Raw genomic sequence first — 56490 nt, forward strand, 5'->3', positions numbered from 1 at the left:
GAACGAGCAATGCCGGCGCGCCGAGATCGGCTTCAGCCTGCGGCGCCAGTACTGGCGCGGCGGGTACATGCGCGAAGCGGCTTCGGCCGTGATCGATCACGCGTTCGGCACGCTGCGGCTGAACCGGATCGAAGCCGATATCGACCCGCGCAACGTCGCGTCGGCGCGGCTGCTCGAACGGCTCGGCTTCGCGCGGGAAGGGGTGCTGCGCGAGCGCTGGATCGTCGGCGACGAAGTGTCGGACAGCGCGCTGTACGGGCTGCTCGCGAGCGACCGGCGCGCGTGACGCGGCCGTCGTTGGATGACTTCGCGGCAGCAGCGATCGCGGCCGCATCCACTTCGACGAGCACAACCGGGCGGAACAACGATCGCCGGTCATTCGACGCTTTTCCGCCATTCACCCTTCCACGTGGGCGCCATCATGAGTGATTCCGACATCGAACAAAAGGCGTGGGATATCGTCCGCACCTGGCTCGAGGGCGCAACGCCCGAGCAATGGCACCGGTTCGCCGCGCGCTCCAATTACGACGGCAACGGGCGCGCGCTGCGCTGGCTGCTCGACAACCGCAACATCGATCGCGCCACCGCGCTGCTGATCTACTGGAATCTCGGCGCCGCGTGGTTCGTGCAGTACGCGAACGAAAGCGACCTGGGTGACGGGTCGTATCAACGGGACACGTTCCGGCTGTTGCGCGAAATCGAGCAGCGTTATGCCGACGGCTATTACGCCGATCACGGGATCTGGTTCGATCCGCATGACTTCGAAGGTGCGGGCCCGAACGACTACCCGGACGTACCGGTCGCGCGGCCGGTGCCGGCGCTGATGCTGCAGCCGACGAACGGCCGCGAGTATGTCGATCTCGACGATGCGCAAGGGTACGACGAAGGCTTGCCGTTCGATGTGGCCGAGCGGCTTTACGCGCTTTACGACTGACCGGGCAGCGGTCACCTGTCGGCGCCGCATAAAAAAATGGCGCCGCCGGCATTCAGCCTGCGACGCCATTGCGTGGCGCTGCGACGTCGACCGCCCGCCGCAGCCCGCTCCGCGTGCTTACATCTGCACGGTGTCGGCCACTTCCTTGAAGTCTTCGATCTGGTCGAAGTTCATGTACTTGTAGATCTGGTCGCCGTTCGCGCTGAGCACGCCCATGTCGGCCATGTACTCTTCCTTGGTCGGGATCTTGCCCAGACGCGAGCAGATGGCCGCCAGTTCCGCTGAGCCGAGGTACACGTTCGTGTTCTTGCCCAGGCGGTTCGGGAAGTTACGGGTCGACGTCGACATGACCGTCGCGCCTTCGCGCACCTGTGCCTGGTTACCCATGCACAGCGAGCAGCCCGGCATTTCGGTACGTGCACCGGCCGTGCCGAACACGCCGTAGTGGCCTTCTTCGGTCAGCTGCTTCTGGTCCATCTTGGTCGGCGGTGCGACCCACAGCTTGACCGGGATGTCGCGCTTGCCTTCGAGCAGCTTCGATGCGGCACGGAAGTGACCGATGTTGGTCATGCACGAGCCGATGAACACTTCGTCGATCTTCGCGCCTGCGACGTCCGACAGCGTCTTCACGTCGTCCGGGTCGTTCGGGCATGCGACGATCGGCTCGTGGATGTCGGCGAGGTCGATCTCGATGACGGCCGCGTATTCGGCGTCGGCATCCGGCGACAGCAGTTGCGGGTCGGCCAGCCACTGCTCCATCGCTTCGATACGGCGCTGCAGGCTGCGCGGATCCTGGTAGCCCTGCGCGATCATCCACTTCAGCAGCGTGATGTTGCTGTTCAGGTACTCGATGATCGGTTCCTTGTTCAGGTGGACCGAGCAACCGGCTGCCGAACGCTCGGCAGACGCGTCCGACAGCTCGAACGCTTGCTCGACCTTCAGGTCGGGCAGGCCTTCGATTTCGAGGATGCGGCCCGAGAAGATGTTCTTCTTGCCTTGCTTGGCGACCGTCAGCATGCCTTGCTTGATCGCGTACAGCGGAATCGCGTTGACGAGGTCACGCAGCGTGACGCCCGGCTGCATCTTGCCCTTGAAGCGGACCAGCACCGATTCCGGCATGTCCAGCGGCATCGTGCCGGTAGCGGCCGCGAACGCGACCAGGCCCGAGCCTGCCGGGAAGCTGATGCCGATCGGGAAGCGCGTGTGCGAATCGCCGCCGGTGCCGACGGTGTCGGGCAGCAGCATGCGGTTCAGCCACGAGTGGATCACGCCGTCGCCCGGGCGCAGCGCGATGCCGCCACGCGTGCTGATGAAGTTCGGCAGCGTCTGGTGCGTCTTCACGTCGACCGGCTTCGGATACGCGGCCGTATGGCAGAACGACTGCATCACGAGATCGGCCGAGAAGCCGAGGCACGCCAGATCCTTCAGTTCGTCGCGGGTCATCGGGCCCGTGGTGTCCTGCGAGCCGACCGAGGTCATCTTCGGTTCGCAGTAGGTGCCCGGGCGGACGCCCTGGCCTTCCGGCAGACCGCATGCACGGCCGACCATCTTCTGCGCGAGCGAGAAGCCCTTGCCGCTGTCGGCCGGCTGGTGCGGCAGGCGGAACAGCGTCGACGGCGCGAGGCCCAGCGCTTCACGCGCCTTCGCGGTCAGGCCGCGGCCGATGATCAGCGGAATGCGGCCGCCGGCGCGCACTTCGTCGAACAGCACGTCGGACTTGACCTGGAATTCGGCGATCACGTTGCCGTCCTTCAGCGCCTTGCCTTCGTACGGGCGCAGTTCGACCACGTCGCCCATTTCCATCTGCGACACGTCGAGCTCGATCGGCAGCGCGCCGGCATCTTCCATCGTGTTGTAGAAGATCGGGGCGATCTTGCCGCCGAGGCACACGCCGCCGAAGCGCTTGTTCGGGACGAACGGGATGTCTTCGCCGGTGAACCACAGCACCGAGTTGGTGGCCGACTTGCGTGAGGAGCCGGTGCCGACCACGTCGCCCACGTAGGCGACCAGGTGACCCTTTTCCTTCAGCGATTCGATGAACTTGACCGGGCCGCGCTTGCCGTCTTCTTCCGGCGTGATGCCCGGGCGCGCGTTCTTCAGCATCGCCAGCGCGTGCATCGGGATGTCCGGGCGGGTGGTGGCGTCCGGGGCCGGCGACAGGTCGTCGGTGTTGGTTTCGCCGGTTACCTTGAACACGGTGATGGTCAGGCTTTGCGGCACTTCCGGACGGCTCGTGAACCATTCGGCGTCGGCCCAGCTTTGCAGCACGGCCTTCGCATGCGCGTTGCCCTTGTCGGCGAGTTCCTTGACGTCATGGAACTGGTCGAACATCAGCAGGGTTTTCTTCAGTGCGTCAGCGGCGACAGCAGCCACGGCTTCATCGGACAGCAGCTCGATCAGCGGCTGGATGTTGTAGCCGCCCAGCATCGTGCCGAGCAGTTCGGTGGCGCGTTCGCGCGAAATCAGCGGGCAGACGGTCTCGCCCTTGGCTACGGCGGCCAGGAAGCCGGCCTTCACTCGGGCGGCTTCGTCGACGCCCGCAGGCACGCGATGGGTGATCAGGTCGAGCAGCGTCTGCTCTTCGCCGGCGGGCGGGTTCGTCAGCAGTTCCACCAGTTCGGCGGTCTGCTGAGCCGTCAGCGGCAGGGGAGGAATACCGAGCGCGGCGCGGGCGGCCACGTGAGCACGAAAGTTTTCAAGCATGGGGAGACCTGCTGATATTGCGTTTGAGGGGAAGGCCTTGCCGGCACTCCGGGGCTGTTCCAGGCACTGCTTTGCAGCGGGATTCTAATCTCAATGCTCTTTGACGTCAAATGTCTTATGTCTTATATAAGAGTTGAGACTCGGGGCGAGGGAAAGCGTGGTGGCACGGGGGAGTTGGGGTTTTCGGACGTGTTGATGAGGCGCGCCTGGGCCGCGACCTATCGCTACGGAAAAGGGCGCGTCGGGCTCGCCGGCCCGCCTCCCGAAGCCGACGAAAGCGGGTATCGCAAAAACGGGCTCAAGAACCCGGGCGGCATTCGGCCGGACATGGCCTGCGACCCGATCAACGCCACGATGAAGCCATGACGGTGTGTGCTATTTCCGCCTGGCGCGATACGCGTCGAGATTCTTCCGTGCCTGTGCGCGGATCGCGCGTTGCACGAAAGGCGTCCAGCCGAGCAGGGCGCCTTTCAGTCCCAGCGCCTGACGCGCCCAGCGCCACAGGTCGAAGCTGTCGCGATGCTCGGCGATGCGTCCGTCGCGAAACCGGAATCGTGCGTCGATCCGGTTGACCACCATCCGGTCGGTCGCGGTAAAGCGGTAATGGGCGATCCACTTGGCGCGCCCGGCCTGTTGATCCGCGTCGATATCGCCGAACGTCAATGAAAAGTCCTGTGCCCGCGCGACCAGCATGCGCCACATGTCGCGTGCGAGGTCGCCGTGCAGTTCGCCGAATGCGGGATCGCTGAACACGACGTCATCGGCATAGCAGGCGAGCATCGCGTCGACGTCGCGCTGCTGGAAGGCGGTGTAGAAGCGCTGGATCAACTCGGTGTGCGGATGGCTCATCTTTGGGTGGGGTGCCGTTGCAAATGAAGCGGGGTTTCGATCCGCGGGCCGGAAATTCGGCCAGTTGATCGACTGGTGCGTGCCATACGGCAAGGATGCCCCGGTCGAGCCGATGTCGACGCGTCGTCTCCGCGACGATGCAGGTCACATGCGGACGTTCGGTGTGGCCGCCGTCCGGACTGTGACATGCGTCGCAATATCGATCGAAAAGGCGGGAATTGACGCGGGCGGGCGCGCGCGGCTCCGGTTCAGCCGTCGTGACCCGGTCGCGACCGGAACATCGCCGGACGCCCGTCAGCGGTTCGCCAGCGCGACGTCCTGGTTGCCGCGTCCTGTCACCAGGCAGCCCGACATGAACGCCTCGCTCTGGCTGCTGGCGGCTGCTTCGCCGAAGCCGCGGCCGAGCGCGTCGACCTTCACTTGCGCGGCGCCCTGTTCGCACGCAAGCGGGCTGGTGTCGCGGCCCTGCGCATGCAGGATCGCGCGATCGCCGATGAGATACGCCAGCAATGCGAAAACAGCGATATGTACGGCTCGTCTCATGGTTCGTCTCCTCGTCGCTCAAGCGTAACGCGGACCCGTTCGACGAAGCACTTGGGGGTTCCCCCGGTAAACGTCTGCTGAAACGCGGCCGGGCGGGGTGATCCTGTCCCGTTTTTCGCGTTTTGCGTTCGGAACGAGGGGGTGGCTTCAATGCGGCTGGCAGGCGAAACCGGAAGTTCGGCGAGTCATTCGCGCGGCGGTTTTCAGCGTGACAGGCGCGCGATTCGCGCGAGTTTGACGAATGTCAGGGTACGGGCGGGAGGGGGCGGTCGCGCGGCCGTTCAAGGCGATAGCATGAATGCATGATTTGACGGAACGAGATCGCAGAGGCATGCATCGGTTCCGGCAAGCAGGTGCGTGTTGAACATCGCTATCGAAATAGTGAGGAATCCAAATGCTTAACGTCTCTTCCGTCCTGATCAGCCTCGCCCCGATGTGGGCCATCCTGCTCGTTGCATCGTCGGCAGCCGCCTATTTCGTGTTCTGGCGCAAGGTCATCAAGTAAGCGCTGTGCGAAGGCGCGGTACACGTGTGAGCAGCAATCCGTACACGTGCTGCATTGCTTGTCCGTTCGTCGCGGGTGCAAACCTGCGACTCTTCAGAAAATAGCCCTCGACGCGCTGCGGCGCGTCATCCCGTCATTGCACGGCCGTGACCGGCACATTCGAAATCCGCACCAGCCGGCCCATCACGCTGCGGCGGAACATCGACATCAGCGCGTGCAACGGATCGTGCCGCGGCGCGACCACCACGATCTCGTCGCACCCCGTCTCGGCCGCGACGGACGCGATCGTATCGGCCACCGGGCCCACCTTCATCACGACGCTGTACTTGACACCGGCTTCCTGCAGGATCCGCTCGGCCATCGCCAGATCGTCGGATGCGAACTTTTCCTCGATCGAACGCAGCCGCGACAGCGGATGGTAGGCCTCGAGCCGCGTCGACTCGAGCGGCGCCTGCACATTGATCAGCACGATCTCCGACGCGCACCGTTCGCGATACAGGAAGGTCGCGTGGCGAACCGCCTGAAGCGAGCGGGGAGAGTGGCCGACCGGAACCAGCAGCTTGAGCATGAACGTTGTCCAGGGAACGAGATGATTCCAGCGTAGCGCGCCGCCGGGCCGAACGATCTAAAGAGAACGGGCGACCGCGTAAAAATGTCGTTAACGCACGCCGCCTCATGCCGCGCCTAATAGAAATATAAGAAATTTAAATTTATGCGCATAAACGATTTCATCGGCCGGGGCGGCGCGCGCGAAGCGTGGCCCACCGCCCCGATTTAGTCGGAACCGCAATGAATTGCGCCGGAAAATATCGGAGGTCGCCGATCCGGCGTCGCGTAGAGTAGTGCATCGGCCGCGGCGCGGCCGCCCCGGCCGGTTCGGGAGCGACCGCCGCCATGCGGCCCGCCATTCCCTTCCGATTCCAGGAGACTCCGCATGCCGCACGGCGCCCCGCAGCTTCTCGCTCCCGCTTCCATCCCCGTCGACCCGATCGTGCGCCTGTCGGCGGGCGAACTCGCGTCGGCGATCCGCAGCAAGGCCGTGTCGTGCGTCGAGACGATGCGCGCGTACCTCGATCACGTCGAGCGCGTGAACGGCGCGGTCAACGCGATCGTCGCGCTGCGCGATCGCGACGCGCTGCTCGCCGAAGCCGCGGAAAAGGATGCTGCGCTGGCGCGCGGCGAGTACCACGGCTGGATGCACGGGATGCCGCAGGCGCCGAAGGATCTGGCGATGACGAAGGGGCTGCGGACGACCTACGGCTCGCCGATCTTCCGCGAGAACGTGCCGCAGGCCGATTCCGTGGGCGTTGCGCGGATGCGTGCGGCCGGCGCGATCTTCATCGGCAAGACCAACACGCCCGAATTCGGGCTCGGCTCGCACACGTTCAACGAGGTCTATGGCGCGACGCACAACCCGTACGACCTGACGAAGAGCGCGGGCGGCAGCAGCGGCGGCACGGCGGCGGCGCTCGCGTCGCGGATGCTGCCGGTGGCGGACGGCAGCGATTTCGGCGGTTCGCTGCGCAATCCGGCCGCGTTCTGCAACATCTACGGCTTCCGCCCGTCGCAGGGCCGCGTGCCGCGCTGGCCGGGCGTCGACGTGTTCGTGCAGCAGCTCGGCATTGAAGGGCCGATGGGCCGCACGGTCGGCGACGTCGCGCAACTGCTCGCGATCCAGGCCGGCTACGACCGCAACGATCCGCTGTCGCTCGCGGAGGATCCGGCCGTGTTCGCACAGCCGCTCGACGCCGACCTGCGCGGCAAGCGCATCGCATGGGTCGGCGACTGGAACGGCTATCTCGCCACCGAGGCCGGCGTGCTCGCGCTGTGCGAACGGGGGCTGGCGACGTTGCGCGAGATCGGCTGCGACGTCGATGCCGCGCTGCCTTCGTTCGCGCCCGACCGGATCTGGCGCCTGTGGCTCGCGCACCGGCACCTGCTGTCCGGCGGCGGGCTGCTTGCGCACTATCGCGACCCGGCACGCCGCGCGCTGCTCAAGCCCGAGGCGATCTACGAGGTCGAAGGGCTGCTCGCGATGCAGGGCGCGGCCGTGTTCGACGCGAGCGTCGAGCGCACCGCGTGGCATCAGGCCGTGCTGAGCTTCTTCGACCGCTATGATTTCATCGCGGCGCCGACCGCGCAGGTGTTCCCGTTCGACGTCGACCAGCGCTGGCCGAAGGAGATCGCGGGCCGCGCGATGGATACCTACCACCGCTGGATGGAAACGGTCGTGCCGTGGACGCTGGCCGGCTGCCCGGTGATCAACGTGCCGGTCGGCTTCAACGACGCGGGACTGCCAATGGGGATGCAGCTGATCGGGCGCCCGCGCGCCGATCTCGCCGTGCTGCAGCTCGCGCGCGGCTACGAGCAGGCGGCCGACTGGGTCGGCCAGCGCCTGCCGGCGTGGATGGCCGCATAACGTCGCGGCCGGTCGACAGCCGGCAGCAGGATGACGAAGCGGGCGGCGCGAGCCGCCCGCTTTGTTTTGATCGCCGAACCTGACACCCGGCGGCGATGTGTTTTGCCGTGCCGCATACAAAGACCGGAAGCCGCCGGCATTGACGCGACCGGAGAACGAATGCCGGTACACGCGCGGCATCGCACGGCAAACGTGGACGAATCCACGAGACTACGTCTGCCGGTCGCGGAATTGCAAGCAACCGCGCCGCGTGATTTCGTTTCGATGTGTTTCAGTCGTTGCAGCCGCGCGCGGCGCGCTTCGACAATATCGGCCTCAACAATTCGGGCACGAGGGAAACACATGAAGCAGATTCGCGTGACGGGCCGGTACCTGGCCTCGGCAGGCATCGCGTTCGGCATCCTGGCAAGCAGCGCCGCGCATGCGCAGCTCGACCTGCAGTCGCTCGGCGCGTCGCTGCTCGGCGGCGGCGGGCAACAGCAGGCCGCGCCTGCACAGGGTGGTGTCGCGCAATTGCTGCAGGCCTATGTCGGCGCGAACCAGCAGGTGCTGGCCGGCCAGTCTTCGCTCGCGTCGGCGATGGGGCTCACCGGCGCGGCCGGGCAGGCGCAGCAGGCCGCGAGCCAGCTGGCCGGCGGCGATGCGCTGACGCCGGCCGCGCTGTCGCAGATGGGCGGCGCGCAGCAATCGGTGTCGCAGGCGCTCGGCCAGGCATTCGCGAGCGGCGGCGCGACGCAAGGGCCGATCGACAAGCAGGCGTTCAGCAACGGCCTCGCGTCGCTCGGGCAGGGGCTCACGCAGTATTCGCAGCTGCAGTCGGGGCTCGGTAATCTCGGCTCGACGAGCGCGGCGTCGCTGTTGCAGTCGGGCCTGAATCCGCAGAACATGCAGGCTGCGTCGTATATCGCGCAAAGCGCGCCGGGCCAGTTGCAGTCGCTCGCGACGACGCTCAGTCAGGCCGTGCAGTTCGCGACGAGCCAGGGCATCTCGGTGCCGTCGGTCGCATCGTCCGCGCTGAAGCTGCTGCCGTAACGTTGCGCGGGGCTGCGCGCGATACGGTGCCGGCATCGCGCGCAACGAAGAAGATAGCCCCGCCCAACATGGGGATTCCGCGCGATGCTATCGTGGCGTGTCCCTTTTTTCGGTGCAGGTTCATGACAGACTCGTTCGACCTCTCGCGCTATTTCTCCCGCATTGGCTACGACGGCCCGGTCGAGCCGACGCTCGACGTGCTGCGCCGGCTGCATCTGCTGCACCCGCAGGCGATTCCGTTCGAAAACCTCAATCCGCTGACCGGGGCGCGCGTGCCGCTCGACCTGCCGTCGATCGTCGACAAGGTGCTCGCGCATCGCCGCGGCGGCTACTGCTTCGAACTCAACAAGCTGTTCTACACCGCGCTCACGGCGATCGGCTTTCGCGTGACGCCGATGATCGCGCGCGTGCGCTGGATGCTGCCGCCGGAAGTCGCTACCGCGCATACGCACATGCTGCTGCGCATCGATCTCGACGGCGCGGCGTGGCTCGCGGACATCGGCTTCGGCAGCGCGACGCTGACTGCGCCGCTGCGTTTCGTGCCGGACGAGCGGCAACTGACGCCGCATGGCGCGTTCCGCGTCGTCGCCGCGCCGGTCGACGGTGAATTCGAGATGCAGATCGAGACGCCCGACGGCTGGCAGACCACCTACCGCTTCCAGCCCAAGCGGGTCGAATGGATCGATTACGACGCCGCGAACTGGTTCACGTCGACGTATCCCGAATCGATCTTCCTGCACAACCTGATCGCATGCCGCGTGCTGCCGGACGGCCGCGCGGCGCTGCGCAACACCACGCTGACGATTCGCGATGCGGCGGGCGCCGGGCGTACCGTCACGTTCGACGATGCGACCGCTTGGGGCGCGTGCCTGCGCGACACGATCGGCATCGACACGACGGGATTCGATCTCGACGCACTGTTCGCGCGGCTGGCGGCGCGCGCCGCGACGTAACGCGCACTTACGATAGTCAATGGCGGCCCGCACACATGGGCCGCGCCGGTGGTTGACATTTGCTAGATTGCTAGCATACTAGCTCCCATGACCGACGAAGAAGTGAAGCAATTCAACGTGTACCTGCCGCTCGGCCTGATCCGGCAGGTCAAGCATCGCGCCATCGAAACGGAGCAATCGCTGTCCGCGCTGGTGGCCGACGCGTTGCGCGCGTACCTGGCCGCGCCGCCGCCGGGCGCGGGGCCGTTCACCAAGGAGGAGTGACATGTCATCCGAGCGAGTCGAAGCCGTGTACCTGACGACGCACAACTGGGGCAAGTCGGCGAAGTTCTTTCAGGCACTGGGATTTACGCTGGAGTTTGAAACCGATCACCACTCGGGCCAGTTGCGCAGCGGCGACGGCCCCTTTCTGTTCATCGCCGAAGTGCCGCCGGGCGAGACGCCGGGCATGCAGGTCGTGCTCAAGGTGCCGGATGAACAGGCGGTGCAGCCGCAGCCGATCGTCGACGTCGTCACGCCGTTCGAGGACACGCACTGGGGCACGCGCGACATGACCGTGCGCGACCCGGACGGCCGTGTGTGGCGTCTGCAGGCGCCGGGCAAGCAGGGCGCGTGAGGCGGCCATGACCGATACCCGCGAAAGCGCTCCCGACAGCACGGCCGCACGCGTCGCGCTGTGGCGCGCACTGCACGTCGAACTCGACGCGCCGCCGCATGTACTCGCCGACGAAGTCGGGCTGCAACTGCTCGCACCGGAACCCGGCTGGCAGCAGCGCGGCGACATGGATCCGCAGTTCACGCGGCCGTTCCGTGCGTCGATCGTCGCGCGGGCGCGCTTCATCGAGGATCTGGTGGTCGAGCAGGCCGCGCGCGGCGTGAGCCAGTATGTGATCCTCGGCGCGGGGCTCGACAGTTTCGTGCAGCGTCGGCCCGACATGGCGTCGCGCGTGACCGTCTTCGAAGTCGACCCGCCTGCGCCGCAGGCCTGGAAGCAGCGCCGCCTGGTCGAGCTTGGCTTCGGTGTGCCCGACTGGCTGCGCTTCGTGCCGGTCGATTTCGAGGCGAAACAGTCGTGGCGCGCGGCGCTCGTCGGCGCGGGCTTCGATGCCGGCAAGCCGGCCGTCGTGGTGTCCACCGGTGTCAGCATGTATCTGACGCGCGAAGCGAATGCGGCCGCGCTGCGCGAGGTCGCGTCGCTCGCGCCGGGCTCGACGCTCGCGATGACGTTCCTGCTGCCGCTGGAGAATGCGGATCCGGACGTGCGTCCGGGCCTCGAGATGGCCGCGAAGGGCGCGCGCGCCAGCGGCACGCCGTTCATCAGCTTCTTCATGCCGGCGCAGATCCAGGCGCTCGCGCGCGAGGCCGGCTTCGCGCAAGCCGCGCACGTATCCGCGGCCGAACTGACGCGCCGCTATTTCGCCGATCGTACCGACGGCCTGCGGCCGCCGAACAACGCGGAAGAGCTGCTGGTCGCGACGGTCTGAGCCGTCGCGTTCATCAAACCCGTCACACCCGTCAAGCGCGTTCGAGCACCGCCATTTCCCGCACGACCACGAGCAGCACCGCGAGGCTCGCGCCGCCCGATGCGCGCAGGTCCGCGAGCAGGTGCTCGTAGCGCGCGAGCGCGGCTTCGCGGCGCGCGCGCCACGCGCCGACGATCGTCTCCGGCGTGGTCGAATCCGGCGATTCCGCGAGCGCGCTCGTCGCGAGCGTGCGCTTGAGGCGCGCGACTTCCGCGAGCGCGGCGGCGCGCGCCAGCATGTCCCAGTGCGTCGGCGTCGGCAGTGTCGCCGCCCGTTCGCCGATCCAGCTGTAATTGAGCAGCGTGCCGAGCGAGAAGTAGACGCCCGCGACGAGTTCGAGGCTGCGGTTGCTGGTCGCGGCCACTTCGGCGATGTCGAGCAGCGCGGCCGAGATGTCGCCGCTCGCGACGCGCACCGCAAGCGCGCTGTCGACGCCGGCTTCGACCAGCACGCGCTGCCGTTCGGACAGCGCGTCGAGATCGTCGGCCGGCAGCAGCGACGGCAGTTGCGGCGCGAGCCGCTCCGCCGCATCGCGGCAGCGTGCGATCAGCTCGGCGACGCCACCGTCGGCCACTGCGCCGGATTGCAGATGCCGCAGGAACCACAGCGCCGCGCGCTCCAGCAGCCGCGCGACGTCGACGAACATGCGCGCCTGCACATCGTCGGCGACGCGGTTGTCGAGCGCGTCGATGTCGCGCCACACCGCATCGAGGTCGAACACGTCGCGCGCCATGATGCACGCCCGTACGATGTCGCCGGGCTTCGCGTCGGTTTCCTCCATCAGCCGGTGCACGAACGCGCAGCCGACGCGGTTCACGAGCGCATTGGTCAGGTGCGTCGCGAGAATCTCGCGGCGCAGCGGATGGCGGCGCATCGGTTCGCTGAAGCGCTGCTGCAGCGGCTTCGGGAAGTAGTCGACGAGCATCGCAGCCACCAGCGGATCCTCGGGCACGTCGGATTCGAGCAGCGCGTCGTACAGCCACATCTTGCTGTATGCGAGCAGCACCGCACGTTCCGGCGACGTGAGGCCGAGCTTCGCGGCCTGCCGCTCGGCGACTTCGTCGTCGGTCGGCAGGAATTCGATCACGCGGTTCAGGCGGCCCGCGCGTTCGAGCCAGCGCATCAGGCGCGCCTCGGCGTCGAGCAGCTCGACGGCATAGCGGCCGGCGATCGACAGCGCCTGTGTCTGGTAGTAGTTGTCGCGCAGCACGAGCAGCCCGACTTCGTCGGTCATCTCCGCGAGCAGCGCGTTGCGCTGTTTCTCGGTCATCTCGCCGTCGGACACGACGAGCCCGAGCAGGATCTTGATGTTGACTTCGTGATCCGAACAATCGACGCCGGCCGAGTTGTCGATCGCATCGGTGTTGATGCGGCCGCCGCGCTGCGCGAACTCGATCCGGCCGAATTGCGTGCAGCCGAGGTTGCCGCCTTCGCCGACGACCTTGCAGCGCAGGTCCGTGCCGTTCACGCGCACCGCATCGTTCGCGCGGTCGCCGACCTGCAGGTGGGTTTCGCGTGCGGCCTTCACGTAGGTGCCGATGCCGCCGTTGTACAGCAGGTCGACCGGCGCCTGCAGGATCGCGCGGATCAGTTCGGCCGGCGGCAGCGCGTGCGCGTCGATGCCGAGCGCGGCCTGCACGGCGGGCGACAGCGGGATCGTCTTCGCGGTGCGCGGGTAGACGCCGCCGCCCGACGAGATCGCCGCCGGATCGTAGTCGGCCCAGCTCGAGCGCTCGAGCGCGAACATGCGCGCGCGCTCGGCGAAGCTCGTCGCGGGATCGGGGTTCGGGTCGAGGAACACGTGCCGGTGATCGAACGCGGCGACGAGCCGGATATGCGGCGACAGCAGCATCCCGTTGCCGAACACGTCGCCCGACATGTCGCCGACGCCGACTACGGTGAAATCGGTCGTCTGCGTATCGATGCCCATCTCGCGGAAGTGCCGCTTCACCGATTCCCACGCGCCGCGCGCGGTGATCGCCATCTTCTTGTGGTCGTAGCCGACCGAGCCGCCGGACGCGAACGCGTCGTCGAGCCAGAAGCCGTATTCGTGCGAGATCGCGTTCGCGTAGTCGGAGAAGGTGGCCGTGCCCTTGTCGGCGGCGACGACCAGATACGGGTCGTCCGGATCGTGACGCACGACGTCGGGCGGCGGCACGATCGCGTTGCCGACGAGGTTGTCGGTCAGGTCGAGCAGGCCGCGCAGGAAGGTCTGGTAGCACGCGATGCCTTCGCGCATCCATGCTTCGCGATCGCTCGGCGGCGGCGGATTCTTCACGACGAAGCCGCCTTTCGAGCCGACCGGCACGATCACGACGTTCTTCACCATCTGCGCCTTCATCAGCCCGAGCACCTCGGTGCGGAAATCCTCGCGTCGATCCGACCAGCGCAGGCCGCCACGCGCCACGCGCCCGCCGCGCAGGTGCACGCCCTCGACCCGCGGCGAATACACCCAGATCTCGAACATCGGCTTCGGTTCGGGCAGGCCCGGCACCTTCGCCGGATTGAACTTGAACGACAGGTACGGTTTGGATTCGCCGTTCGCGTCGAGCAGGAAGTAGTTCGTGCGCTCGGTCGCGTTGATCACGCCGAGGAACTGGCGAAGGATGCGGTCCTCGTCGAGGTTCGGCACCTGGTCGAGCGCGCCTTCGATCGCCTTCAGCCGCCGCTCTGCCTGCACGTCTCGTGTATCGCCGATGGCCGGGTCGAAGCGCAGCAGGAACAGCTCGACGAGCTGCCGCGCGATCGCCGGATTGCCGGTCAGCGCGCGCTCGATATACGCGTCGCTGAAGGTCGAGCCGACTTGCCGCAGGTATTTCGCATACGCGCGCAGGATTGTCACTTCGCGCGCGCTCAGGTGGGCGCGCAGCACGAGGCGGTTGAAGTCGTCGTTCTCGATCCGGCCGCTCCAGATCTGGTCGAATGCATCCTCGAACAGGCCCTTCACGCGCTCGATGTCGAACTCGGTATCGTCGGTGAGCTCGAGGCCGAAATCGTGTACCCACGCATGCGCGGCATCCTGCGTCTGGATTCGGTACGGCCGCTCCTCGTCGACGCGCACGCCGAGATGCTCGAGCATCGGCAGGCTGCGCGACAGCGCGATCGGATCGCCCGCGCGGTAGACCTTGAAGCGGAACGCACGTGCCTCGGCCTCGATCGGCCGGTACAGGTTCATCGCGAGCTGCCCCGAATCCTTGACGCGCTCGATCAGTTCGATGTCGCGCACGGCCGTGCGCGCCGGATAGTCGTCGCGATAGCCAGCGGGGAACGAGTCGGCATAGCGCTGCAGCAGGCGGTTGCCTTGCTCTTCGCCGAATGCGTCGAGCAGCGCGTCGGCGAGATCGTCCTGCCAGCGGCGCGTGACCTGCACGAGCCGCGTTTCGAGCTCGCGCGTGTCGACGTCGGGCATCGTGCCCGGTTCCGCGTGCACGACGAAATGAATGCGCGCGATCGCCGATTCCGAGAGCAGCGGCGTGAATTCGACGTTTACGCCGTTGTACGCATCGACGAGCAGCCGTGCGATGCGCCGGCGCAGGTCGGTGTTGTACTTGTCGCGCGGCACGAACACGAGGCACGACACGAAGCGGTCGAAGCGGTCGCGGCGCACGAACAGGCGCGTGCGCTGATGTTCCTGCAGCCGCAGGATGCCGAGCGCGATGTCGTAGAGCTGGTCTTCGTCGGCCTGGAACAGTTCGTCGCGCGGGTAGGTTTCGAGCACCGTCACGAGCGACTTGCCGAGATGCCCCTTCGGCAAAAAGCCCGCGCGCCGCACGATGTTCGCGCACTTGCGGCGCACGATCGGGATCTCGGCGCTCGACACCATGTAGGCGGTCGACGTGTAGAGCCCGATGAAGCGGCGCTCGCCGGCGACCTTGCCATCGGGGCCGACGAGTTTCACGCCGACGTAGTCGAGATAGCCGGGCCGGTGCACGGTTGCGCGCGAATTCGCCTTGGTCAGGAAGATCGGCCAGGGACCGGTGATGATGTCGGCGGCGGCCTGCGGCAGTGGCGTGACGTCGGGCGCGCCGGACGTGCGCAGCGATTCGCGCAGGATGCCGAAGCCGGTACCCTCGATGCCGCGCAGCCCGAAGCCCGTGCCGTCGGACACGAGCGCGTAGTCGCGTTGGCCGAGGAACGTGAAGTGATCGGTGGCCATCCATTCGAGGAACGCGCGCGCCTCGATGTCTTCCGCGGTCGATTCGCGCGCCTTCATTTCCTTGATCGTCGCGCGCGCGATGTCGACGATCTTCGGCCAGTCTTCCACCGAGGCGCGCACGTCGCCGAGCACGTGCGCGATGTCGTTGCGCAAGGTGTCGAGCAGCGCGGCATCGCCGCAGCGGTCGACTTCGAAATGGATGAACGACGCGAGCTGCGACTGGCCGTCGCCGGGCGTCGCGCCGCCCGCATCGACGCGCTCGATGCCGCCATCGCGACCGCGCCAGATGCGGAAGACCGGGTGCAGTGCCGAGTGCAGCGCGAGCCCGAGGCGGTTGACGGCCATCGTCACCGAATCGACGAGGAACGGCATGTCGTCGTTGACCATTTCGATGATCGTGTGGTCGGAATGCCAGCCGTGCTGTTCGAGGATCGGGTTGTACACGCGCAGCCGTTCGCTGCCGGGCACGAATTTCTGGGCGGTCTGCCAGTGCGCCATCGCGGCGCCGTAGAGATCGGCGATGCTGCGGCTCTGCAGATCGTCGGCATCGGCGAAATCGTAGTAATGACGCAGGAAGGGTTCGACGATCCGGAACGTGGCATCGGGCAGGCGCCCGCGCGCGAATTCGACGACGTCCGAGAGCAGGTGTGCGACGACTTCTTCGTTCTTCGCTTCCATGGCGGTCTCCTCGTCGGGTGGCCATCGGCTGCTGCGTCTGTCCGGCATTATGCGCCGATTGCGTGACAAAGCGATGTGCGGGCGCACAACGGGAGGCGGGCGGAGACGGCCGCGTGCAGCGCCCGTCGCGGGCGCCGCGGTGCGCGATTCAGCGCAGGGCGGACGACGCCGAAGCGACGCCGCCCTCGGTGCTCAGCGCTCGTCGCTCCACAGCTTTCCGGCCGTCGCCCAGTTCTCCTTTTTCACGTCGGTCAGGATGATGTCGACCGAGCCCGGCTCGCAACCGAGCGTCTCGCACGTGACGCGCGTGATGGCTTCGACGAATTCGCGCTTCTGGTCGACGGTGCGGCCTTCGAAGAGCTGGATATTGAAAGTCGGCATGACAATGCTCCGGTTGGGGGTGAACGATTCGGGGGATACCGGCGGCGGCGTCAGTCGCGATACGTCGGATCGATCCGGTCGAGCCGGCGCAGCAGCGCCGGCCATTCCAGTTCGCCCTCGATCGCACCGCCGTCGCGCAGTTGTTCGGCCGTGCGGCCGGCGACGGCTGGGTCGGGCAGCACGAGCGGCCCGCCGCCGGCCTGTGCGCGCACCTGGATGTCGCACGCCTTGATCAGCGTATCCATCAGCACATAGGCTTCGGCCACGGTGCGGCCGACCGTCAGCGTGCCGTGATTGCGCAGCAGCATCGCGGATTTCGCGCCGAGGCTCGCGGTCAGCCGCGCGCCTTCGGCCGGCGAGAACGCGAGCGCTTCGTAGTCGTGGTACGCGAGGTCGCCGTGAAACCGCAACGCATGCTGCGACGCGGGCAGCAGCCCGTCGCGCTGGATCGACACGGCGATGCCGGCCGTATTGTGCAGGTGCATCACGCACGCGGCGTCGGCGCGCGCGGCATGCACGGCCGCGTGCAGCGCGAAGCCCGTCACGTTGACCGCATGCTCGCCGTCGCCGATCCGGTTGCCGGCCACGTCGATCTTCACGAGATTCGATGCGCGGACTTCGTCGAACGTGAGGCCGAACGGGTTGATCAGGAAGCGGCCGGGCTCGCCGGGCACGGTCGCGGAAAGATGCGTGTAGATCAGGTCGTCCCAACCGTTCAGCGCGACGAGCCGGTATGCGGCGGCGAGGTCGACGCGCATCTGGCATTCGGCGTCCGAGATCGGGCCGCCGGGTTTCACGGCATCAGGACGGTGTGCGAATGACGACATCGGGTTCTCCGAGGGTGAAGCGGCGCGCGACGGCCACCGTGACCCACGACGCGAGTGCGAACGGGGCCGTGAACGCGGGCATGCCGGCGCGCGTCGCGAGCCATTGGATCAGCGCGGCCAGTGCGGCGGCCGCGAGCGCAGCACGCGGGCCGCGCGGCATCAATGCGAGCGCGGCGAGCGCGCCATTGAAGCCGAGCAGGCCGTCGGCGAACGACGCGCCGCTGGCGCCGAGCGCGACCAGCAGCACGGACGACACGCACGCGCCGCCGAGCGCGAATGCGGCCGCGCGGCGCGACGCTGCGGCGATGCCGGCGACGATCAGCACGCCAGCCCACGCGCCTTGCGCAAAGGTGGTTTGCGCAACGCCCGAGAGAAGGGCGTCGGCGGCGGAAGCAAGCGTCAGCGCAGGGCCGGCCGTCGAGCCGCCGGCATGCTGCGGCGCGACAAACGGCAGCCACAGCGCGGTGACGATGAGGCACGGGCTCGAATACGGGCACTGGCGCCAGCGGGTGAGCGTTCCACGCATCGCGCGCTGCACGAGCGCCGCGCCGATCGACGCCAGCTGCACCAGCGCGACGGCGGCAAGCGGATCGGGCGCGAACGACACGGCGATCAGCGCGGCGAGCGCGCCGTTGAAGCCGTGCAGCCCCTGTTCGACGTCGCGGCGCTCGGCGTCCGTCAGCACAGCGGTCATGCTGGCGGCGGCCGAGCCGACCAGCGCCGCGCTCGCGAGCCGCAGGTCGGTCAGCGCCAGCGCGGCGAGCAACAGCGCGCCGGTGAGCGCATTCGCCTGCAGCACGATCTGCCCGATGCCGCGCAGCAGGATACGCAGGTCGATCGACGGCGAGACGGGGCGGGCGGTAGGCATGATGGCGGCGTAACAGGACGAGCCGCGAGCATAGGCCACAATCCCATGCACCGTAATAGGGAATTCTGGATAGTCAGGATTTGTGGGCGGCGCACCAGATCGGGGAGTACGGATGTTCCTCCGTGCTTGAACGCCGCTGCGTCGGCGCATTCAGGCGCGTTGTTTTTTCTGCTCATGAATTCGGGGCGGCGGCTGGCGTTGTCGTCAGCGGATTTGTGCCACGATGTCCCGCATCGAGGAAAACCGGGAGGCGGAAAGATGCGCGAAGTGCGTTGGGCGTCGCTCGAAGGCGACGGGGTCGAACATCTGGCGTTCGATCGAAGCGGCGGCGGGATCGTCGTCGAAAGCGCGGTGGTCGGCCAGCGATACGGCCGTGCGTACGGGCTCGCGTATCGCGTCGAGTGCGACGCGCAGTGGCGCGTGACCTGCGCGGTGCTCAAGGTGATGGGCGGCGGCACGCTCGAGTTGCGCAGCGACGGCGCCGGCCACTGGCGCGACGGCTCGGGCCGCGCGCTGCCGGCGCTCGACGGCTGCATCGACATCGATATCGCGGCGACGCCGTTCACGAATTCGCTGCCGATCGGCCGCCTCGGGCTCGCGCGCGGCGAGCGGCAGCCGATCGACGTCGCGTACATCTCGACGCCGGACCTGAAGGTCACGCCGGTCAAGCAGGCCTACGCGTGCATCGAGCCGGGCCGGCGCTATCGCTACGAAGGGATCTTCCGCGACTTCACGGCCGAGATGGAGATCGACGACGACGGGCTCGTCGTCGATTACGAGACGCTGTTCAGACGCCTGCCGGCGCCGGCGGTGCGCTGAACCCGGGCCGCGGCCGGGGCGAGCGCCGGCCGCTCCTGCGCGGACGCGAAGCGGTCGATCCGCGACGCGATCATGTCGGGGTGGCGCAGCACGATCCAGTGCGTGCCGTCGATTTCCTCGCGCACGTGGTCGCCGAGCCAGCGGTCGAGGTCGACCGACATCTCGGGCGTCACATAGCGGTCGCGCACCGGCACCAGGATCTGCACGGGCGCCTGCGCGTACCGTTCGCGCGGCTTGCGTGCCCGTGCGATGAAGTTCGCGCGGTACAGCTGCAGGCCGTTCAGCGCGTTCTTCAGTTGCACGGGATCGCGTTCGGCACGCACGCGTTCGGTGAGCTGCAGCCAGCGCGGCCACAGTGCCGCGCCACCGAGCCGCCACACCAGCGACGGCACGAGCGGCAGGTGGAAGAACGCGATGTACCACGACTTCAGGCTCTGCTTGAGCCGCATCTTCGCGCGGAACACGTGATCGAGGCACGGGCCCGAGATCGACGTGTACGACGCGATCCGGCCGCGGAACGCGGGGTCGGTCACGGCCTCCCAGCACTGGATCGAGCCCCAGTCGTGGCCGACGAGATGGAACGGCCGGCCGCCGCAGGTCGCGTCGGCCACCGCCTTCAGGTCGCCGGCGAGCCGTTCGAGCGTGTAATCGGCGCGGCGGCGCGGCGCATCGGATGCGCCAGCGCCGCGCACGTCGTACGCGATCACGCGGTAGCGCTTCGCGAGCCGCGCCCGGATCGGCGCCCACACGGCCGCCGAATCGGGGTAGCCGTGCACGAGGATCAGCGGCGGGGCGCGCCGCGACCCGCTTACGTAGACGGCGAGTTTCACGTCGCCGGACTGGACGGTCAGCATCTCGTGGGCGCGCGCCATCGCGTCATGCCTGCGGAACCGGGTGCAGCGGCACGCGGCGCGGGGCGGCTTGCGTCGCGTAGCGCGCGTTGGTCGCGTCGATGTTCTCGAGCAGCGTGTCGAGCCCCTGCAGGTACTGATGGTTGTCGTGATCCCACGGATGGAAACCCGGGCGGAAGTAGTCGAGCCATTCGCGCGCGATGCTCGGGAACACGCCGTGCTTCGGGCCGTACAGGTACTTCACGAGGCGCCACATGCCGCCGAACTTGCCGTGTTCGCGACGATGCGCGCGCATCAGGCGCACGTGGAAATCGAACACGATCGTCCAGAAGAACACGGTCGTCGTCAGCATCGTGCCCGTGCGCAGCAGGTAGCTGCCGAGGCCCGGCTTCATCACGGTGGTCCATACGTCGTACGACACGGCCTTGTGCTCGGTTTCCTCCATCGCGTGCCACATCCACATCTGCTGGTAGCCTTCGACCGAGCCGTCGATGCGGTGCTCGTGGCCCGACAGCAGCTGGTTCGCGAGGATCGCCGTGTAGTGCTCGAGCGCGATCGTGATCGCGAGCTGCATCGAATGCGGCAGCACCTTCTTGAACCAGCCGAGGATCGTCCACAGGCGCTTGTCGAGTTTGTGCGCGGGCAGACCCGACGCTTGCAGCAGGTCGTTGTATTCGATGTGCTCGCGCGTGTGCATCGCCTCCTGGCCGATGAAGCCGAGCACCTGCTTCTTCAGCTCGGGATCCTCGATCCGGTCGCGGTAGTTGCGCACCGAATCCATGAAGAAGCGTTCGCCGGCCGGGAACAGCAGCGACAGCGCGTTCATGAAGTGCGTGACCGGCACGCCCTGCACGTGCCAGTCCTTCGCGCGTTCGGGCGGCAAAGCGAAACGGATGTCGCGCCGCACGGGCATCATGTTCGGGGTCGTCATGATTGTTCACCTCCCTGATTGCCTGCGTTGTTGTAGGTGGCGTGCAGCGGTGCCGGCGCCGGCGTGCCGCGTGCGGCATGGCGGCGGGCCTTCGCGGCCTCGCGGCGCGTTGCGAGCACGACGAGCGCCTGGTAGGCGGCCGGCAGGATGCGCGCCATCCAGTCCCCGGCCTTCGCATCGCGGCCGATCAGCACCCGGCGCTTGTTCCGGCGTACGCCGGCGAGAATCGTGCGCGCGGCGTCGTCGGCAGTCGTGATGAAGAACTTCTCGAACGTGTCCCGGCCTTGTTGCTCGCTTGCGACCATGAAGCCGACCATGTTCTTCGAGACGCGGCTGGCCTGCGCGATGTTCGTGCGGATGCCCCCCGGATGCACGCAGGTTGCCGACACGCCGCACTTCATCATGTCGAGTTCCTGGCGCAGCGATTCGGTGAAGCCGCGCACCGCGAACTTGGTCGCGTTGTAGCCGCTCATGCCCGGTTGCGCGAAGATCCCGAACAGACTCGACGTGTTGATCACGTGGCCGTCGCCTGCTGCCTTCAGGTGCGGCAGGAACGCTTTCGTGCCGTGCACGACGCCCCAGAAATTGATGTTCACGATCCACTCGAGATCGCTGTATTCCATCCCTTCGATCGTGCTCGACAGCGCGACGCCCGCGTTGTTGAAGATCAGGTTGACCTTGCCGTGTTCCTTCGCGGTGTCGTCGGCCCACGCGAACATCGCGTCGCGGTCGCCGACGTCGAGCATGCGCGTCGACACGCGCACGTTCGGCGCGATCGCGCGGACGATCCGCTCGGTTTCGGCGAGGCCGACGCCGTTCTTGTCGGCGAGCGCTACCTGGCAGCCGGCCTGCGCGAGCTGGATCGCGAGCGCGCGGCCCATGCCCGAGCCGGCACCCGTGATCGCGGCGACCTTGTTGGCGAAATCTCTCATGTCGGTGGCTCCTTGTCTGGCTCAGGCCGCTTCGGCGGAAGTGGAGGCGGAAGCAGCGGGCGCGGCGACGGGCCGCGCGGTCGTGTCGTGTTGCGGCGCGCGATACGCGTGGTAATCGGCGATCGAGAAGCGCGCGGTCGCCTGGCGGAAGCGCCACGTGAAGCCCGGCCACAGCGTCGTGTTCTTGCCGGTGCGCGGATCGAGGTACCAGCTCTTGCAGCCGCCCGTCGACCAGATCGCCTTCTTCAGCTTGCCCTGCAGGTCGCTGTTGAATTGCGCCTCGACGAGCGGGCGCACCTCGATCGCATCCGCACGCTCGCGACGCATCGCCTGCAGCGCGCCGAGGATGTACTCGATCTGCGACTCGATCATGAACACCATCGAGTTGTGGCCGAGGCCCGTGTTCGGGCCGACGATCATGAAGAAGTTCGGGTAGCCGGGCAGCGTCGAGCCGAGATACGCGTGCGCGCCGTCGCGCCATGCGTCGACGATGTCGAGCCCGCCGCGGCCGATGATCGCGCCGCGCGGATACGGGTCGGCCACCTGGAAGCCGGTGCCGTAGATCAGGCAGTCGACTTCATGACGCTTGCCGTCGGTCGTCACGACCGCGTCGGCTTCGATGTGGTCGATGCCGGTCGTGATCACGTCGACGTTCTTGCGCGACAGCGCCGGATAGTAGTCGTTCGAGATCAGCACACGCTTGCAGCCGAGCGTGTAGTTCGGCGTGACGGTCTTGCGCAGCGCCGGATCGGGAATCTGCTTGCGGATGTGGCGCAGCGCGAGCTTCTGCACGTTCTTCATCAGCGACGGATGGATCGCGAAGCCGAGCACGCGCGATTCGAGCATCCAGTAGATGCTGCTGCGCACGGCCTTCTGCGTGAACGGCAGCGTGCGGAACAGCCATTTCTCGAAGCCGGTCAGGTTGCGGTCGGGCTTCGGCATGATCCACGGCGGCGTGCGCTGGAACAGCGCGAGTTCCTTCACGCGCGGCGCGATCTGCGGCACGAACTGGATCGCGCTCGCGCCGGTGCCGATCACCGCGACGCGCTTGCCATCGAGCGCATAGTCGTGATCCCACTGTTGCGAGTGGAACGCGCGGCCCTTGAAGTTCTCGACGCCGGGAATCGACGGCAGCGCGGCGCGCGACAGCCCGCCCATCCCCGACACCAGCACGCGCGCGGACAGCCGCTTGCCGTTTGCGAAGGTGAGGCGCCAGCGTTGCGCGGCCTCGTCGTACTCGGCGCGCTGCAGTTCGTGGTTCAGGCGCAGGTGCGCGCCAATCCCGAAGCGCTGCACGCAGTCTTCCAGATAGGCGCGGATTTCCGGCTGCGGCGCGAACATGCGCGTCCAGCGCGGGTTCGGCGCGAACGAGAACGAATAGACGTGCGATTGCACGTCGCATGCACACCCGGGGTAATGATTGTCGCGCCACGTGCCGCCGACCGACGCGGCCTTCTCGAGGACGACGAAGTCGGTCACGCCTGTTTGCCGCAGGCGGATTGCCATCCCGAGGCCGGCGAAGCCGGTGCCGATGATGGCGATATCGATGGTTTCGTCCAGGCCGTCGTGGCCGGGCGGACCGAAAGGCAACGTGCGAGCATTCATCCGGGTGTCTCCGATTTGGCTCATTTTCTAATGTTACATTGTTTGATGTAACGATAGTGGGTGAACCCGGAAACCGCAAGAGGCTAGAAGCGGCGCTCTAAGGGCCGGAAGCCAGACGGGAAAAGGCTGAGCGGAGTTTGGAACGGACCACTTTCCGCATGGCGGGACGCGCGGAAAGGGCCGTCGATAGGGCGAGAGAGACAGTCGACGAGGCCGCCGGTGCGCGGCGGTCTGTTTGAAACGGTATCAGGGACGGATCGGGCGGGCGGCCGTCTCATGGAAAACCCCGGCCACGATCGTGACCTGCGCGAGCGCGTAGAGGCCCCAGATCAGGTAATCGATGCCCGGAAAGCCGCCGAGGAAGCGGCCGACGCCGATCAGCGTATCGGAGCCGACGAAGATCAGGCTGCCGATGGCCGTCAGCGGGCCGCGCGTGCGGGCGGCGAGCGCGAAGCTCGCCATCGCGCACAGCACGAGCATGTAGACGGCAACCGGCGCCAGCAATTCGCCGAGGTGAGGGAAGAAGGCCGCGTAGAACGCCGGCGCGGCGATCCACAGCCCGACGAGCGCGACGATGCGCCAGCCGTGCGGCCGGGCACGCCAGCGCATGAAGATCGCGCAATAGCACAGGTGGGTGAGCAGGAACGCGCCGAGGCCGAGCACGAACGACAGCGGCCAGTCGGGCAGCGCGAGCAGCACGTCGCCGAGCACGGCAGTGACGAGCGCCGCGCACAGCCACGTGCGTTCGCGTGGCGCGGCACAGGTGCTGCCCGCCGCGAGCAGCAGGATGCCCATCGCGGCTTTCGCCGCGGCCTGGCCGGGATAGGGCGCGGCGGCGAGCGACAGCCCGTACAGCAGCGCGGCGACGGCGGCGAGCGGCCAAAGCCGGCGGTAGGTGGCGGGAAGCGTGGCGATCAAGGCGAGTGTCTCCGGTTTGTTGTTGTCTGCGGTGGACGGCCGCGGTCGAGGGCGCAGCAGTCGGCCATTATCCGGAAGAACGGACACGGGAAAACCGGCGAATCCTTCTAGGAAACGACCGGGATCACCGTGCACAGGATTGCCCGCCGGTGCAGCGATCGGGCAATGCCGGGCGCCGATGCCTGGGCGCGGCCGCCGGATTTCTCCGCGCGTTGCCCCGGTTGAACCGGGGCAACGACTTCAATTCGGCTTGCTATGATCGCCGCGGTATTGCCGTTGTCGATGCGGTTGCTGCTGTAGCTGTCGTTGTTCCGCCCGGCCGCGCGACAGGATGCGCAAGCCGGTGCGAGCCCGATGAATCCATGCCGTGCCCGGCCCGTGTGCCCATGCGAAGCGGGGCGGGCTGGCCTCTCCACGAAAACAGGTCCGACCATGACCGAACTTCTCCACGGCGACGGCGCGATCCGTCGCACGACGCCGTACGGCTCGTCGATCGAAAACACCTATGCGGGCGTGCTGTCGTTCATGCGCCGCAACTATTCGCGCGAGCTCGACGGCGTCGACGTCGCGATCTCAGGCGTGCCGCTCGACCTCGCGACGACCTATCGCTCCGGCGCGCGGCTCGGCCCGGCCGCGATCCGCGCGGCGAGCGTGCAGCTCGCGGAGCTGCATCCGTATCCGTGGGGCTTCAACCCGTTCGACGATCTCGCGGCCGTCGACTACGGCGACTGCTGGTTCGACGCACACAACCCGCTGTCGATCAAGCCCGCGATCATCGAGCATGCGCGCACGATCCTCGGTTCCGGTGCAAGGATGCTGACGCTCGGCGGCGACCACTACATCACGTATCCGCTGCTCGTCGCGCATGCGGAGCGCTACGGCAAGCCGCTGTCGCTGATCCATTTCGACGCGCACTGCGATACGTGGGCCGACGACGATCCGGACAGCCTCAATCACGGGACGATGTTCTACAAGGCCGTGAAGGAAGGGCTGATCGATCCGGCCACGTCGGTGCAGGTCGGGATTCGCACCTGGAACGACGATTTTCTCGGGATCGAGCGACTCGATGCGGCGTGGGTGCACGACCACGGCTCGCGCGCGGCGGTCGAGCGGATCGTCGACATCGTCGGCGCGCGTCCCGCGTACCTGACGTTCGACATCGACTGCCTCGATCCGGCGTTCGCGCCGGGTACGGGCACGCCGGTCGCGGGCGGGCTGTCGTCGGCACAGGCACTCGCGATCGTGCGCGCGCTCGGCGCGGTGAACCTGGTCGGCGCGGATGTGGTCGAGGTGGCGCCTGCGTACGACCACGCGGACATCACGGCGATTGCGGCCGCGCATGTCGCGTGTGACTTGCTGTGTTTGTGGCGGCAGAAGAAGGTGGCGGGGACGCTGAAGTAAGCAAGCAGGCCGAGCACGCGCGTGCCGACAGCGCGGTGTGCGCATCGCCGGATCGATGCGCCGTGTCCTGTTTGCATGCCGTGGGGCCGGCGAAAAATCTTCGCGGATTTCCATGGGGGCGTTCGCCGACCCGTTGGCGATGTTTGCGAAACGTCAGCGGGCGGCCGCTTCCGTACGCCAGCGAGGCAGGCGTTGGCGTGTCACCGAAAATGTGCGACGACGTCATCAAGCGAAAAACTATCGGCTCTTGAACAAGGCGGCAAGTACGTCGTCTTCCGGAGACGTACGATGCGGCGTGTGCGGCTTTCCCGATCGTCCGCGGGATCGCGAATGCGCCGTCCCGGCACCGGTGCCGCCTGGCCACGTTCCCGTATAAACCGCACGCGGCCTGATGAGATCGGATTGCTCGCGCTGTTCCAGCCCGTGCGCGATCCATCCGATCGAGCGGCCAAGCGCGAACAGGCCGAATGCCGCGCCGACGGGAAGCCGCAAATGTCGGCGCAGAGCCACCAGCGCGAGATCCACGGAGGGTTTCTGGCCGACGAGCGCGCTCCCTGCATCGATCATCCTTTTCCATTGAGGATGGCGCGGCAGGATCCGCGACAGCAGATACGTCGCGCGCACGTCGCCGTCGGGATAGAGCGCATGGCCGAAGCCCGGCAGGCCATCTCCCCGGGCGAGACGCTCGTTCATTTTTTGTTCGACATCCTTATTGCCCAGTTCGTCCCACAGCGCTTCGCCACGCGCGGTGGTGGCGCCATGTCGCTCTCCCGACAGGCCGGCCAGGCCGCCGACCACGACCGCCCGCAAGCTTGCGTTCGTCGACGCGATGCATCGCCCCGTGAAGCTCGACGCGTTCAGTTCGTGATCCGCGCACAGCACGAGCGCCGCCCTGATCAGCTCGGCGCCTGCAGGCCCGACGCCCCATGCCCGCGCGCATTGCACATGGATGGGTGCCGTATCGATCCGGGTTCGCAGCAGGCATGCGGCCAGAATCCGCACGAGATCGCCGCAGCCCTGCGCCTGACGATCGGGCGATTGCTGCCAGATCGCCGTTGGCGCGTCCTCGCTTGCGACGGTGAAGAGCGGCAGCAGGGCCTGCTCGGCGCGTTGATCGCCGTAGTGCCTGAAGAGTGTGCGAAGCACCGCCGGCGTAGGGGGAACGTGACGGCCGAAAGCGGTCGGCTCGTCGCATCGCCATAGCAGCGCCGCGACTTCCTCGAGACTCGCGCGGGAAGCGAGCTCGCGTGCATCCGCGCCGCGATAGAACAGCTGGCCACCGTCGATCAACGTGATGCTCGATTCGAGCACGGGCGAGCCCCAGTTCAGCGCAGCCTTCGCCACTTCCTTCGGCTTGCGGCCGCGTGCGCGTTGATCCGCGAGCCGGTCGACATCGGCCGCGAGGTAGCGGCTTTCACGGTGATTGCCGCACGGTTCCGCGCGAAGCAGGCCGCGGCTGACATACGCATAGAGGGTTTGCCGCGAGACGCCGAGCCTTGCCGCGGCTTCGGTCGAATTCAGGTAGTTCGACATCGTACGCAGGGGGAATCGTTCGACAGGTTGATCAGGATAATCAACGTTGACAACAAATGCGAGCGAGACGATCTTTGCCTCACCTAATCATGCGAGGCGAACATGCGTGTCGATCAAATGTCGAGGGAGCGGGCCACGGCCGATGAGGATCGGGCGTCGCGTTATCTGCGGGCGTTCTGGCTGGCGGCGGGTGGGTCTCAGGCTTTCATCGAGTCGTGCAGCTTCAGCGGGTCGGGAGAGCTGGTCTCCGTGTTTCGCGTAACCGATATGGCCGCCGCGGCGATCGGAGCGGCAGGGACGGCCGTTGCCGAATTGCTGCATGTGTCGACCGGAGCGTTGCCGGCGGTGCGAGTCGACCGGCGCATGGCGTCGCTGTGGTTCGGCACGTCGCTGCGTCCGCAGGGCTGGACGATGCCGCCGCAATGGGATCCGGTGGCCGGCAATTATCGGGCGCGCGATCGCTGGATCCGGTTGCACACCAACGCGCCGCATCATCGACTGGCCGCCTTGTCGGTGCTCGACTGCGCTGCGGATGCGCAAGCGGTCGCGCAAGCGGTGAGTCGCTGGGATGCCGGTGCGCTCGAAGACGCGATCGTCGAGCGCGGCGGATGTGCCGCGGCGATGTACTCGGCGCAGGAGTGGGCCGAGCATCCGCAGGGCAAGGCGGTTGCAACTGAGCCCCTGCTGCATGTTCATGCCGCGACGGATGTTGTTGCGCATGCCTGGCGGCCTGCGAGAGACAGGCCGTTGCGCGGCATTCGCGTGCTCGACCTGACGCGCATTCTCGCTGGCCCCGTGGCGACACGGTTTCTTGCGGGCCTGGGCGCCGACGTGCTGCGCATCGACCCGTATGGCTGGGAAGAACCGGGCACGGTACCCGAAGTCGTCCTGGGCAAGCGGTGTGCGCGGCTGAACCTGAAGGATGCCGCGGATCTCGATACGCTCAAGCGGTTGCTCGGCCGCGCGGATATCGTCGTGCACGGTTACAGAGCCGATGCGCTCGCCCGCCTCGGGCTCGACGCCGCACAACGGCGCGAACTGAATCCCGCACTCATCGACGTGTCGCTCGACGCATACGGCTGGACCGGTGCGTGGCGTTGCCGGCGCGGCTTCGACAGCATCATTCAAATGAGCACGGGAATCGCCGAGGCGGGCATGCGCGTGACGGGCAGCGATGAGCCGGTGAACCTGCCCGTTCAGGCCATCGACCATGCGACGGGCTACCTGATGGCGACGGCCGCCATCCGTGGGCTGACGACGCGAATGCAGCAGGGTGTCGGTACCGAGGTTCGCGCGTCGCTGGCGCGAACGGCGGCTGTGTTGCAGCTGCGTTCGGAGCCCATGAGCGAGGTGGTTGAACGGGTGGCCGACGATCAACGTGATCGCGCGGGGCAGGTCGAGCCGACGTCGTGGGGGCCGGCATTGCGGCTTCGCCCGCCATTGCAGATCGACGATGCACCGCTCGCATGGTTTTATCCGGCACGCGCACTAGGTGCGTATGAACCCGAGTGGTTGTCTTCGAACGAAGCTCTTTGAAGCGGCGTGTGAATCAGTGGTGGTGAGTGGCGGCGGGGCGGCCACGGCGATGCATGTCGCCTGGCGCGCAAACTGCTGGAACACGCGGCCGAAGCGATCGGCGGCGTGTTTCCCGATGCGCGTCCCATCGTGTCCCTGGCTGTCGACCTGGGCGCGCCCGATCAGGTGGAACGCGTTCGGGACACGCTGGCAGAGCGGTTCGAGACCCTCGATGTCGTGATCAATGCGGCCGAGGGAGAAGGTGGAGGGCGCGTTGGAGCAAGCAGGCAGCCGCAGGCCGCCTGCGCATTGCGCACGTCGCTGGATCGATGGCCGGGCGTTGCCTTTAACCGCGCGTGTCGACCCAGTTGCGCGCCCAGCGGGCCGAATGCTGCAACGCCTGCTCTTCACTCGTGAAGTAATCGAGCGAATAGAACTGGTAGCGGCCTTCGGTGCGTGCGCTATCGGCGCGTTCTAGCAGCAGGTTGGATGAAAAACTACCGTCGGGCAAACGATGCGCCGAGGGTTGAACGGCATAGCCGTTGTATTGTTGAATTCGTTTGTTTTGCATTTTAATTTTAATGATGTTCGAGTGCCCGCGTGCCGTGCGAAATGTGCACGGGCGCGCTGATTCAAAGCCATTGCGAGCCGAATCTGAAGCAGTCGTAAAGCGAAAAAGGGCTTGGCAGCCAGAGGGGGAATGAAGTGCAACGAGGCGTGTGGCGCTCGGCAAGCTGTTGAATCAACAGATGCAGCTAAGAGCAATCGCGCCAACTTTGGGAGACCAATCTCCGCGAGGGTGTCGCTGCAACCCGGCGTCCGTTACCGGAGGCCGGGTCCTTCAAACTTTACAGCGGCTTGATGTTAGCCGCTTGCAGACCCTTCGGGCCTTGCTTCGTTTCGAAGCTTACCTTCTGATTTTCAGCCAGCGTCTTGAAGCCGTCGGCGCGAATTTCGGAGAAGTGAGCGAACAGATCGTCGCCGCCGTTATCCGGCGTGATGAAGCCAAAGCCTTTGCTGTCGTTGAACCACTTGACGATACCGGTATCCATGAAGATTCCTTGAGAAAAAAATACGAAGAGTTGCTCTGTAAAGGAGCGCGTGAAGCGTCAAGGAGGGAGAGGACAACGAATACCGCTGGGAAGCGAGCAATTGATGAACAGCAATCGGACTTCTTGAACTTCAGGCAGCACATTAACCGCTGGGCGGTGCCGGCGTCAATCGTTAACTTGTAACTGTTTCGCGAGGCCGTCCGTTTTGCGAACGAAGCGATGTGGCCCTGCCTGATTGCGCGCGCCACCCGGCATGACGCGCAGGCTGGACAGGGCCTGATGTGGCCGGTGGCTCTGAACGGCCCGAGGCGGCCACATCGCCTTATCCCAAGCAGCCATTCGAATCAGGGATCACCTTGCGACGGAATTGCTTCGCGGTCGTTCACGATCAACATGAAAGCGAGACCCGTGCTCTGGACGAACGCCGACAGTTCGTCCCGCGTTTCCCGAAAATTCGACAAGAGCAAAGAGGCCGACGAGTCGTGTGCCCATCGGCGTTTTTGACCATATGCGCGCTGCGTTCTCGCTACTTCGCCGCGAGCGCATTCTGCACGCTTTTGTCGACCCACGCGTTGTCGGCCACGCTCAGCTTCTGCGGAATCAGCTTCGCCGCATAAAACGCATCGGCAACACCTTGCTGGGCCGCGACGATCCGGTCGTCGAGCGGCACCGCGCCAAACGGGACACGCTTGATCCACGTCTCGACGAGCGGTTGCGGCAGGCCGACCTTCGGTGCGATCAGCGCGGCCGTGTCGGCCGGATGCGTGCCGACCCACTGGCCCGTCTCGCGCGCCTGCTTCAGGATCGCGCCGACCACGTCGGGATGCTGCTGCGCGAAGTCCCGCGTTGCTTCGTAGAAGTTGTTGGTCGCCGTGAGGCCCGTGTAGTCGGACAGCGTGCGCACCTTCAGCGCATTCTGCGCGGCAGCATAGTACGGATCCCAGACGACCCACGCATCGACGTTGCCGCTCTCGAACGCGGCGCGCGCGTCGGCCGGCGCAAGATACACGGGGCGGATTTCGTCGTAGCGCACGCCGGCCTTCTTCAGCGCTTCGAGCAGCAGGTAGTTCGCACTCGAGCCTTTCTGCAGCGCGATCTTCTTGCCGCGCAGGCCGGCGACCGAACGGATCGGCGAATCGGCTTTCACGAACACGGCTTCGTTGTGCGGCGCCGGCGGTTCCGCGCCAACATAGACGAAGTGCACGCCGGCTGCCTGTGAGAACACGGGCGGCGGCGCGCCCGTGTAGCCGAAGTCGATGCTGTTCGCGTTCAGTGCTTCGAGCAGTTGCGGGCCGGCCGGGAATTCGAACCACTGGACGCCATAGCCGAGCGGCTTGAGCCGGGCTTCGAGCGAACCTTGCGCCTTGATGACCGACAGCAGGCCGGCCTTCTGGTAGCCGATGCGCACGACCTTGTCGGCGCCGCCTTGCGCGAAGGCCGATGCGGCGGACAGCGCGACGAGCGTGACGGCGGTGGCGTGGGCGACCCAGCGGGTGAAACGAATCATCGAACGGACTCCATGCAAAACGTCTTCGGGCGAGCGGCGGTGCCGCTTGGTTGGAAGAATCGTCGCATGGGCGATCACGCCCGCAAACGAAGCATTGCCGATATCAATATGACGGCGGCGCGCCTATGCTTCGTCGCTGTCGTTTTCCGAGGCCAGCGTGCCGGACTGCCGCGCGGCCTCGTCGCTGAGCTTCTTGTCGAGGATCGTCGCGACGCGGCCGCCGAGATAGGCGCTGGCCGCGGTTTCGAGTGCGCGGTTCGTCTCGCCTTCGACGAACACGGCCGCGAGCGGGCGCAGGCGCCAGATCGCGTCGACCAGCTCGGGCACGTCGGTGGCGGGCGGAAGCGTGCCGGCGTCGTAGCGATCGAGCCGCTTCACGACGAGATCGACGAGCAGCCGCGCGATCGCGTCGAAATGCGGCCGCGCGAGGCTGATCACGTCGAGCAGTTCGCGCGGCGGGATGCCTTCCTTCGTCATCGCGGCCGCCGCTTCGAGCAGCGCGGGGCTCTTCGCGACGAACGACAGGCCGCGCCGTTCGAGCAGGCCGAGTTCGGTCACGCGCGACAGCTGCGTGGTGGCCTGCGGGCCGAACATCTGCGCGAGCGCGGCGAGCGAGTAGGTTTTCGGCAGTTCGTGCGACCAGCGGCCGCCGATCGCGTTTTCGAGGCCGAGGATCGAGCGCAGGTCGTGGCCTTCGTCGATCGCCTTGATCAGGTCCTGGATGTTCGACAGCGTATAACCGCGTGCGAGCAGGTGATTGATCAGCTTCAGGCGCGCGACGTGCGTGTCGTCGTAGATGCCGACGCGGCCGCGCTTTTCAGGCGGCGCGAGCAACCCGCGATCCTGGTAGGCGCGGACGTTGCGCACGGTCGTGTCGGACACGCGTGCAAGCTCGTCGACCGTGTACTCGTTGCGGGAGTCCGGCGCCGCCTCGTCGGGTGTGGAATGAGTCTGTTTTGACATGCGGCCATTCTAGCGCGACGCGGGAGGCTCCGGCGAGACGGGGAGCGTGTTCGCGCCGTCGCCGAGCGGGCGCTGCAGCAATGCCGTATCGATCCAGCGGCCGTGCTTGAACCCGACGGCCTTCAGCATGCCGGCCGGCTCGAAACCGAACGCGCGATGCAGCGACGTCGAGCCGCCGGTGCCGCCGTCGGCGATCACCGCGATCATCTGCCGCCACGGGCCGGCCTCGCAGCGTTCGATCAGCGCGGCGAGCAGCGCGCGCCCGATTCCACGCCCGCGTTGCGTATCGTCGATGTAGATCGAATCCTCGATCGTGAAGCGGTATGCGCTGCGCGTGCGGTACGGCGTCGCGTACGCGTAGCCGGCCACGCGGTCGTCGCATTCGGCGACGAGGTAGGGCAGCCCGCGCTGCAGCACCGCGTCGCGGCGCGCGTGCAGTTCCGCGACGTCGGGCGGTGTTTCCTCGAACGACGCGACGCTATGGCGCACGTGGTGCGCATAAATCGCGTGGATCGCATCGAGGTCGGCATCGGTTGAATCGCGAACGACACAGGCGGGGGCGGTGGGCATGGCGGCGACTCCGGCGAATTCAGAACGCAAACCGCTACTATGCCGGCCGTTGGAGCGCTTGGCAAAGCCGTGTGCGGTGTTGGCTACTACAGCCGGCCGTCCGCCGCGTGAACCGCATCGGCGATCGCGTCGGCGACGCGCTGAACACGCGGCGACCGGCGCACGTCCGGGTGGACGACGAGCCAGATCTCGCGCTCGATGTCGCAACGCGGCGCGGCCGTCAGCTCGACGAGCGATGCACCGGCGTGCGAGGCCGGATCGTCGACGAGAAACCGCGGCAGCAGCGCGACGCCGGCACCGGCCGCGCACGCGCGATGCTGCGCGGCCAGGTCGTTGGTGACGAACGCGAAACGGCGCCCGGCCGCGAAGCGTGCGAGCCACTGGTGCTGCGGCGTTTGCGCGAGGGCGTCGTCGTAGCCGACGAACGGCCAGGTATCGGGCGGCGCGTCCGCCCATTCCGGCGCCGCGCACAGCGCAAAGCGCATCGTGCCGAGCCGGCGCGCGGCGAGCCCCGGCTCGGTCGGCCGCGACAGCCGCACCGCGAGATCGGCTTCGCGCGCGTACAGGTTCGCCGCGTGCATCTCGCCCAGCAGGTCGATCCGCAGCGTCGGCCATGCCCGCTGTGCGCGGGCGAGCCGCGGCGCGAGGAAGTGGCTGGCGAATACCGGCGACGCCGAGATGCGCACCACGCCGTCGAGCGCCGCCGCGCCCTGGGCGGCGCGCGCGAACGCATGCGCGTCGGTTTCGAGGCGTGCGGCGTGCTCGGCAAGGTGCAGCCCTTCGTCGGTTGGCGGCCAGCCGCGCGGCAGCCGGTCGAACAGCCGGATGCCGAGCGCAGACTCCAGCGCGTCGATGCGCCGTGCGACCGTCGAATGCTGGACCTGCAGCGCCCGCGCGGCGGCCGACAGGCTGCCGCCGCGCATCACCGCGAGGAAATAGCGGACATCGTCCCAGCTCATCGGCGGCGCGGCCGCGGGAACGGGAGTTGGGTCGGTCGAATTTTGCACAGTAGGTGGGCGATTGGCGGGGATTCCGATCGATTATGCACGATGGGATGATCGTGTCACTTCAATTCGATTGTGAGGAACGTCATGACCCAGACTGCCACCGCCATCCGGATCGGGATCGACCGTTACGGCGACGCCGGCGTGCTGCGCCGCGTCGATGCGCCCGTCGCGCCGCCCGGTGCCGGAGAAGTGCGGATTCGCCAGACCGCGATCGGCGTGAATTTCGTCGACATCTATTTCAGGACGGGCGCGCACGCGTTGCCCGCGCTGCCGGATGCGCTCGGCGTCGAGGCGGCCGGCGTGGTCGACGCGGTCGGGCCCGACGTGACGGCGCTCGTACCCGGCCAGCGTGTCGCGTATGCGGGCATGCCGACCGGCAGCTATGCGAGCCTGCGCACGATGCCCGCCGAGCGCGTGCTGCCGATCCCCGACGGCCTGAGCGACGACGCGGCCGCCGCCGGGCTGCTGAAAGGGATCACCGCTTACATGCTGCTGCATCGCGTCCGGCAGGTCGGCGCCGGCGACACGGTGCTCGTGCATGCGGCGGCCGGCGGTGTCGGGCTGCTGGCGACGCAATGGGCGCGTGCGCTCGGCGCGCGGGTGATCGGCACGGTCGGGTCGGCCGCTAAAGCGGCACTCGTGCGCACGCATGGCGCCGAGGCGGTCGTCGATTACCGCGAGGAGGATTTCGTCGCGGCGGCCCGCGCGTTCGGCGGCGGGGCGGGTGTCGATTACGCGATCGACGGAATCGGCGGCGACGTGCTGACGCGAACGCTCGGCGCGATCCGGCCGTTCGGGATGGTCGCGAGCATCGGGCAGGTGGCCGCGATCGGTGCGCGGCAGACGTTCGATCTCGATGAACTGGGGCCGGCCCGTTCGATCGCGCTGGCGCGGCCGAGCGTGCTCGGCTTCATCGCGCGCGACATTAACGGCTATCGGGAGGCTGCGCGCACGACGCTTGAACGGTTGGCGGGCGGGATGCATGTGGAGATCGGCGCGCGGCTGCCGCTCGTACAGGCAGCCGATGCACACCGATTGCTGGAGTCGCGAGCGACGACGGGCGGAGTCGTGCTGGTGCCTTGAAGGCGGGCGGAGGTGGATCGCGAGGCGGCTCGACGCTCGCGTCGCGATCCACGGGAGATTCAGTTGTGCTTGCGCAGCGGCGCATCCTCGACGAACCACGCGAGCACGAACGCGATCGCGATGACCGTCGCCGCCGAGAGATACACGACATGCAGCGAGCCGGCGAACGCATGCAGGTAGGTGTCGCGCAGGGCATCCGGCAACTGGCGCACGGCGGCCGGGCCGAGTGCGGGCGGCAGCTCCGTGCCGGCCGGCAGCGCAGCCATCACCCGCGACTGCAGCCCGTGCGAGAACAGCGCGCCGAACGCCGCGACGCCGAGCGAGCCGCCGATCGAGCGGAACAGCGTCGCGCCCGACGTCGCGACGCCCATGTGCCGGAATTCGACCGTGTTCTGCACGGCGAGCGTGAGCACGGGCATCACCATGCCGAGCCCGATCCCGAGCAGCGCCATGTACGCGTACATCGTGTGCAGCGGCGTCTCGAGCGTCAGCGTCGACAGCAGCGCCATCGCGATGCCGCCGGCCAGCGTGCCCAGGATCGGGAACATCCGGTACGAGCCGAGCCGCGAGATCAGCCGGCCGCTGACGATCGACGTCACGAGCATCCCGCCCATCATCGGCAGCAACTGCATCCCGGCCTGCGACGGCGTCGAGCCCTTCACGACCTGCAGATAGAGCGGGATGAACGTGACCGAGCCGAACAGCGCGATGCCGACGACGAAGCCGATCAGGCTGACCAGCACGAAGGTGCGATGGCGGAACAGTTCGAGCGGCATGATCGGCTCGGCCGCGAGCCGCTCTTCATAAATGAAGCCGCCGATCGCGACGAGGCCGAGCACGAGCGTCATCCATAGCTGCGGTGACGTCCACGGCAGCAGCGAGCCGCCTTCGCTCGTGAACAGGATCACGCAGGTGAGGGCGGTGGCGAGGAACGCGGCGCCCATGTAGTCGATCCGGTGCTTCACGTGCGCGGTGTGCGGCCGAAACGCGACGCCGATCACCGCGAGCGCGAGAAAGCCGAGCGGCAGGTTGATCGTGAAGATCCAGCGCCACGACAGGTGCTCGACCAGGAAGCCGCCGAGCAGCGGGCCGATGATCGTCGCGAGGCCGTACACGCCGCCGAACATCCCCTGGTAACGCGCGCGGCGATCGGGCGGCACCAGATCGCCGATCGCGGCCATCGTGACGACCATCAGGCCGCCGCCACCCAGCCCCTGCAGCGCGCGCAGCACGATCAGCTGCGTCATGTCCTGCGCGACGCCGCACAGCGCGGAGCCCGCGAGGAACAGCACGATCGCAGCCTGGAGCACGATCTTGCGGCCGTACAGGTCGCCGAGCTTGCCATACAGCGGCAGCACGACGGTGGACGACAGCAGGTATGCGGTGACGACCCACGACAACTGGTCGAGCCCGCCGAGTTCGCCGACGATCGTCGGCAGCGCGGTCGACACGATCGTCTGGTCGAGTGCGGACAGCAGCATGACGAGCAGCAGCGCGGCGACGATCAGCCCGGTCGGCGCGTCGCGGCGGGCCGTTTCGGCAGCCGGCGGAATGAGGAGGGTGTCGGTTGTCATCGAGATATCTGCCATGGCAGGGAATTGTGTCGAACTATAGCGACGGATAGTTGACTAGTCAATTTCTGCCCAGTCTCGATATGTTGCAGCCGTAACAGGAGATTGCCGGCGCGAAAAATTGACCGGGATCAGGGGAAAGCGGGGCCGGACTCAAGTTTTTTGCAGGCAAACCGTAATACAGAGTGCTGCGGACCGATTGCCGCGGCACTTTTCACCGCTCACGTCCCGTCATGAACCTGAACGCCCTGTTTTCCCGTTTCTCGATCCGTACGCGGATCTTCTCCACGCTCGGTCTCGTCGCCGTGCTGCTCGTCGTATCGGGTCTGATCGGCCTCGCCGGCATGCAGAGCTCGAACCGTGCGCTCGACGAGGCCTATACGCAGCAACTGGCTGCGAAGACCGCGCTGTCGGCGGCCAGCCTGAACCTGACGATCGTGCGCACGACGCTCGACCGCGCGCTGCTGCATCCGGAAGCGCCGGAAGTGCCCGATCTCGTCAAGAAAGCCGAGAGCTATCTCGCGAAGGCCGACACCGCATGGCGCGGCTACGCGTCGATGCCGCACGACGGTGACGAGGGCCCGCTCGCGAGCCGCCTCGACGCCGCGCGCCAGGCGCTGATCGGGCAGGCACTGAAGCCGATGATCGACGCGGTTCGCGACGGCCGCCGCGACGAGGCGGACCGGCTGCTGATGTCGGTCGCGCCGCCGCTGTCGGTCGCGCTCACGCAGGCGACCGATGCGCTCGATGCGTACCAGGTCGCGCGCGGCAAGGATGTGTACGACACCGCGCAGACCTATTACGGCTGGATGCGCGCGGGCGCGATTGCCGGGATCGCATTCGGCCTGGCCGCGTGCCTTGGCTGCGCGATCGGCCTGCATTACGCGATCACGCAGCCGGTGAACCGGCTGCTGTCGCACTTCCGCCGCCTGTCGGACGGCGACCTGACGTCGGAAGTGCGCTGGTCGTCGCGCGACGAGATGGCCGAGCTGGTCAAGGGCGTGACCGGCATGCAGCGCAGCCTCGCGGACACCGTGCGCCAGGTCAGCCAGGGTTCCGAGGCGATCTCGACGGCGACGCACCAGATCGCGGCCGGCAACACCGACCTGTCGCAGCGTACCGAGGAACAGGCGTCCGCGCTGCAGGAGACGGCCGCGAGCATGGAGCAACTCACCGCGACCGTGAAGCAGAACGCGGACAATGCGGTGGAGGCGCAGGCCTGCGCGGATACCGCGAGCGAAATCGCCACGCGTGGCGCGACAGTCGTCGGCGAAGTGATCGGCACGATGAACGAGATCGACCAGAGCTCGCAGAAGGTTGCCGACATCATCGGCACGATCGAGGGCATCGCGTTCCAGACCAACATCCTCGCGCTGAATGCGGCGGTCGAAGCGGCGCGCGCCGGCGAGCAGGGCCGCGGCTTCGCGGTGGTCGCGGGCGAGGTGCGCACGCTTGCGCAACGTTCGGCGTCGGCGGCGAAGGAAATCCGCACGCTGATCGGCGAATCGGTCGAGCGCGTCGCGAACGGCTCGCGGCTCGTCGGCATGGCCGGCACGACGATGCAGGACATCCAGCAGGCGATCGGCCGCGTGACGGGCATCATGACCGAGATTGCGGCCGCGTCGAGCGAGCAGCGCGACGGGATCGAGCAGGTGAACCGCGCGGTGTCGCAGATGGACCAGGTATCGCAGCAGAACGCGGCGCTCGTCGAGCAGGCGGCTGCGGCTGCTGCGTCGCTGGAAGAGCAGGCCGACGGGTTGCGTCGCGCGGTGGGGGCGTTCCGGGTGGCTTGATCGATGGTGGGGGCAGTTGAGACCCGTGCGACTGTCGACTGCGTCTGTTTTTTGCCCCCGCTTCAATTCATTCGCGACTGTGGCGCCGTGATTGTCCCGACGCCGCCCGCGAGATGGTCAGACGTCAGGATCCGAGTCGAGCCGGATCGTCTCGCACAGCACCGCAACCTCTGCGCCACATGACGGCTCGAGTACGAACAATGCCTTTCGATCGGCGTCGAAATCGGCCAGATACTGATTGAGCCGAGAATCGTCGACATTCGCTGCGTCGAAATCCTCCCTGCTGCCTATCCATTTCAGCCACTGTCGCACCTCTGTCTGCGAAAACGGATAGACGGGAGATAGCAGAAGGCGAGACACGACATTCTGTTGCGTAAAATCGATGATTCGCAGGGAAATGACGCCGGTGAAGCGAAAGGAATGGATTTCGCCACCGACTCGACGGAAGCGAAGCCGCAACTCCTGATCGGCCGGACGATGGTCGATCGTGACGAGCTCGGCATCGTGGAAGGTCGGGATGCTGTCGGGCCTGATCATGTGTGCTCAAAAGAGGGGCAGTCTGGCGCGAAGCCAGTCCCACTTGGTTGGCGGAATCATCAGATATTTATTGTAGTTCGATTCATCGGTCAAATCGATGTAACGAACCAGGTTGCCCTCATAATTCAAGGGCTGATGAAAGCTCTTTCCGTGGTACCAGTTGACGGAGAAGTATCGTTTCGCAAGAATCTCACCTTTTTCGCTGAAAACCCTCAGTTCTATTTTATCGTTCGTCCCGTCTTGATCATTTCCGCCGGTACCGCACATCTTGAATCGATATGGAACTCCATTCATGTTTTTTATGCCACCATCCAGCGTTTCCGGGCGATCGTAGAAATCGCATCGCCCATAGGCAGGTCGACTGAAATGAATGATCACGCCCGCGCCGATATAAAAAATGATGGCTAAGCCAATGTATCTGATGGCTCTAGTCTGCATATCTCACCAAGCTCAAGATGAATTGGTTTACTCAGTCTCAGACGGACTGGTTTTGAATATATCATGAAGTCCCTGCCTCGATGATGCTTTTGCCGCCAGCGATTGTAGTCTGCATTGTAGACAGGGAAGTAAACGTCGGAATCCCTGAATCGTCCAAACAAACCTCTCCGCGTATCGACGGGTTTGTTGATGGTTCTTGCCCAGATGTCAATATCGGAGTTTCGTTTTGGTGAGCTGGATTCTGTCAGCAGTGAGCCTGGTGAGATAATTACCCCATGTTTGTTCCAGTGCCCGAGATATTGCTTGCTGTTGAATGAGTAATTATCTTTGACGTAAGCGTAGATGTGTGTAATTTTCCCGGTCGCATTAAGGCAGTAGAAATTGCCGGATTTTTCGTACCGAAAATACTTCTCTCCCGAAATTTCAACGCTCCCTATTGCGACGTAGATGTTGAAATTCGCTAGTGCTCCGGTGAGATCCGTTGGTGAAAAATTTTCCAGGGTGTCAAGATTGCTTACTGGTGATAACTGAAACTGCCAGTCGGAATGGAATTTTTGTAAATTTTCGATAAATCCGGAGGTGTTGAAGCTGAATGTTGAGCGTCTATCCAGAAAGAGATTTTTGATGAACGGCCTGGTGATGTTTATTGCTGTCGTCACGGATCGCTCGCTATAAATATCATCCGCCAGGAGCTTTTCATACTTTTTCCTGACGCTCCCGAATCTCAAAACCCAATCAAGAGTGACGTCGCCGTCATTCAATGGCTGAATTGACGTTGGGTCGTCATTGTAAGTATGCGCAGGGTTCGCAAACCAGATTCGCGCAAGTTTGGCCGAGACCTTCCAGCCCAAGTTGTCCATCGCGATCGGTACGTCTTGAAGATCGAAGGGCGGCGGGTTTTCGCAGACTTCGGCTTCTGGTGGCTTCGGTGGTTCCTTGACTCTCGCCTGGTCGGTTTTCGGCAACGGGGCGGAAGCAGAACCCTGCCTGGGAGCACTCGGCGCTTTGGGCGTCGGCTTGGGAAGAGGGGGCGGTGGCTTTTCCCCCGGCGCCAGTCTGTCGAGCGAAACGCTCTTCTGGGTCTCTAGGGGAATGCACCCTCTGGAGCCCTGATATTCTTTCAGCGCTGATCCAAACAACCCTTTCTGCGGCTTGTAGTACGGCACCTTCTTTACGTCGGCCATCGAATATCCCGTTCGCAGCGAATGGCCAGGCATCGTAACGATGTGCCGCACGGGGATAAACCATCAGGTGTCGCCGGAATCGCGAAGAAGGCGACCCGTTCAGGGTCTGGGGCGAAACGAAATGTGCCCGATTGTGTCGGCGCGTAATGTCGGGGATCCGGAGTTCGTCCCCGTGCCGGACGAGCCGCTCTCCGGCGTCAACCCGCCCCAAGCTGCGCGGCCGCACGTGACGACGCGACGATCAGCAGCTTCATCGTCGCACGCGTCGCGCCGACGAACAGCTTGCGCGCGGCACGCGCATCGAGCGTGTCGAAGTCGACCTCGGTGAGGATCACGCACGGCGCCGACTGGCCCTTGAAGCGGTAGATCGAATCGAGCAGCACGTCGCCTTCGCGATACTCGGGGTTGCCGAACAGGTCGTACTTGCCGGTGAAGCTCTTGAGCCGGTGGGGGCCGAGCTGGTCGAGCGGCGCGAGCACCGAGCCTTCGCGGCCGCGATACGACAGCACCGCGATGTCCTGCTTGCGGAAGCCGAGCGAAAGCGCGTGCGTGATCGCCCGCTTGGTCGCATCGATGCAGGCTTCGGCCAGCGCGTCTCCCGACGCGCCTTCTGCCCCGTACGCCGACACCGACGGATCCGAACCGTCGAACGGGCTGCCCGAGCGCAGCTCGGCCGCGAGCGGCTCGACCCGGCCGACGATGTCGCGCACGAATTCGAGCAGGTCGCGCGGGCTCCGGTAGTTCGTGAGCGCCTTCAGCGTGACCCAGCCCGGCAGCGCGACCGGCTCGCGCATGTACAGGTTCTGCAGCGGATCTTCGAGCCACCACCACGCGCCGTCCGGCGCCAGCAAGCGCTCCAGTGCGGCCGCCCACGGCGCATGGAAATCCTGGCCTTCGTCGACCACCAGCACGTCGAAGCGCCAGTGCTCGGGAATCGGCGCTTCGGCGAAGCGCGCTTCGAGCCGCTCGAACTCGCCGGGCACCTGGAAGTCGGGCGTATAGCCGCCGTCGCGCGCGACCCAGTCGCACAGCTGGTGGTAGTTCGCGATCTTCGCGCCGGGCGGCGCGATGCGCGCGATGTAGTCGGCGAGCGGCCGGTTGAAGCACACGTAGAGCACGCGCTTGCCGGCCGCGACCGCATCGCGCATCGCCTGCACCGCGAGCTGCGTCTTGCCCGAGCCCGCCGTGCCGGTCACGCGCAGCCGGAACGGCGCGAATTCGAGCTGGCGCGCCCACGCGGCGAGCCCGCCCGACAGCCGCGTGACGAGCGTGCCGGCCTGCCCGACGAGCGCGCTCGTGTCGGGCGTGAGCGCGAGCTCGTCCGCGAGGAAATGGTGGAGTTTCGGCGCGTTCGGAAAGTGTTCGTCGTCTTCCGGCAGGATCTGCAGGATCACCTGCGCGAGCTGCGCCTTGCGCGACGCATCGACGATGCGGTCGGCCGCGACCCCGGCGATCGATGCGTCGCGGATCGCGTAGTCAGGGCAGTACAGCAGCGCCTCGACGCCGTAGACGCCTGCGCCGAGTGCGGCCGTCAGGCGCCGGTGCAGCGTTTCCTGCGTGCGCGCGAGCTGGATCGGGACATTGCGCTCCTTCTGCAGATAGACCTTCACGAGCCCCTTCGGCGTTTCGCGCAGGAAGCCGGCTTTCTGCTCGATCAGCAGCACGCGGCCGGCCGGGCTCACGACGACGAACGCGGCCTCGCCGAACACTGAGAACGCCTGATCGGCGCGCGTCCAGTGCACGCCGTGATACACGGTGTAGCTGTCGGGCAGCGCGTGTTCGAGCGCGGCGAGCGTTTCGCGCTCGCGTTCGGCCGCGCCGGTCGCGGCGAGGCTTTTCCAGTCGTCGGGGATGAGGCGGGCCATGGCGTCGGGCGGCGGAAGCCGGCGTGAGCGTGAACGGGTGCGGCTATTGTACTGAGCGATGAACCTGTTCACGACCGCCGTGCCGCGCGGACATCGGCCGTCCGGAGGAGGAACGGCCCGGGGACGTTACCCGCGTGCGAGCCGTTTCGCGAGATCGGCGCTGAGGATCGCCATGCGCGCGGGCTTTTCGTAGCAGACGACGTCGAACGCGCGGATCACTTCGCTGATGTCGGCCTCGCTCGCGCGGCCGGTGAGCAGGTCGCCCGTCAGCACGAAGATCGGTGCGCCCGGGTTGTCGGACGTGCGCACGGCCTTGATCGCGGTGGCGGCCGTACTGTCGTCGAACAGCCATTCGGTCAGGACCGCGTCGAACGCCTGGCCCTGCAGCGCATCGACGAACGGCGCGAGGCCATCGAATGCGGCCGTCGCGAAACCCTGCCGTTCGAGATAGCGGCACAGCTCGGTCGCGCTGACGCGATCGGGGTCGATCACCGCGACGACGAGCTTGTCGCTCTCCGCGCGACGCGGATAGATCTCGATCTTGTGCACGTCGTACGCGTTCTGGTACAGCACGCCCGTGTGGCGCAGCACGCGCCAGCGGCCGTTTTGTTCATACGCGACGAATTCGGGGCGCGCGCCGGCTTCGAGCGGCGCGCCGATCCATGCGGTGCACGGAATCTCGGCGACGCCCGCGTAAAGCACGGCCTCCTGCGAATAGGCGCCGACCATGCCGGGGTCGAGCGTTTGCGCGCCGAACAGCTGGGCGGCGGGTTCGCCGTACGCTTCGGCGACTTTCTTGATTTGCGCGAGCGTCCAGGGGCTGCTGCCGCGCAGTTTGCGATGGCCTTGCGAGAAACTCAGGTCGAGGATGCGGCACAGCTCGGTGGTCTGCTGGCGCTTGCCGATGCCGTTGCGGGTCATCAGCTCGCGCACGCGCTCGGCAACCGCGAGGGAATCCGTGGTGATTGCTTCAGTGGTCATGCTACGGGAACGGATCGTGACGTTCAGAACGACGCCTTGCGGCAGTCTCGACGGACAGTCTTCATGACGTCCAGGGGCGAGCCGACCGGCCACGCGCGGAAAAGATAACTTTACCGCAAAATGGTCGTTATTCAGTGTCGTGAAAGGTGCGTTTGTGTGAAAGGTGTGTCACGACGTTACCACCGCGCTCCGTATCCGGATGAATTAACGCCTGACAGGAAACAATGACGACAACCTATCCGCTGCACGATGCCCTGAGCCTCGCCGACACGCCATTCCCGCCCGAAGCCGACGTCGTGATCGCCGGCGCCGGCATCATGGGCTGCGCAGCCGCGTATTACCTGGGCCTGCGCGGCCTGAAGGCCGTCGTGCTCGACAAGTCGCGCATCGCCGGCCAGCAGTCGACCCGTGCGTGGGGCTTCGTGCGGCAGCAGGGTCGCGAAGCCGCCGAGGTGCCGCTGATGATGGCCGGCATGCGGATCTGGGAGGGGTTAGAGGAAACCCTCGGTTTCGATCTCGAGTGGCGGCAGGGCGGCTGTCTTTATGTTGCGGACAACGAAACGGACTGGGCATCGTTCAACGCATGGCTCGCTGTCGCGCGCGAGCACGGGCTCGACACGCGAACGCTGACGCGCGCGCAGATCGACGAGCGCGTCAGCGGCCTTTCGCCGCACGCGCGTACGCTCGGCGGGCTGTACACCGCGACCGACGGGCAGGCCGAGCCGCGCCGCGTGGCCGCCGCGTTCGCCGCGCGTGCCGCCGAGGCGGGGGCGCGCTTCTTCGAAGGCTGCGGCGTGACTGCGATCGAGACGGCCGGCGGCGCGGTGGCCGGCGTCGTAACCGAGCGCGGCACGATCCGCACGCGGCGCGTGATCTGCGCGGCCGGCGCGACCAGCTTCCGGCTGCTCGACGGCGTCGGTATCCGGCTGCCGCAGCAGGCGGTTCGCGGCACCTGCATGCGCACCAATGTGGTGCCCCCGGTGTCGGCGTCGACGGTCTGGGGGCACGGCCTCGGCATCCGGCAGCGCAAGAACGGCGCGATCAATCTCGCTGACGACATGCAGGTCGACGTCGACCTGACGCTCGGCCACCTGCGCGGGTTGAGCCTGTTCTGGCCGGAGTTCTGGTCGCAGCGCGACAAATTCCGGCTGCACGTGAACGGGGCTGCCTGGCGCGATGCGCTGGCACGCATCAACGGTGCGCCCGGGCCGATCGAGCCGCGCGATCCGCAGCCGCAGCCGAACCGCGCGCATGCGCCGCGCGCGCTCGCAAAACTCAAGGCGATCTTCCCCGCGCTGAAGGACGTGCAGATCGTCGAGGCCTGGGCCGGCCTGATCGACGTGCTGCCCGACGGCATTCCGGTGATCGACGCGCCGGGCACGCCGTCCGGGCTCGCGATTGCGACGGGGTTCTGCGGCCACGGTTTCGCGATGGGGCCGATCGTCGGGCGGCTGCTTGCCGAATGGATCGACACGGGCGCGCCGTCGCTCGACCTGTCGGCGTTTCGCGCGCAGCGCTTCGTCGATGGAACGATGGTGCGGCCGCGCAGCATGTTGTAACGGACGAAGCGACGCGATGACGTCGTCCGGTCGCGGCCGACCCATCGTAGAATCGAGCCCGCATCCTTCAGGAGATTCCCCGTTGGCTTCGCCCTCCGCCCAGCGCCGCTCGTTGCGCTCACGCTTGCGTCGCGCCCGCAACCCGTGGCAGGCGCCGCGTACGCGCACGCTGTTCACGCGTCCCGCGACGTCGCCGCGGCGCACGCTGCTGTTCCGTATCGGCGCGGTCGTGCTGCTGTGCATGCTCGCGTTCCTCGTCCTGTATCTCGATCGCGACGGGTTGCGCGATTCGACCAAGAGCACGCCGATGACCGTTGCCGATCTCGTGTACTTCACGATGGTCACGGTCGCGACGGTCGGCTACGGCGACATCGTGCCCGTCACCGCGAGGGCGCGTCTCATTGATGCGTTCTTCATCGTGCCGATCCGTATCGGCATCTGGTTCATTTTCCTGGGCACGGCGTATCAGTTCGTGATCCAGCGCGTCGTCGAGGAATTCCGCATGAAACGCCTGCAAAAGCAATTGTCCGATCACATCGTCGTGTGCGGTTATGGCCTGTCGGGCTCGATCGCGGTGCGCGAACTGCTCGAGAGCGGTGTCGATCCCACGACGATCATCGTGATCGATTCGCAGCAGCAGGCGCTCGAGGCCGCGACGTCGCTCGGCGTGACGGGCCTGCTCGGCGATCCCGCGCACGAAGACCTGCTGCAGCAGGCGCAGGTGCGCTCGGCGAAGGCCGTGATCATTTCGGTGACCGACGATCCGACCGCGATCCTGCTGACGCTGTCGGTGCGCAGCATCGCGCCCGATACGAAGATCGTCGTGCGGATCCAGGAGAACCTGTACCAGCGGCAATTGCGGCAGGCGGGCGCGGACGTGATCGTGTCGTCGACGAAGATCGGCGCGCTGCTGCTCGCGGATGCCGTGCATAGCCGCTACATCGTGCCGTTCGTGAACGACATGCTGTCGACGCGCGGCCGCGCGACGCTGCTGGAGCGCGAGGCCATGCCGCAAGAGGTCGGCTGCATGACGAACGTCGTGCCGGGGGCGATCGTCGTCGGGCTCGATCGATGCGGGAAGATTTTTTCGTTCTACGAGGATCCGCCGTGCAGGATCGAGGCGGGGGACACGCTCGTCGTGATCCAGTCGGCGCGGATTCCGGATCCGGATGTTTGAGGGTGTTTGTTTTTGTAGATACGATTTTATTCAAGTGCTTATGTCTTGATTTTTCCGATGGGCTATCGTTATTTTCGGATCGTGTAGGCACAGCGTAGGCGGTCGGTATCAATATCGAGCTACATCAATCGATACCGGGGGGGGGGGCGTGTCTCATGGCGTCTAGTGCCGTGGCAACATCGCAACGGCATCCAGCCACGTTTTCAGCTCTCTGAAGTGTACTGACCGAATCCTCACTCCTTCCGAGCGTGAGGCTGGCCCGGGCCCGAATCAGTGTGCCATCGACGCTGAAATGCTCGACCGACAGCGAGCCTCGTTTCTTCGGCCAAGCAGCCTAGACGGCTCCGGCAAAGGTGCGCCGCAGGGCGACCGCGGCTTCCCATTGCGCGCCAACGGCCTTTTCCAGCGCGTCGCGAGACCGCAGGTGCGCGTGGCGAGCGGCGAGTACATCGCTCATGTCGGCCTGGCCTGCGTCATACAGTCTTGACGCATTGCGAGCGGCGACCCTGCCGGCCGCCTCGGCGCGCTGCCATTCCTGCATCGAGCGATCCGAGGCGGACCATCGAGTGAGACTCGTCTCGACGTCGGCAAGCGCCGCCAGCATGGCCTTCTCGTATTCGGCCATCGCTTCCTGCGCGAGCGCATCGTGCACTGCGACGTTGGCGCGGATCCGGCCACCGTCGATGATGGGCAGCGTCACCGACACGCCATAGCCGACGACCACGCGAGGCGAGGCGCCATCGCCGACCGCGGCCAGCCTTTCCTTCGTACCTGCCCACTCGATCTGGAGCCGCGGATAGACCTCTTTCCTGGCGGCTCCGGCACGTGCGAGCGCGGCGTCGAGTGCCCGCGCCTGACGCTGCACATCGGGCCTGCGGTCGAGCAGCGTGGCGGGCAAAACCGTCGCGGGCGGCGCGGGCAGTGCGACCGGCACGGCTTGCGCGCCAAGCTCGGGCGCGCGGGGGCTGCCGACGAGCAGCGCGAGCTGGTGCAAGCGAACCCGGTGTTCGCCATCGAGCTGTGCAAGCGACGCCTGTTCCTGAGCCAGTTCGGCACGCCAGCGTTCGACATCCAGCGCCGTAACCTGGCCCGCGGCGAATTTGCGCGCCGACACGACCGCTTGCCTTTGCGCAACTTCGAGCGCCTCGCGCTTGAGCGCTGACCGCCGCTCCAGCGTGCGCAATTCGAAATATGCGGTACTGACGTCCGCGGCCAGCGCAATGCGGGTCGCGCGGAGCGCCTCGCGAGCGACGGCGCTGTCGGACTGTGCGGCGTCCACCAGCAACGCACCGCGCCCGAACAGATCGACTTCCCAGGCGGCACGCAAGCCGACGCTGCTGCGCTCCGCACGCGGGTCGAGGCTGCTTTCGCGCCCGCGCTCGCCGCGAGCCATCGCATCCAGCCGCGGGCGGCGCTCCGCCTCGGCGCTGTCGCCGAGCGCGCGCGCCCGCGCGAGGCGCGCCGCAGCGATCTTCAGGTCGCGATTGGCATCGAGCGCGCTGTCCACCAGTCGATCGAGCACCGGATCGCCAAAATCACGCCACCACATGTCGCCGACGGTGCCCTGATTCCCGGGCAATGTCTCGGCCCATTGCGAGGGCGCCGCAACGGCGGGCGTCGTGGCAACGTGGCTGGGCGGGGCGGTCGCACAGCCGCCGAATGCGAGTGTCGCGGCAAGTGCAAGATAGGTGAGCGCCCGGTGCGCGGAAGCAGGGCGGGAAACAGCGGTCGTCATGGGTTTGCCTTGAGTCTTGACGTGATGTTCGTGAAACTATACTATACGTACAGTGTAGTTTCAATCCCAAGGAGATGCACCATGACTACTTCCGAGCGGCGAGCCGGCCGCAGCAGTTCGCGCGACCGTCTTCTCGATGCCGCGGCCGAGCTCGTGGCCAGCCAGGGTATCCAGAACCTGACCATTGAAGCCGTGGCCGCTGCCGCGAAGGTCACGAAAGCAGGCCTTGTCTACCATTTCAAAACCCGCGACGACTTGCTGGCGGCGCTGATCGAGCGTGTGGTCGGCGAACTGGACATGCTGGAGCTGCGGGCGCACGCGGCGCGTGAGGCGGACGATTCCGCGAAGCCGCTGAAGTCGTCGCTGGCCGAGCTGTCGAAGCTGACCTTCGACATGCCGGAAGACCGCCGCCTGCTGCTTGCCAACCTGCTGGCCGCCACGTCGTTGTATCCGCATCTGGCCGGTCCCGTGCGGGATTTCTTCTCGCGCAGCTATGCACGAGTTGCGCAAAGCGGCCCCGATGCGGGGCAGGTGCTCGCGTTGGTCGTCGCCCTCGACGGCATCGCTCTGCTCGAAGTTCTCAATCTGCACCGGTTTACGTCAGAGCAGCGTCAAGTGTTGCGCGACACGCTGGAAAGCGCGATTCGCAAACTTCCCTGAGCTCCCTCATTCATTTCGAAGGCTTTACGATGCATTCCCGTTCCATGCCTCAAGCGGGCAGGCTGGTACTCTGCGCGATCGTCTCGGCAACGCTGCTGTCGGCATGTCACAAATCCGCCGCACCTGTTGCCGACGTACCGCGGCCTGTCAAGGTTGAAGTGACTGGCGGTGCCGGCCAGGTTCATGCCGATACCTTCGTCGCGACCCTTCGCGCGCGTCAGCGCACCGACCTCGGCTTCGAGTCGTCGGGCCGCGTCGTTGCGATGCTGGTCGACGTGGGCGATCGCGTCCGGGCCGGGCAGGTGCTCGCACGACTGGACGAGTCGCCGGCACGCTGGCGGCTCGACAAGGCGACCGCCGATCGTGCCGCCGCCGCCGCGACCCTGGCCGAGCGTCGCACCCATCTGCGTCAGCAGGAGGAACTCGCACGCGACGGCATCATTTCCGCGCCCGCGTTGCAGGCAGCGCAGGCGTCGCATCAGCAGGCCGCGAGCCAGCTGGGTGTCGCGGAGGCCGCGATAGCGAGCGCCCGGCGCGATCTCGCGTTCACGCGTATCACGGCTCCGTTCGACGGCGAAATCGTGGCGCGCCAGGTCCAGCCGTTCGTGGATGTCGCTGCAGGCCAGAGCGTGCTGCAGATGGAAGCCGGCCGCGCGCTGGAAGCCGTCGTGATGCTGCCGGACACGATCGCCGCGACGCTGTCACCCGGCGCCGAAGCCCACGCGGGCAGCGGCACGGATCGCGTGACGCTGATCATGGAGCGACTGTCCGGCCGGAGCGACAACGGCTCGCTGGTGCATGCAATCTTCCGGGTCCAGGGCACCCCTTCCGGGCTGCGCAGTGGCGGCGTGCTGTCCGTCGCGCTGCCGCGCGGCGAGGCGCATGACATCACACTGCCGGCGGCGGCCGTCATGGCCGGCGCGGAAGCCGGCCGCGGCAGCGTCTTCGTCATCGACGGCGCCAGCCATACGCTGAAGCGTCGCGCGATCCGCACGGACGGGAACCTGCTGCCGGGTGGGCGCGTCGCCGTTACGCAAGGCCTGCGCGCCGGCGAGCAGGTCGTGGTCGCGGGGACCGCCGTCCTGAACGAGGGCCAGTCTGTCGTCACGTATCGGGCGCAGACCATTTTGCAGGGAGCGCGCTCGTGAAGCTGACCCAGGCCGCACTCAATTCCAGCCGGCTCACCTTCTTTGTCGCGCTGCTGATTCTCGTGACCGGCGCGTTCACCTTCCTGACGTTCCCGTCCCAGGAAGAGCCTTCCACGACCGTTCGCGACGCGCTGGTGTTCGTCGCGAACCCCGGCATGCCGGCCGAGCGGATGGAGCAGCTCGTCGCCCGGCCGCTGGAAGAGCGCCTGCGTCAATTGAGCGAACTGAAGCACGTCACGAGCACCGTGCGTGACGGCAGCGTGATTCTCCAGGTTTCGTTGCGTGAAGACGTGCGGGCACTGATGCCGGTGTTTCAGCGCATGCGCGCCAAGGTCGACGAAGCGGTGCCGCTGTTCCCGGCCGGCACGCTGCCCCCTCAGATCGACGACGACTTCGGTCGCGTGGCGATCGCGTCCATCGCGGTGACCGCGCCGGGGTTCTCGATGAGCGAGATGCGAGAACCGCTGAAGCTGCTGCGCGAAGGGCTGTACCGCGTGCCCGGCGTGCAGGGCGTCAGCTTTCATGGCCTGCAGGAGGAGCGCGTCTATATCGAATTCGACCGTGCCAGAATGGCGGGGCTGCATTTGTCCGCTGCGTCGGTCACGGAACAGTTGCAGAAGCAGAACGTAGTGCAGTCCGGCGGCCGCCTCGTGCTGTCGGGCCTGAACAGCGCGGTCGTCAGCTCCGGCGAAATCCGCTCGCTGCAGGCACTGCAGGATTTCGTGCTTACCGTGCCGCCGGCTGGCGCGCGCGCGGAGGCGACGCCGGGCACCGTGCGCCTAGGCGACATCGCCCAGGTGCAGGTCCGGCCCGTCGATCCGCCCGAGTCCGCGGCGATCTACCGCGGCGAAGACGCGGTCGTCCTCGGCATCTCGATGCGCAAAGGCCAGAACGTCAAGGCGGTTGGCCAGGCGCTGCGCGCGCGTCTGGACGAATTGAAGCAGCAGTTGCCCGCAGGTTTTTCGCTCGACTACGTGACCTTCCAGGCGGACGTGGTCGAGCGGGAAATGGGCCGCATGAACCAGGTGATGATCGAGACGATCGTGATCGTGATGATCGTCGTCGTGCTGTTCCTCGGCTGGCGCGCCGGCGTCGTGGTGGGCGGAATCGTGCCATTGACCATCCTGGCCACGCTGCTCGTGATGCGCTCGCTGGGCATCGAATTGCACATCGTGTCGATGGCCGCGATCATCATCGCGCTGGGCTTGCTGGTCGACAACGGCATCGTGATCGCGGAGGACGTCGAACGCCGTCTCGCCGCAGGCGAGGAACGCCGTCACGCGTGCATCGAAGCAGGCCGTACGCTGGCGATCCCCCTGTTGACGTCATCGTTGGTCATCATCTTCGCGTTCTCGCCGTTCTACTTCGGCGACACCGCCACCAACGAATACCTGCGCCCGCTCGTGGTCGTGCTCACGCTGTCGCTGCTCGGGTCGTGGCTGCTCTGCCTGACGGTGACACCGCTGCTTTGCTATTTCTTCCTGAAATCCGGCCATCACGGCGAAGGCCATGCGCACGAGCACGATGCCGACGTGACGGTCAAGCAAAGCCGCTTCTACGGTGCCTATGCCCGCCTGATTCGCCGTGTCCTCGACCACAAGGGGCGGTTCCTGGTCGTGATGACTGCCTTGTTGGTCGGCGCGCTCGCGATCCTGGCCACGCGTCCGGCAGGGTTCCTGCCGGCTTCCGACCGGCCGCAGTTCCAGGTCGAACTCGAGCTGCAGCCCGGGAGCGATGCACGGCTCACGCGCGACGTGGTCCGCGACCTGAGCCATTGGCTCAACGATCGCAAGAGCAATCCCGAGGTGACGACCAGCATCGGCTATGTCGCCGACGGCGGTCCGCGTGTCGTCCTGGTGCTCAATCCGCCGCTGCCTGCGTCGCATATCGGCTACGTCACGGTCAGCATCGCGAAGCCGCAGGATCTCGACGCGGTGATCGCACGAACCCAGGCGTGGATGACGCAACACCATCCCGAGGTGCGAACCGATGCGAAACGCTTCTCGCGCAGCGCCCACGACGCCGGCACGGTGGCTTATCGCGTGTCCGGTCCCGACGAAGCCGTGCTGCGCGAGATCGGTCGCAAGATCCAGGCGGCGTTGCATACCCAGCCGGGTATCGTGCAGATCCACGACGATTGGGGGCCGCGCGTGCCGCGTGTCGATGTCGAGATCGACCAGAACAAGGCACGGCGCCTGGGCGTCAGCAGCGAGAACATCTCTACGGCGTTGGCCACGCGGTATACCGGCGTCAACGTCTCGGTGTTGCGTGACGGCGATACGCTGGTGCCGCTGGTTGTGCGCGGCGCGGAAGCCGAGCGCACTCGGCCGGAAGATCTCGCCAATACGCTGATCCATCCGGCTGCGGGCGGCGCGCCGGTTCCGCTGTCCGCGGTTGCGACGGTCACGTTGAATACCGAGCCGTCGACGATTCGACGTCGCGATCTGATGCGCACGCTAACCGTGAAGGGCCGTAATACCCACGGCACCGCGCAGCAGGCGGTCGATCAGCTCGCGCCGGCCATCGGCCGGATCGCGTTGCCGCCGGGGTACCGGATCGAGCTGGGCGCCGAAATCGAGGAGTCCGCCGAGGCCAACGTGGCGCTCAGCGAGTATCTGCCGCATGCGGTGGTCGCGATGCTGGTGCTGTTTATCTGGCAGTTCGGCTCGTTCCGCAAGCTGTTGCTGATCGTCGGGATCATTCCGTTCGCGATGATTGGCGTCGGGCCCGCGCTGATCATCGCCCGCGAACCGTTGGGCTTCATGGCGAACTTCGGCCTGCTGTCGCTGGCCGGGATCATCGTCAACAACGCGGTGCTGCTGCTGGAGCGTATCGAGGTCGAGTTGGCGGCCGGCAAATCACGCCGCGAAGCGGTCGTCGCGGCAGCCGTGGCGCGCCTGCGGCCGATCGTGATGACCAAGCTGACCTGCATCGCCGGCTTGATTCCGCTGCTGCTGTTCGCCGGCACGCTGTGGACCGGCATGGCAGTCACCATCATGGGCGGGCTGCTGCTCGGGACGCTGATCACGCTCGGCATGGTGCCGGTGCTGTACGAACTGCTGTTCAGCGACAGGCTGTCCGGGTGGAGCCGGAAGCTCTTCGGTTCCGGTGCCGTCGATGCGCTCGAGAAATGTTGAGACTGGCGGCCTGGCCTTTTGGCGCGTGTTGATGCGGGCGCATCAGAAAATCGTCGCAAAGATTCCTTCTGAGCATCCTTGGAGGTTTATATAAAAATCATTTAATAGCATTGGCTTAAGTGTTTTTGTGAGGTTGGCTATTGGAACAACGGAAATACAGAAAATCTGTGTTTCTGGCCGGTTCGGCACTTTCTCCACTTTTACACTCCCCGATTGCCCAACGGACATCTATCCGGGCATGACCAACAGAACAAGGCCCTCCCGGCGGTTGCAGACCGTTTATGAACAAGGTCGCGAGACCCGTCTCTTTACCTGCCTCATTTTTTTGAATGGAGCTTCACGAATGAACAAGACTCTGATCGCTGCAGCAGTTGCAATATCGTTTGTTACCGTCGCACACGCGCAAAGCAGCGTCTCGCTGTACGGCGTGCTGGACGCAGGCATCACCTACCAAAGCAACGTCCAGAACGCATCCGGCCAAGGCAAGTCGCGCTTTTCGATGGGGTCGGGCATTGACCAAAGCCGTTTCGGCCTGCGTGGCTCGGAAGATCTCGGTGGCGGCCTGAAGGCAATCTTCACGTTGGAAAGCGGCTTCAACGTCGGGAACGGCAAGTTCGCGAACGGCAACGGCGGCATGTTCAACCGCCAGGCGTTCGTCGGCCTGTCGAGCCAGTACGGCACGGTCACGCTGGGCAAGCAGTACGACACGACGCAAGACTACCTGGCGCCGCTGACGGCAACGGGTTCGTGGGGCGGCACCTACTTCGCGCATCCGCTGAACAATGACCGTCTGAGCACGAACGGCGACGTCGCGCTGAACAATACGATCAAGTACACGAGCGTGAACTACGCTGGCCTGCAATTCGGTGGCACTTACTCGCTCTCGAACAGCACGAACTTTGCGAACAACCGTGCATACAGCGGTGGCGTGTCGTACCAGTATGAAGGCCTGAAGCTGGGTGTGGCATATTCGCAAGCGAATAACGCTGGTCTGTCCGCGACGGGCGCCGTGAACCCGTATGTCGATTCGACGAATGGCACTGCATACGGAATCCAGGGCCGCAGCCGCACGTATGGCATCGCAGCAACGTATGCATTTGGCCCGGCACTGGTTGGCGCGGCATGGACGCAATCGCGCCTCGACAACCAGACGAACGGTGCTGGTACGCTGCGCGCTGACAACTACGAAGTCAGCGCGAAGTACAACCTGACGGCGGCTCTTGGCTTGGCCGCTGCCTATACGTACACGAATGCGAAACTGAACAGCAACAGCACGCACTGGAATCAGTTCGGCGTGCAAGCCGACTACTACCTGTCGAAGCGCACGGACGTCTACGCTCAGGCGGTGTACCAGCGTGGTACGAAGGGCGCCGGTTTGGGTGCATCGATCTACAACGGCGATATCAACGCGTTCCCGAGCTCGAAGGTTAGCCAAACTGCGGCAACGGTTGGCCTGCGTCACCGCTTCTAAGAGACGGGTTCAAAAAGCTGTTTGGGGCTGTTAACCTCCGCGGCGAGGTGTTAACCCCTGGCATCGGAGCAACCGAGGCCGAGGAGATGGGCAAGCCGATCATCGACGACGAATTGTGGACACTGATTGAGCCGTTACTATCGCCAGCGAAGCCGCGGCGCGAGACGCACCCGGGCCGTCTACCTGTTTCGAATCGCGCTTCGCTGACCGGCATTCTGTTCGTTCTCAAGGCCGGACTACGGTGGCGCGACCTGCCTGCCGAGATGGGGTGCGGCTCACGCGTGACATGTTGGCGATGGCTACGCGACTGGCAGGCCGCCGGCATGTGGGACCGCTTGCACGAACTGCTGCTCGCGAAGTTGCGGGCGGCCGACCAGATCGACTTCTCGCGAGCCGCTGTCGATTCATCATCGATCCGCGCGGAAGTGGCGGTTGCCGATCTGGCCGACGCTGCCGCCTTGACGCGTGCATTCGCCGGCGCGCGCGGCGCGTATCTGGTCAAGCCGCCCAATTATGCGCTGGAGAGCCTGTTCGAACATGCGGACGTGACGGCGCGCGCCGTCGCCGAAGCCGTGCGCGCGTCGGGCCTGCCGAAACTCGTGCTGCTGTCGTCGGTCGGCGCGGACCGGGCGGCCGGCACCGGCGTGATCGGGACCAACCGCACGGCCGAGCAGCGGCTGGCGGAACTGGGCATTCCGGTCGTGTTCCTGCGCGCGGCGTACTTCATGGAGAACTGGGCGCGCGTCGTCGATCCGGTGCGCACGCAAGGCATCCTGCCGAGCCTGCTCGTGCCGGTCGAGCGCGCCATTCCGATGGTCGCGACCGAAGATATCGGCCGCATCGCGGCGAACCTCCTGCGTGAAGACTGGGCGGGCATCCGGAAGATCGGCCTGGAAGGGCCGATCGCGTATTCGCCCGCCGACATCGCGGCGATCCTTGCGCACGCGCTGAATCGACCGGTGCGGCCGGTGGCGCTCGAGCTTTCCGCGTGGGCCGGGGTACTCGCGATGAATCCGTTCTCGAGCGTGGCAATCGATGGATTCATCGAACTGAATCGCGGGCTGAACAGCGGGTACATCGACTTCGGGAGCGACGCCACGGTCGAGCTTCGACAAGGGCGCGTGCGGTTCGAACAGGTTGCCGGGGAGATTCTTCGGGCCTGACGCCGCACGCCTGTTGGCTGCGTATCGCCACGGCATCGCGGCCGTCGTGAACGGGGCTGCGGCACGGCCCGGATACGGGCGCCATTGCGTATGTCGAACGGCCGTAACGGACCGAACGACGTCACGCGCGATCCGGCTCCGTCGCGGAGCCGGTCATTTCCGTGTCGTCCTCGACGTTCCAGGTCAACGCACCGGCGCAGCCGAGGCCAGCAGGCTGCGCAGAAACACCATGATCATGTGCCCGATCGGCACCTCGGACAGGATCGACTGCTGCAGCGACAGGCCCTGCGAGAGCCCCATGAACGAAATGGCCAGGACGGCCGGCGGTTCGGGCGGCACTTTCTTCAGCCGCGCGAAAATCTGTTCGATGCAACAGGCGAGGCCATCTCGGTGGGCGTCCAGCAACGCTTGCGACGCAACGGCAAAAGCGGGGTTGCGCCGACCCTGAAGCCTGAACTCGACGCCCAGCACCGACCACTCGGGCTCGGCGTCGACAGTCCGTGACCACACGTCCAACGCATTCAATATGTCCTCCCCGGACGCGGATGGGTCGCTCAGCGCCCGGGCGATGTCAGCCACTTGCGTCTTCGAGCGCTCCCGCATCAGTTCGACGAACAACGCCTCCTTGCTCGCGAAGTTCGAATAGAACGCGCCCTGCGTATAGCCGGCCTCGGCCGCGATATCCCGGAGCGACGCGGCGCCGAACCCACGATCGACGAATAGCCGCTTCGCAGCGGCGAGCAAATGTGCGCGGGTCTGCAATCGGCTTTCTTCGCGGCTCAGCCGCGGGGGAGGGGGAGCCATGTTCATGTCCGGAAGGATATCAGTTGATATTTGAGATGGATACCATTACGATCGCATTTCAAATATCACTCGATATTTGAAATTCAGCGCGTGATTGTGTCGCCGAATGTCTGTAACGGGATCGTCCCGGGAAGACGGTCGGTTCGGCGCGCGCGGTCTACCGGCACGCAGTGGTGTAGTACGGTTTCCGTCGCATCGAGTCGCACCAC

General features: G+C 66.3%; 49 protein-coding genes and 1 pseudogene (1 of these 50 running past the window's edge). 22 read left to right on the plus strand and 28 right to left on the minus strand.

From position 1 onward, the window contains the following. Together B7G54_RS00515 and B7G54_RS00520 are read left to right on the plus strand one after the other, a co-directional pair. Positions 1-286, plus strand: the 3' portion of a protein-coding gene (locus B7G54_RS00515) for a GNAT family N-acetyltransferase (protein WP_085037263.1). The gene continues 266 nt to the left of window position 1, outside the view; the window shows 286 of its 552 coding nt (coding positions 267-552); its start codon lies beyond the left edge, outside the window; its stop codon occupies positions 284-286. 135 nt (positions 287-421) lie between these two features. Beyond that, on the plus strand, positions 422-934 hold the full coding sequence (locus B7G54_RS00520) for a DUF4274 domain-containing protein (RefSeq protein WP_085037916.1): 513 nt from the start codon (positions 422-424) through the stop codon (positions 932-934). A 117-nt stretch (positions 935-1051) separates the two neighbouring features. Here B7G54_RS00520 and acnB read toward each other — a convergent pair whose 3' ends face one another. Further along, positions 1052-3637, minus strand: a complete 2586-nt coding sequence (acnB, locus tag B7G54_RS00525) for a bifunctional aconitate hydratase 2/2-methylisocitrate dehydratase (protein WP_085037264.1) — start codon at positions 3635-3637, stop codon at positions 1052-1054. Positions 3638-3832: 195 nt separating this feature from the next. Here acnB and B7G54_RS00530 point away from each other — a divergent pair, with 195 nt between their 5' ends. Beyond that, complete coding sequence (locus B7G54_RS00530; protein ID WP_244289231.1) at positions 3833-4003, plus strand: hypothetical protein; 171 nt, start codon at positions 3833-3835, stop codon at positions 4001-4003. A gap of 9 nt (positions 4004-4012) precedes the next feature. On the opposite strand, the gene B7G54_RS00535 is transcribed toward B7G54_RS00530, so the two are convergent. The 3 genes from B7G54_RS00535 to B7G54_RS00545 form a co-directional block, all read right to left on the minus strand. Next, positions 4013-4486, minus strand: a complete 474-nt coding sequence (locus tag B7G54_RS00535) for a nuclear transport factor 2 family protein (protein WP_085037265.1) — start codon at positions 4484-4486, stop codon at positions 4013-4015. Between the two features lie 294 nt (positions 4487-4780). Then, the gene (locus B7G54_RS00540) at positions 4781-5029 is read right to left on the minus strand and encodes a hypothetical protein (RefSeq protein WP_039344123.1); all 249 of its coding nucleotides are present in this window, start codon (positions 5027-5029) and stop codon (positions 4781-4783) included. A gap of 638 nt (positions 5030-5667) precedes the next feature. Beyond that, a complete protein-coding gene (locus B7G54_RS00545) occupies positions 5668-6102 on the minus strand; it encodes a universal stress protein (RefSeq protein WP_085037266.1) in 435 nt (144 codons plus the stop codon). Between the two features lie 366 nt (positions 6103-6468). Here B7G54_RS00545 and B7G54_RS00550 point away from each other — a divergent pair, with 366 nt between their 5' ends. From B7G54_RS00550 to B7G54_RS00575, 6 genes are all read left to right on the plus strand, one after another. After that, a complete protein-coding gene (locus B7G54_RS00550) occupies positions 6469-7953 on the plus strand; it encodes an amidase (RefSeq protein ID WP_085037267.1) in 1485 nt (494 codons plus the stop codon). A 342-nt stretch (positions 7954-8295) separates the two neighbouring features. Then, on the plus strand, positions 8296-8985 hold the full coding sequence (locus B7G54_RS00555; protein ID WP_085037268.1) for a hypothetical protein: 690 nt from the start codon (positions 8296-8298) through the stop codon (positions 8983-8985). Between the two features lie 122 nt (positions 8986-9107). Further along, entirely contained in the window at positions 9108-9938 is an 831-nt protein-coding gene (locus tag B7G54_RS00560; protein ID WP_085037269.1) for an arylamine N-acetyltransferase family protein, read from the plus strand. 87 nt (positions 9939-10025) lie between these two features. Beyond that, positions 10026-10202 carry a ribbon-helix-helix domain-containing protein gene (locus B7G54_RS00565; RefSeq protein ID WP_085037270.1) on the plus strand — a complete coding sequence of 59 codons (177 nt, stop codon included), beginning with the start codon at positions 10026-10028 and terminating at the stop codon, positions 10200-10202. 1 nt (position 10203) lies between these two features. Further along, complete coding sequence (locus B7G54_RS00570) at positions 10204-10554, plus strand: VOC family protein (RefSeq protein ID WP_085037271.1); 351 nt, start codon at positions 10204-10206, stop codon at positions 10552-10554. Positions 10555-10561: 7 nt separating this feature from the next. Beyond that, the gene (locus B7G54_RS00575; protein WP_085037272.1) at positions 10562-11422 is read left to right on the plus strand and encodes a class I SAM-dependent methyltransferase; all 861 of its coding nucleotides are present in this window, start codon (positions 10562-10564) and stop codon (positions 11420-11422) included. Positions 11423-11453: 31 nt separating this feature from the next. Here B7G54_RS00575 and B7G54_RS00580 read toward each other — a convergent pair whose 3' ends face one another. The 4 genes from B7G54_RS00580 to B7G54_RS00595 all read right to left on the minus strand — a co-directional run bounded on the left by B7G54_RS00580 (position 11454) and on the right by B7G54_RS00595 (position 18371). After that, positions 11454-16295 carry an NAD-glutamate dehydrogenase gene (locus B7G54_RS00580; protein ID WP_085037273.1) on the minus strand — a complete coding sequence of 1614 codons (4842 nt, stop codon included), beginning with the start codon at positions 16293-16295 and terminating at the stop codon, positions 11454-11456. Positions 16296-16487: 192 nt separating this feature from the next. Beyond that, complete coding sequence (locus B7G54_RS00585; protein ID WP_069251875.1) at positions 16488-16676, minus strand: 4-oxalocrotonate tautomerase; 189 nt, start codon at positions 16674-16676, stop codon at positions 16488-16490. A gap of 50 nt (positions 16677-16726) precedes the next feature. Continuing rightward, positions 16727-17503, minus strand: a complete 777-nt coding sequence (locus B7G54_RS00590) for a class II aldolase/adducin family protein (protein WP_085037274.1) — start codon at positions 17501-17503, stop codon at positions 16727-16729. Beyond that, positions 17478-18371 carry an urea transporter gene (locus B7G54_RS00595; RefSeq protein WP_085037275.1) on the minus strand — a complete coding sequence of 298 codons (894 nt, stop codon included), beginning with the start codon at positions 18369-18371 and terminating at the stop codon, positions 17478-17480. The genes B7G54_RS00590 and B7G54_RS00595 overlap by 26 nt, the downstream gene beginning before the upstream one ends. A gap of 258 nt (positions 18372-18629) precedes the next feature. Here B7G54_RS00595 and B7G54_RS00600 point away from each other — a divergent pair, with 258 nt between their 5' ends. Continuing rightward, entirely contained in the window at positions 18630-19190 is a 561-nt protein-coding gene (locus B7G54_RS00600; RefSeq protein ID WP_085037276.1) for a putative glycolipid-binding domain-containing protein, read from the plus strand. Here B7G54_RS00600 and B7G54_RS00605 read toward each other — a convergent pair. The 5 genes from B7G54_RS00605 to B7G54_RS00625 all read right to left on the minus strand — a co-directional run bounded on the left by B7G54_RS00605 (position 19145) and on the right by B7G54_RS00625 (position 24427). After that, positions 19145-20062 carry an alpha/beta fold hydrolase gene (locus tag B7G54_RS00605; RefSeq protein WP_085037277.1) on the minus strand — a complete coding sequence of 306 codons (918 nt, stop codon included), beginning with the start codon at positions 20060-20062 and terminating at the stop codon, positions 19145-19147. The two genes, B7G54_RS00600 and B7G54_RS00605, sit on opposite strands and share 46 nt — an antisense overlap. A gap of 4 nt (positions 20063-20066) precedes the next feature. Beyond that, complete coding sequence (locus B7G54_RS00610) at positions 20067-20972, minus strand: metal-dependent hydrolase (RefSeq protein WP_085037278.1); 906 nt, start codon at positions 20970-20972, stop codon at positions 20067-20069. Then, positions 20969-21904 (minus strand): SDR family NAD(P)-dependent oxidoreductase, encoded by a 936-nt coding sequence (locus B7G54_RS00615; protein ID WP_085037279.1) that lies wholly within the window; start codon positions 21902-21904, stop codon positions 20969-20971. Before B7G54_RS00615 ends, B7G54_RS00610 begins: the two co-directional genes overlap by 4 nt. A 21-nt stretch (positions 21905-21925) precedes the next feature. Further along, a complete protein-coding gene (locus B7G54_RS00620) occupies positions 21926-23509 on the minus strand; it encodes a flavin-containing monooxygenase (protein ID WP_085037280.1) in 1584 nt (527 codons plus the stop codon). Between the two features lie 246 nt (positions 23510-23755). Further along, positions 23756-24427, minus strand: a complete 672-nt coding sequence (locus B7G54_RS00625) for a lysoplasmalogenase (RefSeq protein ID WP_085037281.1) — start codon at positions 24425-24427, stop codon at positions 23756-23758. Between the two features lie 432 nt (positions 24428-24859). Between B7G54_RS00625 and speB the strand changes: the two genes are divergently transcribed. After that, positions 24860-25828: an agmatinase gene (gene speB, locus B7G54_RS00630; RefSeq protein WP_085037282.1), complete on the plus strand. Its 969-nt coding sequence runs from the start codon at positions 24860-24862 to the stop codon at positions 25826-25828. 237 nt (positions 25829-26065) lie between these two features. Here the strand turns inward: speB and B7G54_RS00635 are convergent, their stop codons facing one another. Next, positions 26066-27361 (minus strand): citrate synthase family protein, encoded by a 1296-nt coding sequence (locus B7G54_RS00635; protein ID WP_085037283.1) that lies wholly within the window; start codon positions 27359-27361, stop codon positions 26066-26068. Positions 27362-27463: 102 nt separating this feature from the next. Between B7G54_RS00635 and B7G54_RS00640 the strand changes: the two genes are divergently transcribed. After that, on the plus strand, positions 27464-28897 hold the full coding sequence (locus B7G54_RS00640; RefSeq protein WP_085037284.1) for a CoA transferase: 1434 nt from the start codon (positions 27464-27466) through the stop codon (positions 28895-28897). Between the two features lie 325 nt (positions 28898-29222). Here B7G54_RS00640 and B7G54_RS00645 read toward each other — a convergent pair whose 3' ends face one another. The 6 genes from B7G54_RS00645 to B7G54_RS00670 form a co-directional block, all read right to left on the minus strand. After that, complete coding sequence (locus B7G54_RS00645) at positions 29223-29447, minus strand: hypothetical protein (protein ID WP_085037285.1); 225 nt, start codon at positions 29445-29447, stop codon at positions 29223-29225. A gap of 277 nt (positions 29448-29724) precedes the next feature. After that, complete coding sequence (locus B7G54_RS00650) at positions 29725-29928, minus strand: cold-shock protein (protein ID WP_006485974.1); 204 nt, start codon at positions 29926-29928, stop codon at positions 29725-29727. 526 nt (positions 29929-30454) lie between these two features. Next, complete coding sequence (locus B7G54_RS00655) at positions 30455-31435, minus strand: sulfonate ABC transporter substrate-binding protein (protein ID WP_085037286.1); 981 nt, start codon at positions 31433-31435, stop codon at positions 30455-30457. Between the two features lie 123 nt (positions 31436-31558). Further along, positions 31559-32398, minus strand: a complete 840-nt coding sequence (locus B7G54_RS00660; RefSeq protein ID WP_085037287.1) for a MerR family transcriptional regulator — start codon at positions 32396-32398, stop codon at positions 31559-31561. 9 nt (positions 32399-32407) lie between these two features. Further along, positions 32408-32968, minus strand: a complete 561-nt coding sequence (locus B7G54_RS00665) for a GNAT family N-acetyltransferase (protein WP_085037288.1) — start codon at positions 32966-32968, stop codon at positions 32408-32410. An 86-nt stretch (positions 32969-33054) separates the two neighbouring features. Then, entirely contained in the window at positions 33055-33927 is an 873-nt protein-coding gene (locus tag B7G54_RS00670) for a LysR family transcriptional regulator (RefSeq protein WP_085037289.1), read from the minus strand. Positions 33928-34059: 132 nt separating this feature from the next. On the opposite strand from B7G54_RS00670, the gene B7G54_RS00675 reads away from it, so the two are divergent. Further along, positions 34060-35058, plus strand: coding sequence for a quinone oxidoreductase family protein (locus B7G54_RS00675; protein WP_085037290.1), 999 nt, complete (start codon positions 34060-34062; stop codon positions 35056-35058). A 59-nt stretch (positions 35059-35117) separates the two neighbouring features. Here the strand turns inward: B7G54_RS00675 and B7G54_RS00680 are convergent, their stop codons facing one another. Beyond that, entirely contained in the window at positions 35118-36632 is a 1515-nt protein-coding gene (locus B7G54_RS00680; RefSeq protein WP_085037917.1) for an MDR family MFS transporter, read from the minus strand. 230 nt (positions 36633-36862) lie between these two features. Between B7G54_RS00680 and B7G54_RS00685 the strand changes: the two genes are divergently transcribed. Then, positions 36863-38422 (plus strand): methyl-accepting chemotaxis protein, encoded by a 1560-nt coding sequence (locus tag B7G54_RS00685; RefSeq protein WP_085037291.1) that lies wholly within the window; start codon positions 36863-36865, stop codon positions 38420-38422. A 117-nt stretch (positions 38423-38539) separates the two neighbouring features. On the opposite strand, the gene B7G54_RS00690 is transcribed toward B7G54_RS00685, so the two are convergent. The 5 genes from B7G54_RS00690 to B7G54_RS00710 all read right to left on the minus strand — a co-directional run bounded on the left by B7G54_RS00690 (position 38540) and on the right by B7G54_RS00710 (position 43427). Next, positions 38540-38959, minus strand: coding sequence for a hypothetical protein (locus B7G54_RS00690; RefSeq protein ID WP_085037292.1), 420 nt, complete (start codon positions 38957-38959; stop codon positions 38540-38542). Positions 38960-38965: 6 nt separating this feature from the next. Then, positions 38966-39397, minus strand: coding sequence for a hypothetical protein (locus tag B7G54_RS39475; protein ID WP_244289232.1), 432 nt, complete (start codon positions 39395-39397; stop codon positions 38966-38968). Then, positions 39364-40581, minus strand: a complete 1218-nt coding sequence (locus B7G54_RS00700; protein WP_175130431.1) for a DUF6402 family protein — start codon at positions 40579-40581, stop codon at positions 39364-39366. The genes B7G54_RS39475 and B7G54_RS00700 overlap by 34 nt, the downstream gene beginning before the upstream one ends. A gap of 197 nt (positions 40582-40778) precedes the next feature. Next, positions 40779-42446 (minus strand): ATP-binding domain-containing protein, encoded by a 1668-nt coding sequence (locus tag B7G54_RS00705; protein ID WP_085037293.1) that lies wholly within the window; start codon positions 42444-42446, stop codon positions 40779-40781. Between the two features lie 126 nt (positions 42447-42572). Beyond that, a complete protein-coding gene (locus B7G54_RS00710) occupies positions 42573-43427 on the minus strand; it encodes a helix-turn-helix domain-containing protein (protein ID WP_006485970.1) in 855 nt (284 codons plus the stop codon). Between the two features lie 224 nt (positions 43428-43651). Here B7G54_RS00710 and B7G54_RS00715 point away from each other — a divergent pair, with 224 nt between their 5' ends. Next, positions 43652-44986 carry an NAD(P)/FAD-dependent oxidoreductase gene (locus tag B7G54_RS00715; protein WP_085037294.1) on the plus strand — a complete coding sequence of 445 codons (1335 nt, stop codon included), beginning with the start codon at positions 43652-43654 and terminating at the stop codon, positions 44984-44986. A gap of 82 nt (positions 44987-45068) precedes the next feature. Next, positions 45069-46163 carry a potassium channel family protein gene (locus tag B7G54_RS00720; protein ID WP_085037295.1) on the plus strand — a complete coding sequence of 365 codons (1095 nt, stop codon included), beginning with the start codon at positions 45069-45071 and terminating at the stop codon, positions 46161-46163. Between the two features lie 334 nt (positions 46164-46497). On the opposite strand, the gene B7G54_RS00725 is transcribed toward B7G54_RS00720, so the two are convergent. Continuing rightward, entirely contained in the window at positions 46498-47898 is a 1401-nt protein-coding gene (locus B7G54_RS00725; protein WP_085037296.1) for an efflux transporter outer membrane subunit, read from the minus strand. 81 nt (positions 47899-47979) lie between these two features. Between B7G54_RS00725 and B7G54_RS00730 the strand changes: the two genes are divergently transcribed. The 6 genes and pseudogenes from B7G54_RS00730 to B7G54_RS00750 all read left to right on the plus strand — a co-directional run bounded on the left by B7G54_RS00730 (position 47980) and on the right by B7G54_RS00750 (position 55477). Further along, the gene (locus tag B7G54_RS00730; RefSeq protein WP_165765526.1) at positions 47980-48558 is read left to right on the plus strand and encodes a TetR/AcrR family transcriptional regulator; all 579 of its coding nucleotides are present in this window, start codon (positions 47980-47982) and stop codon (positions 48556-48558) included. Positions 48559-48587: 29 nt separating this feature from the next. Beyond that, positions 48588-49706 carry an efflux RND transporter periplasmic adaptor subunit gene (locus B7G54_RS00735; RefSeq protein ID WP_085037298.1) on the plus strand — a complete coding sequence of 373 codons (1119 nt, stop codon included), beginning with the start codon at positions 48588-48590 and terminating at the stop codon, positions 49704-49706. Beyond that, positions 49703-52843, plus strand: a complete 3141-nt coding sequence (locus tag B7G54_RS00740) for an efflux RND transporter permease subunit (RefSeq protein ID WP_085037299.1) — start codon at positions 49703-49705, stop codon at positions 52841-52843. Before B7G54_RS00735 ends, B7G54_RS00740 begins: the two co-directional genes overlap by 4 nt. Positions 52844-53186: 343 nt before the next feature. Beyond that, a complete protein-coding gene (locus tag B7G54_RS00745; protein ID WP_085037300.1) occupies positions 53187-54314 on the plus strand; it encodes a porin in 1128 nt (375 codons plus the stop codon). A gap of 86 nt (positions 54315-54400) precedes the next feature. After that, a pseudogene (locus B7G54_RS39480) lies at positions 54401-54736 on the plus strand (transposase); the annotation flags it as partial. Next, on the plus strand, positions 54728-55477 hold the full coding sequence (locus tag B7G54_RS00750; protein ID WP_482764045.1) for an NmrA family NAD(P)-binding protein: 750 nt from the start codon (positions 54728-54730) through the stop codon (positions 55475-55477). The pseudogene B7G54_RS39480 and the gene B7G54_RS00750, both read left to right, overlap by 9 nt. Positions 55478-55660: 183 nt before the next feature. Here B7G54_RS00750 and B7G54_RS00755 read toward each other — a convergent pair whose 3' ends face one another. Then, complete coding sequence (locus B7G54_RS00755) at positions 55661-56281, minus strand: TetR/AcrR family transcriptional regulator (protein ID WP_244289233.1); 621 nt, start codon at positions 56279-56281, stop codon at positions 55661-55663. Positions 56282-56490 lie beyond the last annotated feature (209 nt).

This window comes from Burkholderia puraquae, from assembly GCF_002099195.1.
GTDB classification, from domain to species: Bacteria; Pseudomonadota; Gammaproteobacteria; order Burkholderiales; family Burkholderiaceae; genus Burkholderia; species Burkholderia puraquae.

Coding starts and splice junctions, on each gene's coding strand:
- B7G54_RS00645 (WP_085037285.1), bottom strand. CDS start 29,447: ATGCAAAACAAACGAATTCAACAATACAACGGCTATGCCGTTCAACCC.
- B7G54_RS00575 (WP_085037272.1), top strand. CDS start 10,562: ATGACCGATACCCGCGAAAGCGCTCCCGACAGCACGGCCGCACGCGTC.
- B7G54_RS00745 (WP_085037300.1), top strand. CDS start 53,187: ATGAACAAGACTCTGATCGCTGCAGCAGTTGCAATATCGTTTGTTACC.
- B7G54_RS00580 (WP_085037273.1), bottom strand. CDS start 16,295: ATGGAAGCGAAGAACGAAGAAGTCGTCGCACACCTGCTCTCGGACGTC.
- B7G54_RS00660 (WP_085037287.1), bottom strand. CDS start 32,398: ATGTCAAAACAGACTCATTCCACACCCGACGAGGCGGCGCCGGACTCC.
- B7G54_RS00610 (WP_085037278.1), bottom strand. CDS start 20,972: ATGACGACCCCGAACATGATGCCCGTGCGGCGCGACATCCGTTTCGCT.
- acnB (WP_085037264.1), bottom strand. CDS start 3,637: ATGCTTGAAAACTTTCGTGCTCACGTGGCCGCCCGCGCCGCGCTCGGT.
- B7G54_RS00615 (WP_085037279.1), bottom strand. CDS start 21,904: ATGAGAGATTTCGCCAACAAGGTCGCCGCGATCACGGGTGCCGGCTCG.
- B7G54_RS39475 (WP_244289232.1), bottom strand. CDS start 39,397: ATGCAGACTAGAGCCATCAGATACATTGGCTTAGCCATCATTTTTTAT.
- B7G54_RS00585 (WP_069251875.1), bottom strand. CDS start 16,676: ATGCCGACTTTCAATATCCAGCTCTTCGAAGGCCGCACCGTCGACCAG.
- B7G54_RS00670 (WP_085037289.1), bottom strand. CDS start 33,927: ATGAGCTGGGACGATGTCCGCTATTTCCTCGCGGTGATGCGCGGCGGC.
- speB (WP_085037282.1), top strand. CDS start 24,860: ATGACCGAACTTCTCCACGGCGACGGCGCGATCCGTCGCACGACGCCG.
- B7G54_RS00730 (WP_165765526.1), top strand. CDS start 47,980: ATGACTACTTCCGAGCGGCGAGCCGGCCGCAGCAGTTCGCGCGACCGT.
- B7G54_RS00635 (WP_085037283.1), bottom strand. CDS start 27,361: ATGTCGAACTACCTGAATTCGACCGAAGCCGCGGCAAGGCTCGGCGTC.
- B7G54_RS00650 (WP_006485974.1), bottom strand. CDS start 29,928: ATGGATACCGGTATCGTCAAGTGGTTCAACGACAGCAAAGGCTTTGGC.
- B7G54_RS00600 (WP_085037276.1), top strand. CDS start 18,630: ATGCGCGAAGTGCGTTGGGCGTCGCTCGAAGGCGACGGGGTCGAACAT.
- B7G54_RS00735 (WP_085037298.1), top strand. CDS start 48,588: ATGCATTCCCGTTCCATGCCTCAAGCGGGCAGGCTGGTACTCTGCGCG.
- B7G54_RS00550 (WP_085037267.1), top strand. CDS start 6,469: ATGCCGCACGGCGCCCCGCAGCTTCTCGCTCCCGCTTCCATCCCCGTC.
- B7G54_RS00520 (WP_085037916.1), top strand. CDS start 422: ATGAGTGATTCCGACATCGAACAAAAGGCGTGGGATATCGTCCGCACC.
- B7G54_RS00755 (WP_244289233.1), bottom strand. CDS start 56,281: ATGGCTCCCCCTCCCCCGCGGCTGAGCCGCGAAGAAAGCCGATTGCAG.
- B7G54_RS00605 (WP_085037277.1), bottom strand. CDS start 20,062: ATGGCGCGCGCCCACGAGATGCTGACCGTCCAGTCCGGCGACGTGAAA.
- B7G54_RS00710 (WP_006485970.1), bottom strand. CDS start 43,427: ATGACCACTGAAGCAATCACCACGGATTCCCTCGCGGTTGCCGAGCGC.
- B7G54_RS00680 (WP_085037917.1), bottom strand. CDS start 36,632: ATGACAACCGACACCCTCCTCATTCCGCCGGCTGCCGAAACGGCCCGC.
- B7G54_RS00665 (WP_085037288.1), bottom strand. CDS start 32,968: ATGCCCACCGCCCCCGCCTGTGTCGTTCGCGATTCAACCGATGCCGAC.
- B7G54_RS00675 (WP_085037290.1), top strand. CDS start 34,060: ATGACCCAGACTGCCACCGCCATCCGGATCGGGATCGACCGTTACGGC.
- B7G54_RS00685 (WP_085037291.1), top strand. CDS start 36,863: ATGAACCTGAACGCCCTGTTTTCCCGTTTCTCGATCCGTACGCGGATC.
- B7G54_RS00690 (WP_085037292.1), bottom strand. CDS start 38,959: ATGATCAGGCCCGACAGCATCCCGACCTTCCACGATGCCGAGCTCGTC.
- B7G54_RS00555 (WP_085037268.1), top strand. CDS start 8,296: ATGAAGCAGATTCGCGTGACGGGCCGGTACCTGGCCTCGGCAGGCATC.
- B7G54_RS00640 (WP_085037284.1), top strand. CDS start 27,464: ATGCGTGTCGATCAAATGTCGAGGGAGCGGGCCACGGCCGATGAGGAT.
- B7G54_RS00715 (WP_085037294.1), top strand. CDS start 43,652: ATGACGACAACCTATCCGCTGCACGATGCCCTGAGCCTCGCCGACACG.
- B7G54_RS00570 (WP_085037271.1), top strand. CDS start 10,204: ATGTCATCCGAGCGAGTCGAAGCCGTGTACCTGACGACGCACAACTGG.
- B7G54_RS00545 (WP_085037266.1), bottom strand. CDS start 6,102: ATGCTCAAGCTGCTGGTTCCGGTCGGCCACTCTCCCCGCTCGCTTCAG.
- B7G54_RS00620 (WP_085037280.1), bottom strand. CDS start 23,509: ATGAATGCTCGCACGTTGCCTTTCGGTCCGCCCGGCCACGACGGCCTG.
- B7G54_RS00530 (WP_244289231.1), top strand. CDS start 3,833: ATGAGGCGCGCCTGGGCCGCGACCTATCGCTACGGAAAAGGGCGCGTC.
- B7G54_RS00565 (WP_085037270.1), top strand. CDS start 10,026: ATGACCGACGAAGAAGTGAAGCAATTCAACGTGTACCTGCCGCTCGGC.
- B7G54_RS00655 (WP_085037286.1), bottom strand. CDS start 31,435: ATGATTCGTTTCACCCGCTGGGTCGCCCACGCCACCGCCGTCACGCTC.
- B7G54_RS00590 (WP_085037274.1), bottom strand. CDS start 17,503: ATGTCGTCATTCGCACACCGTCCTGATGCCGTGAAACCCGGCGGCCCG.
- B7G54_RS00705 (WP_085037293.1), bottom strand. CDS start 42,446: ATGGCCCGCCTCATCCCCGACGACTGGAAAAGCCTCGCCGCGACCGGC.
- B7G54_RS00535 (WP_085037265.1), bottom strand. CDS start 4,486: ATGAGCCATCCGCACACCGAGTTGATCCAGCGCTTCTACACCGCCTTC.
- B7G54_RS00725 (WP_085037296.1), bottom strand. CDS start 47,898: ATGACGACCGCTGTTTCCCGCCCTGCTTCCGCGCACCGGGCGCTCACC.
- B7G54_RS00560 (WP_085037269.1), top strand. CDS start 9,108: ATGACAGACTCGTTCGACCTCTCGCGCTATTTCTCCCGCATTGGCTAC.
- B7G54_RS00540 (WP_039344123.1), bottom strand. CDS start 5,029: ATGAGACGAGCCGTACATATCGCTGTTTTCGCATTGCTGGCGTATCTC.
- B7G54_RS00700 (WP_175130431.1), bottom strand. CDS start 40,581: ATGGCCGACGTAAAGAAGGTGCCGTACTACAAGCCGCAGAAAGGGTTG.
- B7G54_RS00595 (WP_085037275.1), bottom strand. CDS start 18,371: ATGCCTACCGCCCGCCCCGTCTCGCCGTCGATCGACCTGCGTATCCTG.